The organism is Mycobacterium sp. (assembly GCF_049647605.1).
Lineage (GTDB): Bacteria > Actinomycetota > Actinomycetes > Mycobacteriales > Mycobacteriaceae > Mycobacterium.
Window position 1 is genome coordinate 1 of sequence record NZ_JBARXZ010000009.1, and the last position, 41,506, is coordinate 41,506.

Here is a 41,506-nt window from a genome sequence, read left to right on the forward strand (position 1 = left end):
GTGGGGCTACCCGCGGGTTGCATGCCCATCACCTGCAGCACTGGGAAGACGGCGGACCCACCGACCTGTCGAATCTGGTGTTGGTGTGCCCGTTCCACCACCGGCTGCATCACCGCGGCGGCATCACCCTGACCGGACCCGCCGAACACCTGGTGGTCACCGACGCGTCGGGCCGAAAGCTTGAATCCGGTTCCTTGGCCCGACCCCCGACCACACCCCCACCCAACGTCCCACCCTGCCCCGGACCCACCGGCGAACACGCCAACTGGTGGTGGTACCAACCATTCCAACCACAACCACCACCAACTAACTAGTGCCCCAAGGAGATCGCGTCGCCTAGCCGGTACACGCATCCGGTTCTCGCAGAGCGGGCCACCGACTTATGGCTGGTGCCGTCTCGCTTGACCTCACCGACCGACAGTTCCGGTGCCGCCTATCGAAAGCCCTGGTGAGCACCGCCAGATACACGGCGCCAATCGCCAGCCAGATACCGTCCCGACGTCGACTCAAGACGTAAGCGATCACGGACACTTGAACCATGACCAACCCCAGGAAAACAGCGGCAAAATGGTTGCCGCCAAAGGTCTTTGCGGTGTCGGGACCGCCGCACCCGCGGCCTATCGGCCCCAACATCTCCATGACATGAAGAATGGGGCCAAGGAGAACAGCGCACCGACCCCGCCCTCACCCATCGGATGGCCGACCGTCAGCCCCCGCGACAAACTAAGTGCCGGCGCTCTGATGCGCGCCGCTGATCACCGGGTGGCGGGTTGCCGGCCGGTTCCGGGCCTCCCCCGTGTCCGCGTCGAAGTAGTAGGTGCTCTCCGGCGGCAGCAGCAGCCCGATATTGGTCCCGGACTCCAGCTCGACACCCGCCGGGGCCTGGGCGATCACCGTGGTCTCACCGACAAACGCCGTGACCAGGACGTGGCTGCCGAGTGGCTCCACGAAGTCGACCCGGGCGGGCACCACCCCGTCCTCGGTTGCGCTCCGCAGTTGCAGGTGTTCGGGTCGCACCCCCACCGTCACCGGACCGTCCGGTTCGGCAACCGACACGACCGGGGCTCCGACGATCTGCAGCCGGCCGTCACGCACCTGCCCGGGCAGCAGGTTCATCGGCGGGCTGCCCATGAACGCCGCGACAAAGGTGTTGGCCGGGCGGTTGTAGATGTCGTCCGTCGTGCCGATCTGCTGCACTTTCCCGTTCGACATCACACACAGCCGGTCACCCAGCGTCATCGCCTCGACCTGATCGTGAGTGACGTAGATGGAGGTGACGGGCAGTTCCCGGTGCAGCCGCTTGAGATCCCCACGAACCTGGTTACGCAGCTTCGCATCGAGATTCGACAGCGGTTCGTCCAGCAGGAACGCCTGCGGCCGACGTACCAGGGCCCGGCCCATGGCAACCCGCTGACGCTGCCCCCCGGAGAGCTGCCCGGGTTTGCGATCGAGAAGATTGCCGATCTGCAGCAGCTCAGCGGTGTCGCGGACCCGGCGGTCCACCTCGGCGCGCGGGGTCCGCCGTTGCCGCAGCCCATAGGCCAGATTCCGGTACACCGACATGTGCGGATACAGGGCGTAGTTCTGGAACACCATCGCGATGTCCCGCTCACCGGGAGATTGCCCGTTGACCACCGCTCCCCCGATCCTGATCTCACCCGAGGTGGGCTTGTCCAGACCGGCGAGCAACCGCAGCGCGGTGCTCTTGCCGCACCCAGACGGACCCACCAGAATCAGGAACTCCCCGTCGGCCACCGTCAGGTTGAGGTTCTCCAGGGCCACCACGCTGCCGAAGTAACTCCGGGTCACATTGCGAAATTCGACTTCTGCCAAGGTCTTTCCTCTCAACCCTTGATTCCGGTGCTGGCCACCGACTGGACGAAGTAGCGCTGTGCACCGACAAACACCAGGAGCATGGGCAGCAGGCTCATCACGTTGGCCGCCATCAACAACGGCCATTTGACCCGGTGAGCACCCTGAAAGTAGCTCAGGCCCAACGGCACCGTCATCTGATCCTGGGACGTGATCACGATCAACGGCCAGAGGAAGTCGTTCCATGACGTCAGGACAGTCAGCGCCGCCAGGGTCGACAATGCGGGCAGCGACAACGGCAACACCATCTTGAACAACACTCCCAGCCGCGAGGTGCCGTCGACACGCGCCGCTTCCTCGAGCTCGACGGGAACCGTCATGAAGAACTGCCGCAGAAAGAAGATCCCGAAGGCGGTCGCCAGGTTGGGCAGCATCAACGCGCCGATGTGGTCGATTCCCAACCCCTCCCACACGTTGTCGCCGAACCACTTCACGATCAGGAACACCGGGATCATCGTGACCTGGAACGGCACCATCAGCGTGGCCATCAAGGTGACAAACAGCGCTCCGCGGCCCAAGAACCTGATCCTGGCGAAGGCATAGCCGGCCAGGCTGCACACCACCAGATTGCTCACCAGCACCACCGCGGTCACGGTGAAGCTGTTGAGGAAGAAGTGCCCGAACGGCGCCGCGTTCCAGGCCTCGGAGTAGTTCTCGAACCGGGGGCTGGCGGGAAGCAGAACCGGCGGAAAGCGATTGGCTTCGCCTTCGGTCAGCAACGAGGTGACCAGCATCCACAGCAGCGGCACGACCAACAGGAACGACACAGGTATCAGGACCAGGTGCCACGGGTCGAAGCGCAGCCACCGGCGCTTCGCAGCTACCGGCGCCGCTTCGGGTTCCGGCGCCGGCGGCGCGGCGAGCGGAACGGATTCGGAGAGCTTCTGATCGGTCATGAGTAATGCACATGTCTACGCGCGAGCCGGAACTGGATGGCGGTGATCACCAGGATCACCACGAACAACGCATACGCCATGGCTGCGGCGTAACCTGCGTCGAACTGCACAAACGCGCGGTCCCAGAGGTAGTAGACGATCACGGTTGTCGCCCGCAGCGGCCCGCCGCGGGTGGTGGCGTACACCTCGTCGAACAGCTGTAAAGCGTTGATGGTCAACCACACCAGCAGGAACAGGTTCGCGGGGCCCAACAGCGGCACCGTGATGGTCCGGAACCGGGTGAATGCGGTGGCGCCGTCGATTGCGGCCGCCTCATGCAGTTCGGACGGAACCCCCTGCAGGGCAGCCAGATAGACAATGACCGAGAACCCGGTCCACCCCCAGATCGTCATCGCCACGATCACGAACAGTGCCTGTGACGGCGAGGCCAGGAATGGTTGCGACGGCACGCCGACAGCGTTCAGGGCGGCGTTCACCAGTCCGTAGTCGCGGTCGGTCAACCACAGGAAGATGATGCCCTGCGAGATGGTCGACACGGCCATCGTGATGTACGCGGCGGTGCGGTACACCGAGATGAACCGCAGCGAGCGGTTCATCGCCGCGGCGATGAACAAGCCCACCAGCATGGTCCCGGGAACAAACAGCGCCGTGTAGACGATGGTGTGTTTGACCGACTCGAGGAACACCGGGTCGTCGGCCAGCTTCTGGTAGTTGGCGAAACCGACCCACGGTGTCTCCTTGCTCAGCAGGTCCGAGTCCTGAAACGAGAGCTGCAGTGACATCAGCACTGGAAGCAGGCCGAAGATCCCGATCAACACTGCTGCCGGACTGACCAGCGCCCAACCGCTCACGGTGTCGGAGCGACCGAACCGCCTCAGCAGATTCTGCATCCGCATCTCCTCCCTGGGCCGGCTTGCTACTTGTCCGCCAGTGCCGCGTCGGCGGCCTGCGCCGCGGAGTCCAGCGCCGCCTGGGGTTGTTGCTCACCGAGCAGCACCGACACGATGGCGTGACCCAGAGCTTCCGAGATCGCCGGGTACTGCTCCACTGTCGGCCGGGCCTTCTGCACATTGGACAGGTTCTCGACAAAAACATCGGTGCCGGGCAGCTGCTGGTTGAGCTCGGCGACAAACGCCGGGTCCTGGCCCACCGAGGTGCGGGTGGGCAGATCGCCGGTGCCCAGGGAGAAGGCCTTCACCTGTTCGGGGGCGGTCAGCCACTGTACAAAATCGACGGCCGCCTGCTTGCGTGCATCACCGTTGTCGAAGACCACCCAGTTGTCGGGTCCGGAAATCGTCTGGTGCCCACCGGTGGAGCCGGCGAACGTCGGCATCACCTGCACGCCGTAGTCGATGTCCGGCAGTGAGCTCAGATCCCACGGGCCGGTGATCAACATCGCGACCTTGCCACTGTTCATCAGTTTCGGCCCGTTTTCGTTGGTGGTGTCCAGGTAGAGCGACTTGTCGGTGACCGCCATCTGTTGCAACACCGTGAGCGCCTCGACACCGGCCTCGGAATTGAAGACCGCCTGCGTGTTGTCTTCTGAGAGCAGGTCACCGCCGGCTTCCCAGAGCATCGGGACGTAGTGCCACACGGTGTCCTCGCTGCCGTCGGCGGGCAGGAGGAAGCCGTACTGTCCTTTGGCCGGATCGGTCAGCTTGGCCGCCGCGGACCGGAAGTCGTCCCAGGTCCAGTTCGCGGTGGGCGTCTCGATTCCGGCGTCGGCGAAGAGCTGCTTGTTGTAGACGATCGCGAGGTTGTCCACCAGTGCGGGCACCCCGACCACCTTGTCGCCGACGGTCGCCGCGGCCCGCTCGCCGGCATAGAAGTCATCCCAGTTCCACGCGGGATCCGCGACGTAGGAAGACATGTCGACCAACTGGGGAATCTTGGCGATGTTCGGCGACCAGGATCCGAACATGTAGGCCACATCGGGTGCGCTGTCGCCGCGGACCGCGGTCAGCACCTTCTGCAGAACCAGGTCATTGCTGGAGTACAGTTCGCCGACCTCGACATCGGAATGCTCCGAGTTGTACTTGTCGATCAGCGATTTGAAGACCGTACCTTCGGTGTCCTGGTAGCCGTGCCACACCGTGATCTTGGTGGGGCCCGACGACGACGAGTCACCACCGCCGCCACACGCGGCCAGTACCAGGGCGAGGACCGCCCACACAGCGATCAGAAAGTGTTTGCGAATCACGATTGACACTCCTTAGTTGACGGGGACGCGCAGGGGTTCGGGCAACAGATCACCATGGGCAGCGGTCAATTCGTCGCACAACTGCCAGATCTGGTCGACGGTGAGCGTGGCCGCGGTGTTGGGGTCCACCATGGCCGCCGCCCGAACCAGTCGGGGGTCACCGTCCACGGCGGCACGCACCGCCAGATCGACCGGGCCGAGGAAGTTCCGGTTGAGCGCGGCACACTGCGGCGGAAGATCCCCCACCTGCATCGGATGTGCGCCCAGTGCGTCGAGCACGGTCGGCACCTCGACGGAGAGGCCGTCGGGCAGATTTGTGATCAGCCCGTTGTTGACGACGTTGGCGGCGATCACCCGGGTGGTCCCGGTCTCCAGCGAGTGAATCACCTGTGGGGCATATTCGGTGGAGCCCCTGTCGATCGCCAGCACCTCGGTTTGGGTCAATTCTGCTCGGACACGCTCATATTCGGCGACGTTTGCTGCGCTGATCGAGACATACTCGCCGACGTCGAGGCGCAGCCGGTCGATCTCACCCGGATGGCGCAGATACCAGGGGACGTACTCGCTGCTGTGTTCACTGGTCTCGGTTGGGTAGTAGCCGAGGCGGCGATACATGTCCACCCGCACCCGTCGGCGCAGCTCGGGATCGGCGGCGATGCGCTGATCCAGCAGTGGATACAGATCCTGGCCGTCACGCTCCCACTTGAGCACCCACGCCTGGTGATTGACGCCCGCCGACCAGTACGCCACTTCGTCGTAAGGCACGCCCACGATCTCGCAGAGGTCGACCATGGTCCAGTACACGGAGTGGCAGAGCCCGAGCACTTTGAGCCCGGGAGCAACGCGATTCAGGAATGTGACATTCATGGCCATCGGGTTCGTGTAGTTCAACAGCCAGGCATCCGGACAGACGTCCTGCATATCGCGGGCGATCCCGGCCAGTACGGGAAAAGTCCTCAGCCCGCGGAAGATACCGCCGATTCCGATGGTGTCGCCGATGGTCTGGTTGAGCCCGTAGCGGGCGGGGATGTCGAAATCGCGCGCCGTCGCTTGATGCATACCCACCGCGATGACGTTGATGACGTAGTTCGCACCGTCGAGGGCGCGACGACGGTCCAGCGAGGTGACCACTTCCGGGGTGGCCCCGATTTCCCGGGCGGTGGCGTGGGCGATCGATTCCGCGGTCTCCAAACGTTCGGTATCGATGTCGTGCAACACAACCCGTACCGATCCGAGTTCCGGAAACGAGAAGATATCACCGAGGAGCTCACGGGTGAACTCGACGCTGCCCGCCCCGATGATGACGATTGTTGGTTTCATTTCTGGCACTCCATACGGGATCGAAGGGGTTCAGGTAGCGCCGCTGTCGGTGCCTCACCGCGCTTTTCGTCGCTGTACACCATCAGTGTCGAACCGAGAAGTGCCAGCACGATGCCCGCCGCGCCGTAGGGCGACGGCAGGGTCTGGTAGGCGATCAGCGAGACCACGATGGTCAGGGCGGGGGCCAGCGCGTTGGTGGTGGGCGCGACAATGGACGCCTTGCCCCGGCTCAGCGCCATCACCAGGAACAGTGCGCCGACGGCGTTGAGGATCTGGGTCGCCGCGGTCAATGCCGGTGCTTGCCAAGGAAAGTATGTGGGTAGACCACCGAGGGAGTACAGCGCAACCGGGACGAGAAGCAGGGCACTGATCGCCATCCAGGCGAACGTGGTGGCCTCATTGACGCCGATGGTGGCGGTCTTGCGCATGAAGTACGCCTGGACGCCCCACGCGAGGCAGATCAGCAGAGCCAGCGGCAGCCACGGCCCGGTGGACTCGTCGGGTTCGGCGCTGGTGACACTGAACAGGACAATCGCCGCCAACGCCGCCACCAGGCCCAGGGCGGCAAGTGGCGCGATGCGTTCACGCAGCAGCACCATCGCCATCAGCACGGTGATGGCCGGCGAGATCGACACGATCGGAAAGATCAGGTAAGCCGGGCCCATGGTCAGCGCCTGGAAGAGCAGGAGCTGACCGCCGGCGCCGGTGAGGCCGATCAGCAGACCGTAGAGCGCGGCCTGCGGCCGCCGGTCGAATCGCTGCCCGCGCAGGGCAAACACCGCAGGGATGATCATGGTCAACGCCCAGATGCTGTAGATCATCTCGTCGGGGTAGCCGTATTTTGTTGCAGGCAAGGCGGAGAACGCGCCCCAGACGCCCCAGAACAGGATCAGGAGTGTGGCGTAGAAGATCCAGCTGGGGGTGCTGGTGGTGTTCGTAGTGCCGGTCACGGTGACTTCACCTCGTTCATCTGGAATCGCATCACGGTCGAGCCGTCGAGAGTTGTTGTACCGAAGCGGAAGCCAGCGGATGGCCGCTGCGCTTGGCAGCGTAGAGGGCCGCCCCCAGCGCCGGGTCGAGCACCGGCGCCTGCATGTTGTACTCGGCCGGTAGCGCCTGCAGAGCTCGCCGGAACATGTCGAGAAAGCCCGGATCCGAGAACATTCCGCCGGAGTAGGACACCGGAACCCGGTCGAGGTCACCGAAGCCGATCAGCTGTCGGGTGGTCTCGACAAGCGCCACCAGTTCCTGCGCCGCAGCGGCGAGGATGCCGGCGGCCGCCTCGTCACCTTGGCGGGCCGCCTCGCAAACCGTGGTGGCCAGTGCGGCGATCGAGCCGCGATTGCCACCCCATTGTTCGATCACCAGGCTCACGGCGTCGAGGTCACTGGAGATCTGCAGGCGTCGCTTGAGCAATTCGTACAGTGATCCGCGCGCCAGTCTGCCGTCACTCATCCGGCTGAACGCGTTGAGCCCCTGTGTGGCAACCCAGTACGCCGACCCTTCGTCACCGAACAGCTCTCCCCAGCCACCGACGCGGTGTCCGGTGCCGAGCCGTTCGCCGTAGGTCATCGATCCGGTGCCGCAGATGACGTTGATACCGTCCTGTCCGGCCAGTGAGCCCGCCCAGCCGCACACCATGTCGTTGTCACAGTCGTAGCGGTGGTGGCCCAGCACCCGCCCCGGTACGGCGTCGAGCGCCTCGATGTCCGTACTGGCTTCGCCGTACCCGGGGAGGCCGAAGAACGCGAAGTCGATATCGGAGGGCGTGATGCCCGCAGTCGTGCAGACTTCGGAGATACCTTGGCGCAGAACATTTTCCACGATGTCGAAGCCCTGGCTGAAGTAGTACGAGCTCGGAGCCGTCGCACGCGCCAGGACACTGCCTCCGTCGTCGATGAGCACGACGGCGGTTTTGGAGCCTCCGCCGTCAACTCCGAGATAGCAGACCATGGCCACTCACCTTGCCATCGGGTAGATCGTCACGCCCCGCACCACGCGGCTCACCTCGCCGGCGGGGAACGGATTGTCCGGTGTCTTACCGTATTCCAGGGACATGTACAGGGCCAGGTATTGAACGAACACCAGGTACGCCAGAGCAACCGTCGAGTCGTCCAGGCCGGCCAAACCCGACAACACCACGGCCGGCCCCAGGTGCTCGGGTATCGGCTCGGTGCTGAGCACCACCACACTGTCGGACCCGAGTTGCGCGCGGATCTCGGCAATGATGTCCAGGTCGTAGCGCCGGGTGTAGGGATCGGTGGAGACGAACACCACGGCACGGGTATCGGAGTCCAGCACCGATTTGGGACCGTGCCGAAAACCCAGTGGGGAATCGAAGTAGGTGACTGCCTCGCCGGCGGTCAATTCCAGTAGTTTGAGCGCCGATTCGCGGGCCAGGCCCACCAGAGGTCCGCTACCCAGGTACACGAACCGGCGCTTCTGGGCCTGCGCCAATGTCCGGATATCGGATCGGCGGTCGATGATGTTCTGTGCGGCCAGCGCCAGCGTTTCGGTGTCACGCGGCTTGGTGTCGCCGAGCAGCAGCAGGCAGGCCAGCAGCATCGACGACAGGCTCGAGGTCATGGCAAACCCGGTGTCGTTGGTGCGTTCCGGCATGTGGACCACCACAGAGTTCGGGCGGCCGACGTGGGCGCGGCCGAGCTGACCGTTGCGGTCACAGGTGAGGATGAGGTGCCAAACGTCGTCGACGAGTTCGTCGGCCAGCTCGGTGGTCGCGATGCTCTCGGGGCTGTTGCCCGACCGGGCGAACGAGATGAGCAGCGTCGGGGTGCGCGGCTCCAGGTGGTCGAGAGGGGCGGCGACGATGCTGGTGGTCGCGATGGCCTCGACCCGACGGCCGAGGTGGCGCCGGAGCGCCGGAGCGGCGATCGTGCCCGCGAATGCGGAACTGCCGGCTCCGGTCAGGATGACCCGGAGATCCGGTCTGCCGGTCACCTGCCGGAGGAACTCGGTGGCCCGGTCGTCGATCCCAGCCGCCACGTCCCGCCACGCGTCAGGTTGCTGCCCGATCTCGAGAATCGTGGCACCGCCGTCTTCTTGGGCGGGAATGGATGGTGCGGTCATCGGGCGTCTCCAGTGTTCGAACAGGCGTGGGCGTAGGGACGAAGGGCATCGCGGACCCGGTCGAGCACCAGGGCCTGCGGGTCGGCGTCCAGGTGACCCGCGCGGATCCGGTCATATTGACCGGGAAGGAACTGGCTGATCAGCGGCATCGGGATGCCGGTGGCACGGAGATTGGCCAACAGCGTCTCCCGCGCGGATTCGACCTCGGGATCCGGCCAGTAGTAGCGAAGCCGATCGCTGTAGCTGTACCGGCGGGAAATGCGTTGCGCAGTCGGGTCACCCGGGTAGTAGCCCTCCCAGTACGACGGGTTGGCCAACATTCGGCGTTCGATCACCTCGACGAGGTTCGACCGCAACGAGGGCGCCACCAGCTCGGCCTCGATGCCGGCGAGAGCAAAGAGCGCTTCCCGCATCGCGAAGGTGAGCCCGGGTCCGACCTTGAGGACCGCCCAGTGGTCTTCGACGAGCTCGGCCAGCTGCCCGGGGCGCTGGTAGTCGGTGGAGTGCGCTTCGAACACCAGGTTGTCTTCGCCATCGAGGACATGTCGCAGTTCGGCGGTGCCACTGCGGGCGTAATCGAAGACCGCCGTGTGGTCGAACTCCACCCCGGGCTGCACCACCAGCGCGATGACGCGCGGCCACACCTGTTCCAGCGCAAGGGCGGTGAATGCGGCCCGGTGCGCGGCCAGGGTTCGCCGGGCATGTTCGGCGGGCGTCGGGGTGAGCCCGCTCAGCGTTTCGTGGGCGCCACCGGGGACCGGCACCTCGGTGCCGATCACGTACACCGGCCCGTCCCCCGGATATCGGTGGCCGGCGCGGGCTGCGGTGAGTTCGGCCACCTGCAGCAGCCGGGCGGCGCGGCTCGCGACCACCTCGTCGGTCAGCGTGGCCGGATCGTCGGCGCACGACATGCTGCAGTCGAGGTGGATCTTGGTGTAGCCGGCTTCGACGTAGGCCGCGATCAAGCCTTCGGCGAGGTCCATCGCCTCCGCGGCGGGTTGGCGCTGCCACCGATTCGGGCCCAGGTGGTCACCCCCGAGGACCACCCGATCCCGAGCGAATCCGCACCGGTCGGCGATCTCGAGGACCTGGTCGCGGAAGTCTGCCGGCCGCAATCCGGTGTATCCGCCGAATTGGTCGACCTGATTGGAGGTGGCCTCGATCAACACATAGCTGCCGTCGGCGGCCGCTTGCTCGATGGCGGCCTGCACCACTGTGGGATGGGCCGAGCACACCGAGTAGACCCCAACAGATTCACCGGATTTGTGGCGGTGGATGGTCTGCAACAACGGGTTGATCACCGAGGTCCGGTTCATCGCTGCCCCACCTTTGCTGCCGCTGCCGGTGTGATGACGTTGCAGAGATCCGCCACCACAATGCTGATGGCGTCGCGGCCCGCAGCGAGGTACGGTCGCGGATCTGGCTTCTCGGACAGTGCTTTTCGGATCGTGGAGGTATAGGCGATGTTGAGCGCAGTGCCGATGTTGACCTTGCGGATCCCGGCTCGGGCGGCGCGCCGAAGCTCGTCGTCACCGACTCCGGACGAGCCATGAAGGACCAGAGGGACGCCGACGGCGGTGGCCAGTCGGCTGATCAGATCGTGATCGAGTTGGGCTTCGCGGGTGGTCATCGCGTGCGAGCTGCCCACCGCCACGGCCAGTGCGTCCACCCCGGTGGCCGCGGTGAAGGCCACCGCCTCCTCGGGATCGGTGCGGGCGCCCGGTGCGTGGGCGGCGATGTGGGTGCCGGCTTTGCCGCCGATCTCACCCAGCTCCGCTTCCACCCACAGCCCGGCTGCGTGTGCGTCGCGGGTCATGGTGCGGGTGCGCTCGACGTTGTCCTCGTAGGGCAAGTGCGCCGCGTCGACCATGAGCGAGCTGACCCCCAGGTCGGTGGCGGTGGCGATGGCCTCGCTGATCAGATCGGTGTCCTGGAGATGATCCAGGTGGATTCCCAGGGGCGCGGTCGACTCGGCGGCGATCTGGGCGCATGCGGCCAGCAGCGGCGCCATCCGGCCGCCATGGAAGGCCATGGTGTTCTCGCTGATCTGGAAGAGCGCGGCGGCCCCGGCGCGTTCGACGCCCGCGGCGACCCCTTCGATGTGCTCGATGGTGATCACGTTGAACGCGGGAACCGCGCTGCCTGCGGCCACGGCGGCCGCGACGAGATCAGGTGTGGCGGCGATGGTCACAGCGCTGATCCCCGAATCGGGTGAATGAGATGACGCATAGGTTGATCATGGGAAGATCGCTCATAACGCGCAACGGAACGTCAATAAACGATCAGGAAAACTGATCGTTCATCTGAGTGGCTGAGGAGTGGCAAGCGTGTCGATCAAGCGCACCGACCGGATGCGGGAAGTGCTGTCGCTACTGCGTGATCGCGGTGAAATCGCGTCCCAGGAGCTCTGCGACGAATTGCAGGTCTCCCCCGCGACACTGCGCCGGGACCTCAACGAACTCGAGGAGCAGGGCTTGCTGGTCCGGACGCACGGCGGCGCCCGCGCACTCGACCCGAGCGGCAGCGAGATCCCGGTGCGGTTGCGTGATCATCGGATGGTGGCGATCAAACGACGGATCGCCGCGCATGCGGCGGCGCTGGTACCTGCCGGACCGCAGTCCGTCGCGTTGACCGGGGGTGTGACCACCGGCGAGGTCGCAAAGTCGCTCAAGGGCCGGCCCAACATGACCATCGTGACCAATTCGCTCACCATTGCCGCGAACTGCGCGGTCGACGCCCACATGAAGGTGATCATCACCGGTGGGCTGGTACGGGCCAATTCCCTTGAGGCCGTTGGCCCGATGTCCGAGCACGCCTTTCAGGTGATCACGGTCGGCACCGCCATCCTGGGCGCCGACGGCATGTCCGCCGAAGTGGGGGCAACCACCTTCGACGAGGCCGAGGCCCGCACCGCAATTGCCATGGCCGCCAACGCCCAACGGGTGGTTGTCGCCGTCGACGGCTCCAAGATCGGCAAGGTCACACTGGCCAAGATGGCCGCGCTCGACCGTCTCGATCATCTGGTCACCGATTCCACCGCCGATCCCGAACAGCTCGAACGGATAGCCGGGTTCGGGGTGCGCGTGCACGTGGTGGATGTCGTCGATGTGGTCGACGCCGCAGGCACGGACCTCGGCATGGCGGATGTGGATGTGTGACCGCGGAAAAACACCGCAAACACACCCGGTAGGACACCGCCGGTCCGCCCCGCACCAGGGATACTTCACTGGATGCCGTGCCGGTTGAGTAGCGTTCCCTGTTCAACGATGATCGTCTCGGGAATCCCGGCAACGAGAGTGACAGCATGACGCGCACGATCAACACCATCGGTGAGGGTTTCGCGTTCCTGGAATGCCCGCGCTGGCATGAAAATCGGCTGTGGTTTGTCGATTTCTACGCACACGCGGTGTACTCCACGCTCGGCGACGGCACCGACATCCGGGTAGAGGCCGAGGTCCCCGAGCAGCCTTCGGGGCTCGGGTGGCTGCCCGACGGGCGACTGCTCGTGGTGTCGATGAAGGACGCGCGGGTACTGCGACGGGACCACGACGGCACGCTGGTGACGCACGCCGACCTCTCTGCCATGGTGGGCGGGCACCCCAACGACATGGTTGTCGACAGCCGCGGCCGCGCCTACATCGGCGAATTCGGATTCGATCTCATGGCCGGTGCCCCGCTGAGCCCGGCGAGCCTGTTGCGCGTGGATCCAGATGGCAGCGTCACGAAAGTCGCCGACGATCTGTGGTTCCCCAACGGCAGCGTGATCACCACGGACAACGTGCTGTTGGTGGGCGAGACGTTCGGCAATCGCGTCACCGCTTTCGACATCGCCGACGACGGGTCGTTGGCAAATCGCCGGATCTGGGCCCGGTTCGGTGATCTCCCGGACACCGGTGGGACGAGGACCGGCCTCGGCCGGCTCCACGTCGCTCCGGACGGCTGCTGCCTGGATGCCGAAGGCGCCCTGTGGATCGCCGACGCGCTGGGCAATCGTGTCCTCCGCGTGACCGAAGGCGGCACAATTGTCGACGAAATCTCCACCCCGACAACCATCTTCGCATGCATGCTGGGTGGAGCCGACGGTCGCACACTGTTTCTGTGTGCCGCGCCCGACTTTTCCGAAGAGAACCGAAAACACACCCGAGAGGCCGTTCTGCTCACCACTCGAGTCGATGTTCCACATGCCGGGCTGCCGTGAAGTCGCCCGAGGTCGCAGCACTGTCGCGCCGCATCGAGTGTCAGTCCGCAGAGCCGACCACTCGGTCCCGGCCGTCCTTCTTCGCGCGATACATCGCCTCGTCGGCCCGCCGAATGGCCGCGACCAACTCTTCGCCGCCGATCCGTCCCAACACATCCCCGGGCCACAGGTTGTTTCGGGCGATCTTCGCGAACTCGGTCAGAAGCAGATCCCCCGCCGCGTGCCCATGCCGGTCGTTGACCGCCTTGAACTCGTCGAGATCCATGAGGACCATCGAGCACACCCGGTCGTTGTGACGACACGAGTCCGCCGCTTCCTGCGCCCGGGCCACGAATCCGGTCCGATTCAGCGCGCCGGTGAGGCCGTCGACCAGCGCGGTCTGGGCCAGCTGATTGCCCAGGCGCTCCCGACCGATGAGCAGCAGGCACACGTTGATCGCGATGGCCGCGATGAAGAGCAGCACCCACGGCAACGCCGTCGCCGCGGTGTTCCTCATCAATCGAATGAGACTTCGTTCAGCTGGGCGTTGACCGCCCGCCAGGGCACCGGAACCACCGAGACGATGCTCAACACCGCAAGCACCCGTCGCATGACCAGGCGTTCGGTGCGCTCGGCCCGCGGCGTCGACGGCGATGAGTATCAGGTACACGACGATGCTCGATGACGTGAGCTGGATCCGCAGCACCATATCGGTGATGACGCCGGGATGTAGAGACAGGCGATCACCACCGCGGCAGGTCAGAGCAGGGTGGCCGACCACAGGATCGCGCGCTCACGGCACAGCAGAACTCGCCCACCTCAGAAGAGGCGGGCGAGTTCCGGTGGTGCGGGTGAAAACTACAGGTACTGACCCAGGTTGCTCTCGGTGTCGATGGCGCGGCTGGCGCTCGACGACTTGCCGGTGACCAGCGTGCGGATGTAGACGATCCGCTCACCCTTCTTACCCGAGATACGCGCCCAATCATCCGGGTTGGTGGTGTTGGGCAGGTCCTCGTTCTCGGCGAACTCGTCGACGATCGAGTCGAGCAGATGCTGGATCCGCAGACCCCGCTGACCGCTCTCCAGAACCGCCTTGATGGCGTTCTTCTTCGCGCGGTCGACGACGTTCTGGATCATGGCACCGGAGTTGAAGTCCTTGAAGTACATGACTTCCTTGTCACCGTTGGCGTAGGTGACCTCCAGGAACCGGTTGTCGTCGATCTCGGCGTACATCCGGTCGACGACCTTCTCGATCATCGCCTTGATGCAAGCTCCACGGTCGCCGCCGAACTCGGCGAGATCGTCTGCGTTGACCGGCAACTGATCGGTCAGGTACTTGCTGAAGATGTCCTGCGCGGACTCGGCGTCGGGGCGCTCGATCTTGATCTTGACGTCCAGACGGCCGGGCCGCAGGATCGCCGGATCGATCATGTCCTCGCGGTTGGAGGCGCCGATGACGATGACGTTCTCCAGCCCTTCCACACCGTCGATCTCCGAGAGCAGCTGCGGAACCACCGTCGTCTCCACGTCCGACGAAACGCCGGTGCCACGGGTCCGGAAGATCGAGTCCATCTCGTCGAAGAACACGATCACCGGGGTGCCCTCGGAGGCCTTCTCCCGGGCCCGCTGGAAGATCAGGCGAATGTGGCGTTCGGTCTCACCGACAAACTTGTTGAGCAGCTCGGGACCCTTGATGTTCAGGAAGTAGGACTTGGCTTCCCGAGCGTCATCTCCGCGGACCTCAGCCATCTTCTTGGCCAGCGAGTTGGCCACCGCCTTGGCGATCAGCGTCTTACCGCACCCGGGCGGGCCGTAGAGCAGCACGCCTTTGGGCGGCCGCAGTGCGTACTCCCGGTACAGGTCCTTGTGCAGGAACGGCAGCTCCACCGCGTCGCGGATCTGCTCGATCTGCCGGGTCAGGCCACCGATGTCGTGGTAGCTGACGTCGGGCACCTCCTCGAGCACCAGATCCTCGACCTCGGCCTTGGGGACCCGTTCGAACGCATAGCCGGCCTTGGTGTCGACCAGCAGCGAGTCGCCGGGACGCAGCTTGCGGGGCCGCAGATCCAGCTCCGCCTGCGACAGCGTGGCCGCGATCTCCTCGGGCAGCTCCTCGGGGGCGACCAGCGGCTCGGCCAGCCAGACGATGCGCTCTTCGTCGGCGTGACCCACCACCAGGGCGCGCTGCCCGTCTGCCAGGACCTCACGCAGGGTGCTGATCTCACCGACCGAATCGAAGCCGCCGGCCTCCACCACCGTCAACGCCTCATTGAGCCGAACCGTCTGGCCCTTCTTGAGGACCGACACATCGATGTTGGGTGAGGACGTCAGCCGCATCTTGCGGCCGGAGGTGAAGACGTCGACAGTCTCGTCCTCGTGAACGCCCAGCAGGACGCCGTACCCGCTGGGCGGTTGTCCCAGCCGGTCGACCTCCTCACGCAGCGCCAAGAGTTGCTGGCGAGCCTCTTTGAGAGTTTCCAGCAGCTTGGCGTTTCGCGCTGCCAGAGAGTCGATTCGGGCCTCGAGTTGGTGCGCATCGCGGGCAGTTCGCAAGCTGCTCTGGGTGCCCGCGGCGGTGTCGAGCTGCTCGCGCAGGATCGCCGCCTCCCGCCGCAAGGCCTCCAGCTCTGCCGCATCCTCGCTGGAAAAGCCCTGTGGGTCGCTACCCGAACGCTCTGATTCACTCATGCTGCGCTCCTCACCCCGCACCGAAAATTGGTGCGGTAACAACTTCAACGCTACCGGCGATTCAGACTTTGTGGGTGGTGTAGGAATCCGACACACCAGCACCACTGTTAGCCTCTGACAAGAGTCAGGCCTCTGAAAGGACAGCCGTGAACCTGAAATCCCTCGCCACCGGTGTGGTAACCGCTGCCGGCGCGGTCGCTATCGTCGGCGCTGCGGCGGCAGGTGTGACTTCCATTGCATCGGTGACCACTGCGACCTCCCCGGCGATCCAGCCGGTCTCCTGGGACATCCCGATGCCGGCGGCGCCCGCCCCCGAACTGCAGGCCCCGCTGACGCAGACCCTGGCGGCCCTGGCCGGCGGCGGCTCCTTCAGTGGCGCCAAGTCCACCTACATCGAGGGCGGCATCGGCCGCATCGAGGCCATCACCGCCGACCGCGCCTACACCAACGCGGCCGCCAAAGGCCTGTTCCCCCTGACCTTCGACATCGCGGGCATCGATGTCAACGGCCCGGTGGCCACCGCCAACGTGACCGCCACCGCCGCCAACGGCGTCAGCACCACCCGTCCGGTGACCTTCATCGCCGGGCCGAGCCCCACGGGCTGGCTGGTGCAGAAGGGCTCCGCGCTGTCGCTGCTGGCCTCCGCGGGCTGAAACTGAGCCGTACCGCTGTCCTGAACGCCGCCACGATCCTCGTGGCGGCGTTCGGGCTGTTGGGCTGCAGTTCCGACGGTCCACCCGCGCCGTCGGCACCGCCGCCGCCGAGGAGCGCCGAGTCGGCGCAACAGCCCGCGCAGCTGCCGCAACCGGCCGCCCTGCTCGATGTGCTGAATCGGTTGTCCGATCCGGGTGTGCCGGGTGTCGACAAACTCGATCTCATCGAGGGTGCCACGGCCCGCGAGGCCACCGCACTGGATGCGTTCACCACCGCGCTGCGCGACAACCAGCTGGCGCCCTTGGAGTACGGGGTCACCGGGATCAGGTGGTCAGCCGACCAGCCCGGCTTTGTGGTCGCCGACGTCACCGCCACCCCTGCCGACCCGGCTGCCGCCCCGTTCTCCTACCCCATGGAGTTCCGCGCCTCCAGCAGCAGCTGGCAGCTGTCGCAACAGACCGCGGACCTGTTGCTGGCGCTGGGAGGGTGAGCGCCATGTGGATCGGCTGGCTGGAGTTCGACGTCCTGCTCGGCGATGTCCACTCGCTCAAGGAGAAGCGCGCCGTGGTACGACCCATCGTCGCCGAACTGCGCCGCCGGTTCACCGTGTCCGCCGCCGAGGTCGGCGACACCGACCTGCACCGGCGTGCGGGCATCGGGGTGGCCACCGTGGCCGGCGAACGCTCCCACGTGGTGGAGGTGCTCGACGCCGCCGAGCGCCTGGTCGCTGCCCGCCCGGAGATCGAACTGCTCTCGGCGCGCCGGGGACTCGCCCGCAGCGACGACTGACAGTCCCGGGATATCAGACGCCGATCAGCGTGGCTCCGGTCCTGTGACAAGCGGCAGCGTGGGATCGGCAGTCCAGGCCGTCATCGAACCGTCATACACTGCAACGTCATCGCGGCCCACCAGGGCCAGCGCGTGAGCTGTTGCGGTGGCCGCGATACCGCCTCCGCAGTACGTCACCACGGTGCGGTCGGTGTCGAGTAGACCCGCCTCGTCGAACATCTTCCGCAGCTCTTCGACCGGTCGCAGCGCCTTGGTCTCGGGGTCCCGGAGGTCGTAGACCGGCAGGTTGATGCTGCCCGGGATGTGACCCTGCCGGACGTAGGTGGTGGTTTCGCCCCGGTAGGTGGCCGAATCGAGCACATTCACCAGGATCGTGGCGGGATCGTCGAGGGCTGCGGCGATCTCCTCCGTGGAGCGCAGCAGCTCCGGACGTCGCACCCCGGTGAAGGTGCGCCGGGCCGGTGTCGAGGGGGCGTCGGTCACCGGCAGCCCGGCCGCGCGCCAGGCGGGCAGGCCGCCGTCGAGCACCGCCACGTCGTCGAAACCTTCGAGCCGCAGATGCCACCAGAACCGGGTCGCCCAGTACCCGTCGTGCGCGTCGTAGACCACCACCTGGACGCCGTCACCGATCCCCAGTGATCCGGCGGCCTCGGCGAACCGCGCCGAACTCGGCACCGTCCACGGTTCCGCGCTGTCCGGGTCGGCGAAGTCGGTCAGCGGGTCGGCGAACACCGCTCCGGGGATGTGTTCGGCGCGGTAGGACTCGGCGCCGGATTCCGGCGTGTACGGACCCTCCGCGGGGATCGGCAGGTGATTGGTGGCATCCACCACAACCAGCGTCGGATCCTCGAGACGATCCCTCAACCACATGGCGTCCACGAGTTGTGGCCGGCGCTCGGTGCTCATCAGATCCTCCGTGGTGCGAATTGTATTCATCTTCGTACCACGCTAGCCCATGGCTCAGACCTGCTGTTTACGACGCTTGAGCGGGGTCGGGGTGATGGTGCCCGGAGCCAGCCGGCGCGCCGAGATCAGGAACGCGGTGTGGCCACGCATGTTGTGCTGGGGCCGTACCGCCAGGCCGACAACATTCCAGCCGCGCTGCATGGTCTCCCACGACCGGGGTTCGGTCCAGCACTGCTGTTCCCGGAGTGCCTCCACGGTTTTGGACAGCTGCGTCACGGTGGCGACGTACACCATCAGAACTCCGCCGGATACCAGCGCTTCCGACACCACGGGCAGCACGTCCCACGGCGAGAGCATGTCGAGGACCACCCGGTCCACCTGAGGGCCGGAGTAGTCGGCGAGATCGGCGATCACCAGATCCCAGTTGGCGGGCCGCTCCCCGAAGAATGTCTCGACATTGCGGATGGCATGCACGGCGTGGTCGTCGCGCACCTCGTAGGAGATGACCCGGCCGGTGGGGCCGACAGCACGCAGCAGCGAGCAGGTCAGCGCGCCGGAACCGGCGCCCGCCTCCAGTACGACGGCACCGGGAAAGATGTCTCCTTCGTGCACGATCTGGGCGGCGTCCTTCGGGTAGATCACCTGTGCGCCGCGCGGCATCGACAGCACGTAGTCGATGAGCAGCGGCCGCAGCACCAGGAACGGGTCACCGTTGGTGGACTTGATCACGCTCCCTTCGGGAGCCCCGATCACCGCGTCATGCGGAATCGACCCGCGGTGAGTGTGGAATTCCGCGCCAGGGGTCAGCACCATCGTGTAGTGCCTGCCCTTGGCGTCGGTGAGCTGTACTCGGTCACCCTCGGTGAACGGTCCGGTTAACGACACAGGCCCACACCCTGCCAGATTTGTCGCAGGTCGTGCATAAGCTGCCTGGTATGGCACAGACAGCGGAGTTGACCGAGCGGGTCACCGCCCGGCGGCCCGCGCTGTCGCCGTCCCGGGCCGCCGACTTCAAACCGTGCCCGCTGCTCTACCGATTTCGGGCCATCGACCGGCTACCGGAGCCGGCCTCGACGGCGCAGGTGCGCGGCTCGGTGGTGCACGCAGCGCTGGAAAAACTCTATGAACTCCCCGCCGCCCAGCGGCAGCCGGACACCGCGCTCGAGCTGCTGGTCCCGGCGTGGGATCAGGTGATGGCCGAAGAGCCCTCCTTGACCGACCAGATCGCGCCCGAGCAGCGCGAGCAGCTGCTCGCCGAAGCCGCCCGCCTGCTGTCGGGCTACTACCGGTTGGAGGATCCCACCCGTTTCGATCCGCAGAGCTGTGAACAACGGGTCGAGGTGGAACTGGCCGACGGCACCTTGCTGCGCGGGTTTGTCGACCGCATCGACGTCGCGGCCACCGGCGAACTCCGGGTCGTGGACTACAAGACCGGGAAGGCCCCACCGGCGGCGCGCGCCCTTGCCGAGTTCAAGGCGATGTTCCAGATGAAGTTCTACGCGGTGGCGCTGCTCCGGTCCCGCGGTGTGCTGCCGACCCGACTGCGATTGATCTACCTGGCCGATGGTCAATTACTCGATTACACACCCGATCTCGATGAGCTGGCCCGTTTCGAGAGGACCCTGATGGCGATCTGGCAGGCGATTCGATCCGCCGGAGCCACCGGCGAATTCCTCCCCAACAAGTCCTACATGTGCGGATGGTGCGCCCATCAGGCACGGTGTCCCGAATTCGGCGGCACCCCACCCCCCTACCCGGGCTGGCCTGCGGAAGCAACGGCGTGACGGCCTGTTACTACCGTCGCCACGACGGCGAGGTCTTCGAATCCACCGATCTGACCCGCAGCAACTGGACGCCGGACATCCAGCACGGATCGCCGCCGTTGGCCCTGCTGACAAAGATGATCGAGGAACAACTGGCCGGGTCGTCGATGCGGATCGGCCGGCTCAGCCTGGACATCCTGGGCGCCATCCCGGTCGCGCCGATGATGGTACGGACCTGGGTGGAGCGGCCCGGCAAACGCATCTGCCTGCTGGCCTCGGAGATGATCCCCGTCGGCCAAACCCGGCCGGTCGCCCGGGTGAGCGCGTGGGCGCTGGCCGTCAGCGACACCGACGATGCCGCGACCGATCGGCACCCGCCGCTGGTGCAGGGACCCGGCGTCTCGATGCCCGACGGCTGGTGGAACGCCGACGGGTACCTCGAATCTGTGGATTTTCTTCGCCAACAGGATGATTCGGGTTCCCGGGTGTGTTGGCTGACGCCGAAGGTGGCGCTGGTCGACGAGGAACCGACCACCGCGCTGCAGCGGCTGGCGATGGTGGTGGACTCCGCCAACGGTGTCGGGTCGGCGCTCGATCCTTCCCGGTTCGTGTTCATGAACACCGACACGGTGGTGCATCTGCACCGCCTGCCGACGGGCGACGAGTTCGGATTGCGGGCCCGCGCATCGATCGGCCCCGACGGTATCGGTGTCACCACCGCCGAGATCTACGACCGCAGCGGCCATCTCGGCTCCTCGGCGCAGACCCTGCTGATCCAGCGACAGTGAGACACCCGGCCGGGATCCGGATCGCGACAGCCGATCCGCACCCCAACGCCGGCTGACCGCAGCTACTCCAGCGGTGCCAGCTCCTCGAGCATGGTCGGCACCAACTCACTGACCGTCGGGTGGATGTGCACGGTGTGGGTCAAGGTGGTGTACGGCGTCTTGGCGGACATGGTGTCGAGGATGCAGTGGATCACCTCGTCACCACCGACGCCCAGGATCGCCGCACCCAGGATCTCCTCGGTGTCGGCGTCGACGACGACCTTCATGAATCCCTGCGTCTCGCCCTTCTCCACGGCGCGGCCCACCCGCGTCATGGGACGCTTGCCCACCAACGCTCTTCGCCCGGACTCGCGTACCTGCGCTTCGGTCATTCCGGCCCGCCCCAGCGGCGGATCGATGTAGAGCGCGTAGGTGGGGATGCGATCGCTGACCCGGCGGGGCTCGTTGTCCAGCAGGTTGGCCGCAACGATCTCGAAATCGTTGTAGGACGTATGGGTGAACGCCCCCTTGCCGTTGCAGTCACCCATCGCCCAGATGTGGTCGACGTTGGTACGCAACCGGTCGTCGACCACCACGTAGCCGTGCCCGTCGGTTTCCACGCCGGCGAGGTCCAGCCCCAGGTCGTCGGTGTTGGGCCGGCGCCCCACCGCGACCAGCAGGTGTGAACCCGTCACCGTCGGGCCGTCGGCACGGGTGTGCACCACCACCCCATCACCGTTCTGAGCAACCCGAATGTCATTGGCTTCGAGGTGGATGGTGATGCCGTCGCGCTCCAGGATGTCCTTGATGGCGGCGCACACATCGCCGTCCTCACGAGAGGCCAGCCGGGGCCCCCGTTCGATCACCGTGACCTGGGCCCCGAAGCGGTGGTACATCTGCGCGAACTCCAGCCCGATATAGCTGCCGCCGATGATCACCAGATGCTCGGGCACCGAATCGAGTTCGAGCACACCAACATTGGTCATGTAATCGACATCGACCAGCCCGGGGATCGGCGGCACCACCGCTCGCCCGCCGACGTTGAGGAAGATCCGGTCCCCCGTTATCTGCTGATCGTCGACGGACACGGTGTGCGGGCCGGTGAAACGGGCGTGGCCACGTATCAACGTGGCGCCGGGCATGCCACCCAGCCAGCCCTCGACTCCCTCACGGTCGCCGGTGACAATGCCGTCCTTGCGCGCTTTGACCCGTGCCATGTCCACACTGACCTCACCGGTCCCGATGCCGAAATCGGCGCCGCGGCGGGCGATGTGGGCGGCATGCGCACTGGCCACCAACGTCTTGGTCGGGATGCAGCCGGTGTTCACGCAGGTGCCGCCGACAAGCTTGCGTTCGATGACCGCAACAGTGTGGCCGGCAGCGGTGAGGCGGCCGGCCAGCGGCGGCCCGGCCTGGCCCGCGCCGATGACGATGGCATCAAAATGTGTTGCCATGGCTACAGCATCGAAGCCAGCGCCACGATGGCAAAGCCGCCGGCAACGGCGATCACGTCTTCGGTGAGGGCGGCGGGCAGGTCCTTGCCGGCCTTCCCGGCCAGCCAGCCGCGGGCTGCGGCCCCACCCAGGGTGCCCAGTACTGCGCCGACCACACCGGCACCGAGACCACCGAAGGTGTAGCCCCAGGCGGTGCCGATCACCGCACCGGCGAACCCACCGGTGAGCAGCCGGGCCGCGAACTGCGGAGGCACTTTACGGCTCGGCGTCTTCGGCAGCTGGTCGGTGATCAACTCACCGATCAGCAGCACGGTGAAAACACCGACGGTGATCGGGTGCGCCACCCATTGCGCCCAGGTGCCGTCGAGATTGATCCACCCGAGGAATCCGGCCCAGGCCACCACGGCCGGCGGGGTGAGCGCACGAAGTCCGGCGATCACCCCGATCAGCAGCGCCAGCAGCAGCACAAGAACGTGCGTCATACGACCTCCCGCCCCGTGTAACGACCTTCGGACGCTAACACGGCAGAGGCTGGTGCACCCGCCGAAAGGGTCAGGGGCTCAGAACCGGCAGAACCGAATGTCCGAGGCGAGGATCGCCTTGGCGCCGATCGCGGCGATCCGGTCCATGATGGCGTTGACATCGCGGCGCGGCACCAGTGCCCGCACCGCCACCCATTCCGGATCCGCCAGAGGTGCGATGGTCGGCGACTCCAGGCCCGGAGTGACGGCGGTGGCTTTCTCCAGGAGCGCCCGCGGGCAGTCGTAGTCGAGCATCAGGTACTGCTGACCGAACACCACGCCCTGCACCCGCGCGGCCAACTGATCGCGGGCGGCATCGGAGACGGGGCCGGACCTCTCGATCAGGACGGCTTCGGAATCACACAGCGGTTCACCGAAAGCCGCAAGACCGTGTGCGCGCAACGTGCGGCCCGAGCCCACCACATCGGCGATCGCGTCGGCCACCCCGAGCTGGATGGAGATCTCCACCGCGCCGTCGAGGCGGATGACCGTGGCGTCGATCCCTTTCTCCGCCAGATCCTTTCGCACCAGGTTGGGATACGCCGTGGCGATCCGCTTCCCGGCCAGCTCGGCCACCGACCACTCCGAGCCGACAGGTGCGGCATACCGGAACGTCGACGAGCCGAAGCCGAGCGCCAGCCGCTCCTGGACCGGCGCGTCGGATTCGCGCGCCAGGTCTCGGCCGGTGATCCCGAAGTCCAACTGGCCCGAGCCGACATAGATGGCGATGTCCTTGGGGCGCAGGAAGAAGAACTCGACATTGTTCACCGGGTCGATGACGGTCAGGTCCTTCGGATCCGTGCGACGCCGGTAGCCGGCCTCGGACAGGATCTCGGCGGCCGACTCACTCAGCGCCCCCTTGTTGGGGACGGCCACCCGCAGTGGCGACGAGCCGTTGGCACGAACAGAATCCGACACAGTGCTCACAGCTTTCCGTAGACGTCGTCGAGCGTCAGCCCCCGGGAGACCATCAGCACCTGAGCCCAGTAGAACAACTGGCTGAGCTCCTCGGCCAACGCGTCATCGGACTCGTGCTCGGCGGCGAGCCACACCTCGCCGGCCTCTTCGAGGATCTTCTTGCCGATGGTGTGCACGCCGGCATCCAGTGCCGCGACGGTGCCGCTGCCGGCCGGCCTGGTGCGCGCGCGTTCACCGAGTTCGGCGAACAACTCCTCGAAGGTCTTCACGGCCTGCGATTCTTTCATGCGGTCGCAGGCCCGCCCAAACGAGTATCAGATGTTCGCCGGCTTTTCGGACTTGAGGATCTGGCCGTGCATGTCCTCCAGCGACACGCCCTTGGTCTCCATCACCCACTTCCAGACAAAGATGCCGGAGAGCACCGCGCACAGGCCGTAGAAGCCGTAGGCCAGGCCCAGGTGCTCACGCAGCCCCGGGAATGTCACTGTGATCAGCCAGTTCGCCGCCCACTGGCCGGCTGCCGCCAGACCCAGGGCCGCCGCCCGGATGCGGTTGGGGAACATCTCGCCGAGCAGCACCCACACCACCGGACCCCACGACATGCCGAAGGCCACCACGAAGAGATTCGCCGCGACCAGCGCGACGACCCCGGAGGCACCGGGCAGGCTCGGGTTCCCGTCCGGGCCGACGGTGGCGTTGGCGAAGATGATCGCCATGGTGATCAATGTGACCGCCATGCCCGACGAACCGATCAGCAGCAGCGGCTTGCGCCCGATCTTGTCGATCAGGGCGATCGCGATCAACGTCGTCAGCACATTGATGACCGAGGTGATGACGGTGTAGACCGCCGATTCGTCAGCGCTGAAGCCGACCGCCTGCCACAACACGTTGGAGTAGTAGAAGATCACGTTGATACCGACGAACTGTTGGAAGATCGACAGCCCCAGACCCACCCAGACGATGCCGTAGATGCCACCGGTCGGCTTGCGCAGATCCCGCCAGGACGGCTTCTCGTCGCGTTCCAGTGTCTCCCGGATACGACTGATGGTGATCTCCAGGTTCTTCTGCCCCAACAGCGTGCTGAGCACCTTGCGGGCTTCCGGGATCTTGTGGCTGGCAACCAGATACCGCGGCGACTCCGGAATGGTGAATGCCAAGACGCCGTAGACGACCGCCGGCACCGCCATCGCCAGGAACATCCAGCGCCAGGCGTCCAGGCCCAGCCACAGCGGCTCGTTGGGGCCGCCCGCGGCCCACTGCAGCAGCCAGTTCACGACAAAGGACAAGAAGATGCCGGACACGATGGCCAACTGCTGCAGCGAGCCCAGCCGACCGCGGATCGACGGTGGCGACGTCTCGGCGATGTAGGCCGGGGCGATCACCGATGCGACACCGACACCGATACCGCCGACGACGCGGAACAGCACCACGGTCCACACCTCATGGGCAAAACCGGTGCCGAAGGCACTGATGAGGAACAGCACGGCCGCGATCTTCATGACGGCGATGCGGCCGATCTTGTCCGCGAGCCGGCCGGCGGTCATGGCGCCGGCCGCCGCGCCCAGCAGCGCCGAGGCGACGGCAAAACCGAGCTCGGCGTTGCCGATACCGAAGTCTTCCTGGATGGAGTCCACGGCGCCGTTGATGACGGCACTGTCATAACCGAACAACAGGCCGCCCAGGGCGGCGACAGCTGCTATTCGGATGGCGGTCTTACCGGAGGAAAAGTCGGCGTCGGTTATGGGCGACGGAGTGTTGTCGACGGGACCACCCTGACCAGCCATGAGCCGACCTTCTTTCCACAGGACTGCACCGTGAGTGTCGCCTCCACGATTGCACAGTCACACCGCGAAAATCGGGCGTTTGGCCGCTGCGTTTAGGTCTGCAGTTGAGCGTGGATGGTGCGCAGCTGTTCGAGACCGAGCGCTTTGAGCGAGTCCAGGTGTCGGCGACGTGGGCTCGTCGGGACCTCGACATCGTTGGGCACGACCAGCACCGGGCAGCCGGCGGTCTCGGCAGCCAGCGTCCCGGTCACCGAGTCCTCGACGGCCAGGCACTGTTCCGGCGCAAAACCCAGCAGTTCGGCGGCGCGCAGGTAGATATCCGGCGCGGGCTTGCCGTGGGGCACCTCGTCACCACAGACGGTGACCGTGAAGTACTGCCGCCCAATGCTGTTGAGCGCCTGCTCGGCCAGATCCCGGTAGGTGTTGGTCACCAACGCCATCGGGACGCCGGCGGCGGCCAACTCCTGGAGCAGTTCGTGGGCGCCGTCGAGCCAGGGCAGCCCGGCGGAGAACAATTCACCGGTGTAGGTGAACAGCCAATCCATGGACTCGGCCATGGCGGCGGGATCCGGTTCCAGACCCAGGTCGTCGTAGACGATCCGCATCACGCTGTGCCCCGAGCCACCGATGGTCGAGTGGCGCACCTCCGGGGTGAGCACTCCACCCATCCGCTCGTAGAGCTTGTGCATCGAGATGTCCCACAATTTCTCGGAGTCGACGAGTGTGCCGTCCATGTCCCAGAGCACCGCGCGCATGCCGACCATCGTCCCATTGTCAGATCCCGCCGATAGCGTGGGTCCATGGCCATTCTGGTGACCGGAGCCACAGGAAACATCGGCAGACGGATCGTCGAGAATCTGAACATGTTGGGAGTCAAGGATATTCGTGCCTTGACAACCAACCCGGCCAAAGCGGCACTCCCGGAATCTGTGACAGCAATCACCGGCTACCTGGGAAAACCGGAAACCCTGCCGGCCGCCCTGGACGGTGTCGACCGGGTGTATCTGGCACCCCTGCCCGACACCCTGGCCGCTCCCCAGGAGCAGCACTTCGGGGCGATGTACGACCTGACCGGCCCCGTTGCGCTGTCCCGCGGCGATATCGCACGGCAGATCGGCGTCGGCATCGGCAAGGCCGTCGAGGTGCAGCAGTGCAGCCGCACCGAAGCCGAGGACCTGCTGCGTCCCGTCATGGGCGACGGCGTGCGGTGGTACTTCGACCTGTTCGACGGCGATCCGGAACACCAGGCCGCCAACGACAACGTCGAACGGCTCACAGGCACACCCGCCGAGTCCATGGCCCGGTGGGCGGCCCGCAACGCCGACGTCTTCGGTGCAGCAGTGCCGTAGGGCTCAGTCCTCCGGGTTGTAGCCGAGGTTGGGTCCGAGCCAACGCTCGGCCTCGGCCAGGGTCCAGCCCTTGCGCCGCGCGTAGTCGGCGACCTGGTCCTGGGCCATCCGGCCGACCACGAAGTACTGCGACTGCGGATGCGAGAAATACCAGCCACTGACGGCAGCGCCGGGCCACATCGCCATCGACTCGGTCAGCTCGATACCGGTGCGCTCCTGGACGTCCATCAACTCCCAGAGCGTCGTCTTCTCGGTGTGCTCCGGGCAGGCCGGGTAGCCGGGCGCCGGGCGGATGCCGGAGTACTTCTCCCCGATGAGCGCCTCGTTGTCGAGCTGCTCGTCCGGTTGATATCCCCAGAACTCCTTGCGAACCCGTTGGTGCATCCGTTCGGCGAACGCCTCTGCCAGCCGGTCGGCCAGCGACTCCAGCAGGATCGCGCTGTAGTCGTCGTTGGCTGCCTTGAACTCGACGATCTTGTCGTGGCTACCGAGCCCCGTGGTGACCGCGAAGGCGCCGACGTAGTCGGCCAGACCCGTGTCTTTGGGTGCGATGAAGTCGCCCAGTGACCGGTTCGGGATGCCGGCCCGGTGCTCGCCCTGCTGGCGCAGGTTGTGCAACGTGGTCAGCACCGCGGTACGGGTCTCGTCGGTGTAGACCTCGATATCGTCGCCGACCGCGTTCGCCGGGAAAAAACCGATGATCCCGTTGGCAGTCAGCCACTCCTCCTTGATGAGGGTGTCGAGCATCTCCTGGGCATCGCCGTACAGCTTGCGGGCGGTCTCGCCGGCAACCGGGTTGTTGAGGATGTCGGGGAAGCGGCCCTTCATCTCCCATGCGTTGAAGAACGGCTGCCAATCGATGTACTCACGCAGCTCGGCGAGGTCGTAGCCGAGGAATTCTCGTACGCCCACACCCTGCGCGGGCACCGGCGGCGTGTAGTCGTCCCATTCGATCGGCGTCCGGTTCGCGCGGGCCTTCTCCAGCGTCAGCATCGGCCGCTCGCGCTTCTGGGCGTGCCGTTCCCGCAGGGCCGCGTAATCCTTCTCGGTGGCCTCCAACAGAGCCGGCCGCTGCTTGTCGTCGAGCAGGGCAGCCGCAACCGGCACCGAGCGGGACGCGTCCTTGACCCAGACCACCGGACCGCTACGCCGCGGCGCCACCTTCACTGCGGTGTGGGCACGCGAGGTGGTCGCGCCGCCGATCAGCAGCGGGATCTCCAGCCCTTCACGCTCCATCTCGACGGCAAAGTTGACCATCTCGTCCAACGACGGGGTGATCAGGCCGGACAGCCCGATGATGTCGGCGTTGTGCTCCTTGGCCGCCTCCAGGATCTTGTTCGCGGGCACCATCACCCCGAGGTCGATCACTTCGTAGTTGTTGCACTGCAAGACAACCCCGACGATGTTCTTGCCGATGTCGTGGACATCGCCCTTGACGGTCGCCATGATGATCGTGCCGTTGGTGTCCTTGTTCCCGGCCTCTACACCGGATGCTTCCTTCTCCGCCTCGATGAACGGCAGCAGATAGGCCACCGCCTTCTTCATCACCCGGGCCGATTTCACCACCTGGGGCAGGAACATCTTGCCGGCACCGAAGAGGTCACCGACGACGTTCATCCCGTCCATCAGTGGACCCTCGATGACCTCGATCGGGCGCCCACCGGCGGCGGCGATCTCGGCCCGCAGCTCCTCGGTGTCGGCGTCGACGTTGGCGTCGATGCCCTTGACCAGGGCGTGCGTGATGCGCTCGCGGACCGGCAGGTTGCGCCACTCGGCTTCGGGGCCCCCTTCTTTTGGGCCGTTCTCCGACTTGTTGAAGCGCTCGGCGATCTCCAGCAGCCGTTCGGCCGCGTCCTCGCGACGGTTCAACACGACGTCCTCGATGCGGTCCCGCAACTCGGGATCGATCGAGTCATACGGCACCAGCGCCCCGGCGTTGACGATGCCCATGTCCAGGCCGGCCTTGATGGCGTGGAAGAGGAACACCGCGTGGATCGCCTCGCGAACCGGATTGTTGCCCCGGAACGAGAACGACACGTTCGAGATACCGCCGGAGATGTGCACCCCGGGAAGGTTCTCCTTGATCCACGAGCAGGCCTCGATGAAATCGATGCCGTAGGTGGCGTGCTCCTCGATGCCCGTCGCCAGCGCAAAGCAGTTCGGGTCGAAGATGATGTCCTCGGCCGGGAAGCCGACCTCTTCGGTCAGGATCCGGTAGGCGCGCCCGCAGATCTCCTTGCGGCGCTCCAGGTTGTCGGCCTGGCCCTGCTCGTCGAAGGCCATCACGACCACGGCGGCGCCGTACTTGCGGCACAGCCGGGCCTCGCGGATGAACTTCTCCTCGCCCTCCTTCATCGAGATCGAGTTGACGATCGGCTTGCCCTGCACGTTCTTCAGGCCCGCCTCGATGACCTCCCACTTGGAGGAGTCGATCATCACCGGGACGCGGCTGATGTCCGGCTCTGAGGCGATCAGCTTGGTGAACCGGTCCATGGCGGCGACACCGTCGATCATGCCCTCGTCCATGTTGATGTCGATGACCTGCGCACCCACCTCGACCTGCTGCAGAGCCACCGACAGGGCGGTGTCGTAGTCCTCGGCCTTGATCAGGTTGCGGAACCTGGCCGAGCCGGTGATGTTGGTGCGCTCACCGATGTTCACGAACAGCGAACCGTCGGTGATGTTGAGCGGCTCCAGACCCGAGAGCCGGGTGGCCACTTCGAGCTCCGGCAACGCGCGCGGCGGCTTCCCCTCGACGACCTTGGCGATCTCGGCGATATGCGTCGGCGCCGTTCCACAGCAACCACCGACCAGGTTGACCAAACCGGCTTCGGCGAATTCTTCGATGTAGCCGGCTTGGCGCTCCGGGGACTCGTCGTATTCACCGAAGGCGTTGGGCAGGCCGGCGTTCGGGTAGCAAGAGACGAAAGTGTCGGCGATCCGCGCCATCTCGGCGATGTAGGGCCTCATCTCCGGCGCACCCAGCGCGCAGTTGAGACCCACCGCGATCGGCCTCGCGTGCCTGATCGCATTCCAGAAGGCTTCGGTGACCTGACCCGACAGTGTCCGCCCGGAAGCATCGGTGATGGTGCCCGAGATGATCACCGGCCATCGGCGTTCGCGCTGCTCGAACAGCGTCTCGACGGCGAACACGGCCGCCTTGGCGTTCAGCGAATCGAAGATCGTCTCGATGATGATCAGGTCGGAACCACCGTCGACCAGGCCATTGAGGGCTTCGAGGTAGGCAGCGACCAGTTGGTCGTAGGAGACGTTGCGGGCCCCGGGGTCGTTGACGTCCGGCGAGATCGACGCGGTCCGCGTCGTGGGCCCCAGCGCCCCGGCGACATAGCGGGGCTTGTCCGGGGTGCTGAACTCGTCGCAGGCCGCCCGCGCCAAGGCTGCTCCGACGTAGTTCAGCTCGTAACCCAGCTCCGCCATGTCGTAGTCCGACAGGGACACCGCGTTCGCGTTGAACGTGTTGGTCTCCAGGATGTCGGCGCCCGCCTCGAGGTACTCGCGGTGGATGCCCTCGATGATCTGCGGCTGCGTCAGGTTCAGCAGGTCATTGTTGCCCTGAAGTGCGGTCGGCCACTCCATGAATCGCTCACCGCGGTAACCGGCCTCGTCGGGGCGGTCCCGCTGGATCGCCGTGCCCATCGCACCGTCGATCACCATGATCCGCCGGCGCAGCGCTGCGGTCAGCTCGTCGGTGCAGTCGGGGCGAATGTTCGGTTCCCAGGCGTCCACGTAGGTTCCTTCCATGACGGAAGGCGTCCTTAGCTCTGCCGAGCGTGGCGGATACCGGGAGGCACCTGGCCCCTCGATAGCCGTTGCAACGCCTCTCGACGGTGAAAAGTCTACGTCGTCACTCACTCAGTCACTCACTCAAAGTCTGGACACCCGTCTCGTCACCGCAATCGACCGCCAAAGCCGCTCGGCGATCGAGCTCCCCATCAGCGACAGCTCGCGGAATCGTGTCGGGGAATGTCGTCGCTACCGAGGTTCAACCCGATCCCGGTTGAACCTATTTCGTTGTCGCCGGCAGCGGGAATCGCCCGCTCCACTCACCACGACAGCGTGGTCGTTCCAGACAAATCTCAGCGGGTCGCGCCTGTTGGCACTTCCATGGCGCGGAGGCCTTAGGCTGGATTGGTGACACCCTCGGATCCGCGCAGCACCGATCTGCCAAAACTGCACAACACAGTCGTTGTGGCAGCGTTCGAGGGCTGGAATGACGCAGGTGACGCCGCCAGTGACGCGCTGGAACACCTCGATGCCATCTGGGAAGCCGAGACCATCGTCGAGATCGATGACGAAGCGTATTACGACTACCAAGTGAACCGGCCGGTCATCCGCCAGATCGACGGTGTGACCCGCGAGTTGGCATGGCCGTCGATGCGAATCTCACACTGTCGCCCACCCGGCAGTGAACGCGACATCGTGCTGATGCACGGCGTCGAACCCAATATGCGCTGGCGCACCTTCTGCGCCGAATTGCTGGCCATCGCCGACAAGCTGAACGTCGACACGGTGGTCATCCTGGGTGCGTTGCTGGCCGACACCCCGCACACCCGCCCGGTGCCGGTGTCGGGAGCCGCCTACTCCCCCGAATCGGCGAAATTCTTCGGCCTCGAGGAAACCCGGTACGAGGGCCCGACCGGCATCGCGGGTGTGTTCCAGGACGCCTGCGTCAACGCCGGGATCCCGGCGGTGACGTTCTGGGCCGCGGTGCCGCACTACGTCTCGCAGCCGCCGAACCCGAAGGCCACGGTCGCGTTGCTGCGCCGGGTCGAAGACGTCCTCGACATCGAGGTGCCGCTGGCCGATCTGCCCGCCCAAGCCGAGGAATGGGAACAGGCCGTCACCGAGATGACGGGTGAGGACGACGAGATCGCCGAGTACGTCGCCTCCCTGGAGCAGCGCGGCGACGCCGAGGTCGACATGAACGAAGTGATCGGCAAGATCGACGGCGACGCGCTTGCCGCCGAGTTCGAGCGCTACCTGCGGCGGCGTGGCCCGGGGTACCGGGGCTAGAGGCAGAGCCCGGGGTACCGGGGCTAGAGGCAGAGCCCGGGTACCGGGGCTGGAAAGCAGCACCCCGGGTACCGGGCCTGAAGGCCCGGCCCCGGCTACTCGAACTAGCTGACCTTCACCGGCACCGGCGCCGTCCAGGTGCCGTTGAGCGCGTCGGGCTTGGGCAAGTACAGCCGCAGGGCGAGCCGGAACGGACCCTCCGGCGCAGGCAGCCAGTTGGACTCCTGCTCGGCGCCCGGCGAATCATGCTGGACAAACAGGGTGTAACCCCCGTCGGGGTCGGCGACCAGGCTGGGCAGCATCTCCGAATTGATCAGATAGCGCTGGATCGGATTCTCCACCAGGAGGCTCTGCGGCATCTCGTACATGGTGAGCGACCAGAACGCGTTGACCGGCGGCAACTGGCCGGGCGCAAAGCGGTAGGTGTAACGGTTGGCGCCGGTCAGCGGGGCACCGGTGTCGTCCACGTCGGAGATCGGGTAGGTCGCTTCGTCCTTGGAATTGCCGTAGATGCCGAGGACGTCGCCTGCCATCCGGTAGAGGTAGTTGTCCCCGATCTCTTCGGGGCTGCCGAAGAGATCCGCGGAGCTGACCTTTCCGGTCGCGATCTGCTCCTTCTGGAAGGTCTGCAGTTCGGCCCAGGCGTCAGCCATGCCGCCCTCGATGTCTGCGCGCAGTTCGGGGCTCAGCTTGTCGGCGTCGAAGTCGCCGTCGGGGCCGATGCCCAGGGTGGCGAACCGGTCCAGCAGAGGTTGCTCGCCGTCGCGGCCCGGGGCGAAGCGCATCGCGAAGTTTAGGATCTCGAAGAACTGCGGTGAGGTCTTCTGCTGCTCGGCGCTCAGCGGCGGCACGAAGTCGATGGCCGGGGCCGGGGCCGGGGCGGGCTGACCCAGGTAGGCCGACAACGGTTCCACGGTGTATCCGGCCTGGATCTTCTCCACCTCGGCGAGGTCGGACGGCCCGAACAGCTGGGTGCGGTAGATCACCCCGGTGAGCTCGGAGTCGGAGCGGATCACCTGGTCGACGCCCTCGGGGGTGTCGCCCTGCCAGTTCGGCCCCGCCAGCAGGAACTTGCCGCCGCCGTTACCCGTGGTGCGGGTGCCCACGTAGGCGATGTTGGAGGTGTAGCCGTCGATGAACTGCAGTGAGTAGTACCGATCCTGGGCGATCGACGGCACCGTCAGGACCAGGGGTTCGGTGCGCAGGTCCGCGCCGAGCATCGAATACGGGGTGTCGGAGTTGGGCGTCTGGACCGCCGTGTCCTGCGGCGTGAACAGCCGCGCCGTGCTGTGCACCTGATTCCAGTCGCCCTTGTAGTCGGGGTCCTGTTTGTCGACGAAGTAGGAGTACTGGATGCGGTAGTTGTCGACGATCGGAAAGCCGTAGATATAGGCCTCTTTGGCGATGGCACGGGCATCTGCCGGAGCGACGACGTCGGGAGCTGGCGCGGGGGGTGTCGGCGACGACTGTTCGTCGGAGTTCGGGCCGGTAGCGCAGGCCGCGACGAGTATCGCGATCAACCCGAGGTTGAGTGCCAGTTTCATCGATCCTCCAGATCAAGGGGGCGCACAGTAGAAGTGCACTGTCAGCGTAGGCACCCGAGGGTCGACAACCGCCCGTGTTGGCCCACCGGCGGCCCGCGTGTCGCACCCAGCTACCTGGAGGTACCCCCAGCACGCTCGCCGGGTTAGAGCCGCACTCCCAGCAGCGCGTCGACCGCGGTGGCGACGAGCCGGGGCGCCGTGGCGTCGTGCCCACCGTAACGCTGGGCGTCTTCGCACCAACCGTCAAGGGCTACAAGAGCTTTCGGCGTGTCCAGGTCATCGGCGAGGTACTGCCGAACCCGGTCGATGACGTCGCGGGCGTCGGGACCGGCCGGCAGCGACGTAGCCTCACGCCAGCGGGCCAACCTGGCCTGCGCCTGCTCGAGCACCTCGGGGCTCCAGAACCTGTCCTGCCGGTAGTGACCGTCGAAGAGACCCAGCCGGATCGCGCCGGGATCGATGCCGTCGGCGCGCAATGTCGACACCAGCACCAGATTGCCGCGACTCTTGGACATCTTGTAGCCGTCCCAGCCGATCATCCCAGCGTGCACGTAGTGGCGGGCGAACCGCCGCTGTCCCGTCACCGACTCGGCGTGGGCGGACGAAAACTCGTGGTGCGGGAACACCAGGTCACTACCGCCACCCTGGATATCGATCCCGAACCCGATGCGGCTCAACGCGATCGCCGCACACTCGACGTGCCAACCGGGGCGTCCCGGCCCGAACGGCGACGGCCAGGCCGGTTCCCCGGCCCGTTCGGCGCGCCACACCAGTGCATCCAGCGGATCGGCCTTGCCGGCACGCTCGGGATCGCCACCACGCTCGGCGAACAACACCTGCATCGTGTCGCGGTCGAATCCGGATTCATAACCGAACTGCTCGGTGGCATCGGCCCGGAAGTAGACGTCCGGGTACTGCGCGTCGTCGACCACATAGGCGGCGCCGGAGGCCAGCATCTTCTCCACCAGCTCCACCACCTCGGCGATCGCTTCGGTGGCGGCGATGTAATCCCGGGGCGGCAGCACCCGCAGCGCGGTCATATCGTCGCGGAACAGCTGGGTTTCGCGATCCCCGAGCTCCCGCCAGCCGATACCGTCACGGTCTGCGCGTTCGAACAGCGGATCGTCGATATCGGTGATGTTCTGCACGTAGTGCACGTCGTGCCCGGCGTCGAGCCACAACCGGTGGACCAGATCGAATGTCAGATACGTTGCGGCGTGCCCCAGATGGGTGGCGTCGTACGGGGTGATGCCGCACACGTACATGGTGGCGGTCGCCCCCGGCGACACCGGCCGCACCTGCCGATCGGCACTGTCGAACAGCCGTAGCGCAGGTCCCCGTCCAGGCAACTCCGGAACAGCACCGGCCGACCAAGATTGCATGCCCTGACTCTAACCGGCCTCGTGGTGCGACTCGGTCAGCCGGCCAACCTCATGGCGCCGAGCAGCTGGTCGGCGAACTCGGGCCTGCAGAACAGCAGATCCGGCAGATAGGGATCCTCACGGTTGTACAACATGGGCGAACCGTCGATCCGCGAGGCATGCAGGCCGGCGGCGAGCACCACCGCGGCCGGCGCCGCGGAGTCCCACTCCCATTGGCCGCCGGCGTGGATGTAGGCGTCGACCTCACCGCGCACCACCGCCATCGCCTTGGCCCCGGCCGATCCGATCCGGACCATCTCGAAGTCCACCGTCTCGGCGATCCGGTACAGCACGCGGGGCGGCCGGTTGGTGCTGGCAGTGATGCGGATCGGACCGGGCTTGCGCGCCGGCGCCGTCGGCACCGTGTCGGTGCGGTACACCTCACCTCGTGCCGGCAGGCTCACCGCCGCGTCGGTGATCGTCCCGTCAGGCCCTCCGGTGCGCTGCCACAACGCCACGTGCACCGCCCAGTCCTCCCGGCCGGGAAGGGAGTACTCCCGGGTGCCGTCCACCGGGTCGATGATCCACACCCGGTCGGCGGCCAGCCGGCGCGCAGTGTTGTCGTGAGCTTCCTCACTGAGCACCGCGTCATCGGGCCGTTCGGCACGCAGCCGCCGCAGCAGCAGGTCGTTGGCCCGGCTGTCACCGTCGTCGCCGAGTGACCACGGATGGTCGAAACCCATCTCGTCGCGCAGCGCCAACAACAGTTTCCCCGCATCGGCGGCAAGATCGGCTGCCAGCGCGGCATCGTTGTGAGGTTGCACCCTCCCAGTATCCGGGCCGGCGCCGACAGACGTCGGATCGGGCACCTCGCGCGGGTGAATTCAGCCCGTCGGGAGCACGTCGTACCCGGCGACCTGGGAGCTGATCCAGTCCAGATGGGCCGGAGCGGTGACACCGGCCACCGCGCTTACTGACACGATGGTCAACAAGCGCATCGTGACAGCCATGGATGGCGTCGATCTGGAGGTCGGATGGTCGGGATCACAGCAAGACCGGATCGGGGTGGCGGCGCCCGGATGGCCCGTACCGTCGGCGCCGTCGTCGCACCGCCGTTGCTCGCGGTCGGGTTCCTGACGGGGTGCACCACCCACACCCCGCCGCGCACGCTGGAAGACACCAGTTGGCGGCTGGTGTCGATCGAATCGATGAACGACGCCGACGGCCTCACCTCCGTGCCCCGGTCGACCCCGTTCACCGTGTCCTTCGGCGCCGACGGCAACGCCTCGTTCCAATTCGACTGCAACCGCGGCAGCGGCACGTTCGAAGCCGAGCCCACCGGTGACGGCACCACGGGATCACTGAAGTTCAACCCCATCGCCGTGACCGAAATGGGCTGTCCGACAGAATCACTGGCAACCGAGATCGGTGCCGCCCTACCGAACGTCCGAGGTTACGTCTTCAAAGGCGAACAGCTGCACATGTCACTGATGTTCGACGGCGGCATCCTGAACTGGGACCCGGCCTGACAGGTGATCAGAACGCCGGCCACGGGATCGGGCGCCGCCGATCCGGGGTGGGCATCACCGCGTCCCGCAGCATCTCTACGGCCCGAACCCCCAGAGCCACCACTTCCTCGGTGGTGATGTGCCGGGCCAAGAGATCCCCCAGCTCCCCGTCGAGCGCCTCCACCAGCCCGGACACCGACTCCAGCATGTCGTCGTCCACCGGCTTGCCCGCCCAGCCCCACAGCACGGTGCGCAGTTTGTCTTCGACGTGCAGGCACAGACCGTGGTCGACTCCGTAAACCCGGTCGTCGACGCCGTGCAGAATGTGCCCACCCTTGCGGTCGGCGTTGTTGACCAGCACATCGAAGACCGCGATACGCCGTAACCGGATGTCGTCGGCGTGGATCAGCAGCACGTCGTCGCCGGCATGGTCCTGGGCGCGCAGCACCGCCAGGTACCCGGCGGGCAGGCGGTCGACGGGACACAGATCCACCATGTCGAGCGTCCGGGCCGGCTCCGCATCGGTGTCGCCGGGCTGTTCCACCCACAGCTGGCACATCCCCGGACCGGCCGGACCGTCGCGAATGATCGTGTACGGCACGATATTCCAGCCCAGCGCAGCAGACACCAGATGCGTGGCCAGTTCCCGGCCCGCGAGGGTGCCGTCGGGAAAATCCCACAGCGGTTGCTCGCCGGCGACCGGCTTGTAGACACAGTGGGCAGTCTGGCCGTCGAGGGCGACCTCACACAGAAAGGTGGCGTTGCTGGCCGAGCGGATCCGGCCCAGGACGGTCAGTTCACCGTGTTCGAGCAACCCCTCGGGATCACGTAGCGGGGTCATCGTCTGACCCGAACAGCTCGGCGCGGCGGTAGCCGTTGGTGCGGACACAGATGTGTCCCTCCGGGTCCAGCGGCTCCTCACACAGCGGACACGGCGGCCGACCGGCGGAGATGACCCGGTTGGACCTGTTGGCGAACTGACGCGCCGATTCCGGAGTCAGGAACACCCGCACCGCGTCCGGTCCCTCTTCGGCGTCGTCGAGCACCACCGAGGCGTCGAATTCGGTGTCGGTCACGGCCAGCAGTTCGACGACCACCGTCTGCGCTTCGGAATCCCAGCCCAGCCCCATGGTGCCCACCCGGAATTCGGCGTCCACGGGGGTCACGAGCGGGTTCAGATCCTCGACGACAGCACCCTCCGGGGGAAGCGGGGTGCCGAATCTGCGGTTGACCTCGACCAGCAACGCGCCGATACGCTCCGCGAGCACCGCGACCTGCTGCTTTTCCAACACGACGGACACCACCCGGGCGTCGTGAATGGCCTGCAGGTAGAACGTGCGGTTGCCGGGCTGCCCGACGGTACCGGCGACAAAACGGTCGGGTGTTCGGAAGACATGAATTGCGCGCGACATGACTCCTCCAAAATACCGGTTACACGATGTCAGCAGTAATCGGGCGAGACCGGGTGCCCCCACCGTGGTCTGCCGAAACAGAACTCAGTGCGCGAAACGGCACCCCGAATCGACCGGGAGTTCTGTTTCGGTGCTAGTCAGTGGACCCGCCGACCACCGCGTCGGAAGGGTTCGCGGAATCCGCGCTCTCGGCCGGCGGCGCACTGAGCGCCGAGGCCAGCCCGGCACCGGTGTGGTTGACGTGCACCACAAACGGCCGCAGCGTGGTGTAGCGAATGACACTCATCGACGCCGGATCGGCGGTGATGCGTTGGAAACTGTCCAGATGGGAGCCCAGCGCATCGGCGAGCACACTCTTGATGACGTCGCCGTGGGTGCATGCCACCCACAGGGCGTCACCACCGTGTTCCTCGGCCAGCCGCCTGTCATGCTCACGGATGGCGGCCACCGCCCGGGCCTGCACCTGCGCCAGGCCTTCGCCGTCGGGAAACACCGCGGCGCTGGGCTGCTGCTGCACGACCGCCCACAACGGCTCCTTGACCAGCTCGCCGATCTTGCGGCCGGTCCAGCTGCCGTAGTCGACCTCCACCAGTCGATCATCGACCAGCGGTGTCAGACCGAGCGCGGCGGCGATCGGTTCCAGCGTTCGACCGCACCGCAGCAGCGGTGACCTGATCAACGCCTTGATCGGCAGGCCGGCCACCCGGTCCACCAGTCCGGCGGCCTGTTCCCGTCCTTTGTCGTCGAGGTCGACACCAACGGATCGACCGGCCAGGGTGTGCGCGGTGTTGGACGTCGAGCGTCCGTGACGCAGCAGGATCACCGTCACTGCGCGGCCACCACCCCGGTGCTGAGCAGGATCAACATCAATACCCCCAGCGCGATGCGGTAGCCGACAAACCAGTACATGCCGTGGTTGACCAGGAAGCGCAGGAACCAGGCGATCGCGGCGTAGCCGACCACAAACGCGATCAGGATCGACACCAACAACTGCGGGCCGGTGGCGCTCATCCCCTCGGTCACCGGGGCAAACGCGTCCGGCAACGAGAACAGTCCGGAGGCGAACACCGCCGGGATCGCCAGCAGGAATCCGAAGCGGGCGGCCAGCTCACGTTCCATTCCCAGGAACAGTCCGGCGCTGATGGTCGCACCCGACCGCGACACCCCGGGCACCAATGCCAGGCACTGCGCAAACCCGACGACCACGGCGTCGCGCCAGGTCAGCTTTTCGACGGTGCGGGTCTGCCTGCCGAAGTACTCGGCGGCGGCGATCACCACGGAGAACACGATCAGCGCCGAAGCCACCAGCCAGAGATTGCGGGCGCCGCCACGAATCTGATCCTTGAACAGCAGGCCCAGCACACAGATCGGGATGGTGCCGATGATCACCCACCAGCCGAGCCAGTAGTCCGCGTTGCGACGGGCTGCGTCACGCAGGCCGGAAAACCAGGCCACCAGGATGCGGCCGATGTCCTTGGCGAAGAACACCAGGACTGCGACCTCGGTGCCCAGCTGGGTGACCGCGGTGAACGAAGCGCCGGCGTCAGCGTCGAAGAAGGCCCTGGACACGATGGCCAGGTGCCCTGATGACGAGACGGGTAGGAACTCGGTGAGGCCCTGCACAACCGCCAGGACGATCACTTGCAGCCACGACATCGCCGCCACTGCCGTATCCAAGACTCAGGCTCCTCCCCGCCGACTGCTGCACCAGACCGTACCGTGGGCGGGGCAGTGGAGCGCGGGCAGCGGCTAGCGCGGGACCGGGGCCGCCGCCGACACCGCGTCTCGCACCGCTGCGGCGACACTGCGCTCGTCGGAGAGGTCGATGTCCACCAGCCCCCGGCTGGCGGTAGCCACGATGTCTTCGGCCTGCGGTACCGGACCGGCCAGCCGCGGCCGGTACACCTCCACCACCAACTGCTGCCGTTCTATGCGAAAGGAGAAACTGCGACCGTCCCCGACCGCACCGAAGCCGCTGGCATGGATCCCTGGGGTGATGTCTTCGAAGAAGAATCCACCTGCAACATCTCGCTCGGGGGCCAGAGTCATGTATTGACCATACCGTCAATACGCAACGCTGCGTAGCGTTTCCTAGAATCGTCTGTCCAGGAGATCACCATCATCACGCGCGAGAGTTACCCCTTGAATCTGCGAACAAAACCTGCCGCAGCCCGATTCGCGGCTTTGCTGGTGCTCGCGCTCGCGGGCGTGTCATGCTCGTCGAACACGATCGACACCGCCCCACCGACCATCGAACCGGCCCGCGCGGCCGTGTCCCCCCCGGCGGCGGTGACCCCCGCCGGCACCGTGCGGCCGCTGCCCGAGCACCCGACTGCGGCCGTCTTCGACCCGGCGGCCCGAGCCCTGGTGGTGGCGGCACCGGCCACCCCGGATACCAGCACGCTGACCGTGGTGGGCGACACCGAACGCACCATCGAGGTGCCCGGCCACGTGACCGCGATGGCCACCGACCACAAGGGCACCGCCTACCTGTCGACCCGGGGCGGGTACCTCGAAGTGGAACTGGGATCGGGCATCACCCGGCGTGTCGATGTCGCCGCGGACAACGGGACCGCCGACGAGACCGACTTCACCGCGATCACCGTGCGCGATGACGGCCGCGTGGTCCTGGGCAGCGCCGACGGCGCGGTCTACCTGCTGGCCGACGACGGCACGGTGGAGCACCGGGTGAAGATCTTTGCGCGCGTGGACGACCTGGCCGCCACCGGGGACACGGCCGTTGTCCTCGACCGTGGCCAGACCTCGGTCACCAGTGTCAATGCCAACGGCAAGGCTCAGCAGGCCCTGCGGGCCGGCGACGGTGCCACGGCCATGGACATCGATGCCGAGGGCCGACTGCTGGTCGCCAACACCCGCGGCAACGAGCTACTGGTCTTCGGGGTGGACCCGCTGATCATGCGGCAGCGCTCCCCCGTCCCGGGCGCGCCGTACGGGATCGCCGGATCGTCCGACCTGGCCTGGGTGTCAGAGACCGCGAACAACGTCGTTGTTGGATACGATCTGGCGACCGGAACACCCGTGGAGAAAGTGCGTTACCCAACTGTGCAGCAACCCGACTACCTGGCTTTCGACAACAGCAGCGGCACCTTGTACGTGGTGTCGGGCTCGGGCGCGGGTGTCCAAGTCATCGAGAACGCGGCGGATGCACCGTGACGGCCGCCCACCGCGGCCGGATGCCACGAGGCTGGGAGAACGACCTCTCCGACGACTACGAGTGGGTGCCGCTGCGGCTACCCCCTGACGTCACCCGACTGACCGCCTCCACCCGGCTCTCGATCGAAGCCGAATACCGCGGCTGGGAACTGACCAAAGTCCGGCTGTACACCGATGGGACTCGACGAGTTTTGCTGCGACGCAAGAAATCCCGCGTACTGAACCCCTACGCCCCCGACCTGTCGGAGCTCTGAGATGCTCTACGACGCACTGCGCCGGGCCATGTTCATGCTGCCACCCGAACGCATCCACACCGTCGCCTTCGGGG

The 41,506-nt window shown here is 66.3% G+C and carries 43 protein-coding genes; 14 read left to right on the top strand and 29 right to left on the bottom strand.

The features are described 5' to 3' along the window. The coding region (locus WBB07_RS01075) for an HNH endonuclease signature motif containing protein (protein WP_526303892.1) at positions 1–314 on the top strand (314 nt) is incomplete at its 5' end. A gap of 409 nt (positions 315–723) precedes the next feature. Here the strand turns inward: WBB07_RS01075 and WBB07_RS01080 are convergent. Genes WBB07_RS01080 through WBB07_RS01125 form a run of 10 tightly spaced genes read right to left on the bottom strand, consistent with a single transcriptional unit; the run spans position 724 to position 11,566 of the window. Continuing rightward, entirely contained in the window at positions 724–1,833 is a 1,110-nt protein-coding gene (locus WBB07_RS01080; RefSeq protein ID WP_526303894.1) for an ABC transporter ATP-binding protein, read from the bottom strand. An 11-nt stretch (positions 1,834–1,844) separates the two neighbouring features. Continuing rightward, entirely contained in the window at positions 1,845–2,768 is a 924-nt protein-coding gene (locus WBB07_RS01085) for a carbohydrate ABC transporter permease (RefSeq protein ID WP_526303896.1), read from the bottom strand. Next, entirely contained in the window at positions 2,765–3,658 is an 894-nt protein-coding gene (locus WBB07_RS01090) for a carbohydrate ABC transporter permease (protein WP_526303898.1), read from the bottom strand. The genes WBB07_RS01085 and WBB07_RS01090 overlap by 4 nt, the downstream gene beginning before the upstream one ends. Before the next feature lie 26 nt (positions 3,659–3,684). After that, positions 3,685–4,968 carry an ABC transporter substrate-binding protein gene (locus WBB07_RS01095; protein ID WP_526303900.1) on the bottom strand — a complete coding sequence of 428 codons (1,284 nt, stop codon included), beginning with the start codon at positions 4,966–4,968 and terminating at the stop codon, positions 3,685–3,687. Positions 4,969–4,980: 12 nt separating this feature from the next. Further along, on the bottom strand, positions 4,981–6,288 hold the full coding sequence (locus tag WBB07_RS01100; RefSeq protein WP_526303902.1) for an alpha-glucosidase/alpha-galactosidase: 1,308 nt from the start codon (positions 6,286–6,288) through the stop codon (positions 4,981–4,983). Further along, on the bottom strand, positions 6,285–7,238 hold the full coding sequence (locus WBB07_RS01105; protein ID WP_526303904.1) for an EamA family transporter: 954 nt from the start codon (positions 7,236–7,238) through the stop codon (positions 6,285–6,287). The genes WBB07_RS01100 and WBB07_RS01105 overlap by 4 nt, the downstream gene beginning before the upstream one ends. 31 nt (positions 7,239–7,269) lie before the next feature. Beyond that, on the bottom strand, positions 7,270–8,241 hold the full coding sequence (locus WBB07_RS01110; RefSeq protein WP_526303906.1) for an N-acetylglucosamine kinase: 972 nt from the start codon (positions 8,239–8,241) through the stop codon (positions 7,270–7,272). Between the two features lie 6 nt (positions 8,242–8,247). Continuing rightward, complete coding sequence (locus tag WBB07_RS01115) at positions 8,248–9,375, bottom strand: SIS domain-containing protein (protein ID WP_526303908.1); 1,128 nt, start codon at positions 9,373–9,375, stop codon at positions 8,248–8,250. Beyond that, positions 9,372–10,691, bottom strand: a complete 1,320-nt coding sequence (locus tag WBB07_RS01120; protein WP_526303910.1) for a D-tagatose-bisphosphate aldolase, class II, non-catalytic subunit — start codon at positions 10,689–10,691, stop codon at positions 9,372–9,374. The genes WBB07_RS01115 and WBB07_RS01120 overlap by 4 nt, the downstream gene beginning before the upstream one ends. Next, positions 10,688–11,566, bottom strand: a complete 879-nt coding sequence (locus tag WBB07_RS01125; RefSeq protein WP_526303912.1) for a class II fructose-bisphosphate aldolase — start codon at positions 11,564–11,566, stop codon at positions 10,688–10,690. The genes WBB07_RS01120 and WBB07_RS01125 overlap by 4 nt, the downstream gene beginning before the upstream one ends. A gap of 136 nt (positions 11,567–11,702) precedes the next feature. Here WBB07_RS01125 and WBB07_RS01130 point away from each other — a divergent pair, with 136 nt between their 5' ends. Together WBB07_RS01130 and WBB07_RS01135 are read left to right on the top strand one after the other, a co-directional pair. Continuing rightward, a complete protein-coding gene (locus WBB07_RS01130) occupies positions 11,703–12,533 on the top strand; it encodes a DeoR/GlpR family DNA-binding transcription regulator (RefSeq protein WP_526303914.1) in 831 nt (276 codons plus the stop codon). Between the two features lie 146 nt (positions 12,534–12,679). Continuing rightward, on the top strand, positions 12,680–13,573 hold the full coding sequence (locus WBB07_RS01135) for an SMP-30/gluconolactonase/LRE family protein (protein WP_526303916.1): 894 nt from the start codon (positions 12,680–12,682) through the stop codon (positions 13,571–13,573). 40 nt (positions 13,574–13,613) lie between these two features. Here the strand turns inward: WBB07_RS01135 and WBB07_RS01140 are convergent, their stop codons facing one another. Then, the gene (locus WBB07_RS01140) at positions 13,614–14,069 is read right to left on the bottom strand and encodes a GGDEF domain-containing protein (RefSeq protein ID WP_526303918.1); all 456 of its coding nucleotides are present in this window, start codon (positions 14,067–14,069) and stop codon (positions 13,614–13,616) included. 30 nt (positions 14,070–14,099) lie between these two features. On the opposite strand from WBB07_RS01140, the gene WBB07_RS01145 reads away from it, so the two are divergent. Next, complete coding sequence (locus WBB07_RS01145) at positions 14,100–14,237, top strand: hypothetical protein (protein ID WP_526303920.1); 138 nt, start codon at positions 14,100–14,102, stop codon at positions 14,235–14,237. A gap of 173 nt (positions 14,238–14,410) precedes the next feature. On the opposite strand, the gene arc is transcribed toward WBB07_RS01145, so the two are convergent. Then, positions 14,411–16,240 (bottom strand): proteasome ATPase, encoded by a 1,830-nt coding sequence (gene arc / locus WBB07_RS01150; protein WP_526303922.1) that lies wholly within the window; start codon positions 16,238–16,240, stop codon positions 14,411–14,413. A gap of 146 nt (positions 16,241–16,386) precedes the next feature. Between arc and WBB07_RS01155 the strand changes: the two genes are divergently transcribed. Genes WBB07_RS01155 through WBB07_RS01165 form a run of 3 tightly spaced genes read left to right on the top strand, consistent with a single transcriptional unit; the run spans position 16,387 to position 17,683 of the window. After that, complete coding sequence (locus WBB07_RS01155; protein WP_526303924.1) at positions 16,387–16,893, top strand: MTB12 family secreted protein; 507 nt, start codon at positions 16,387–16,389, stop codon at positions 16,891–16,893. A gap of 2 nt (positions 16,894–16,895) precedes the next feature. Continuing rightward, positions 16,896–17,384, top strand: coding sequence for a lipoprotein LppK (gene lppK, locus WBB07_RS01160; protein ID WP_526303969.1), 489 nt, complete (start codon positions 16,896–16,898; stop codon positions 17,382–17,384). Between the two features lie 5 nt (positions 17,385–17,389). Next, positions 17,390–17,683, top strand: a complete 294-nt coding sequence (locus WBB07_RS01165; protein WP_526303926.1) for a DUF503 domain-containing protein — start codon at positions 17,390–17,392, stop codon at positions 17,681–17,683. Positions 17,684–17,707: 24 nt separating this feature from the next. Here the strand turns inward: WBB07_RS01165 and WBB07_RS01170 are convergent, their stop codons facing one another. Both WBB07_RS01170 and WBB07_RS01175 read right to left on the bottom strand, forming a co-directional pair. Beyond that, positions 17,708–18,589: a sulfurtransferase gene (locus WBB07_RS01170; protein ID WP_526303928.1), complete on the bottom strand. Its 882-nt coding sequence runs from the start codon at positions 18,587–18,589 to the stop codon at positions 17,708–17,710. Positions 18,590–18,643: 54 nt separating this feature from the next. Next, positions 18,644–19,474 carry a class I SAM-dependent methyltransferase gene (locus tag WBB07_RS01175; RefSeq protein ID WP_526303930.1) on the bottom strand — a complete coding sequence of 277 codons (831 nt, stop codon included), beginning with the start codon at positions 19,472–19,474 and terminating at the stop codon, positions 18,644–18,646. Between the two features lie 50 nt (positions 19,475–19,524). On the opposite strand from WBB07_RS01175, the gene WBB07_RS01180 reads away from it, so the two are divergent. Then, positions 19,525–20,373 (top strand): RecB family exonuclease, encoded by an 849-nt coding sequence (locus WBB07_RS01180; protein ID WP_526303932.1) that lies wholly within the window; start codon positions 19,525–19,527, stop codon positions 20,371–20,373. Next, positions 20,370–21,140, top strand: coding sequence for an acyl-CoA thioesterase domain-containing protein (locus tag WBB07_RS01185; protein WP_526303934.1), 771 nt, complete (start codon positions 20,370–20,372; stop codon positions 21,138–21,140). The genes WBB07_RS01180 and WBB07_RS01185 overlap by 4 nt, the downstream gene beginning before the upstream one ends. Before the next feature lie 62 nt (positions 21,141–21,202). Here the strand turns inward: WBB07_RS01185 and WBB07_RS01190 are convergent, their stop codons facing one another. The 6 genes from WBB07_RS01190 to WBB07_RS01215 form a co-directional block, all read right to left on the bottom strand. Then, entirely contained in the window at positions 21,203–22,573 is a 1,371-nt protein-coding gene (locus tag WBB07_RS01190) for an FAD-containing oxidoreductase (protein ID WP_526303936.1), read from the bottom strand. Between the two features lie 2 nt (positions 22,574–22,575). Beyond that, on the bottom strand, positions 22,576–23,055 hold the full coding sequence (locus WBB07_RS01195; protein ID WP_526303937.1) for a DUF4126 domain-containing protein: 480 nt from the start codon (positions 23,053–23,055) through the stop codon (positions 22,576–22,578). 78 nt (positions 23,056–23,133) lie between these two features. Then, positions 23,134–24,012, bottom strand: coding sequence for an ATP phosphoribosyltransferase (hisG, locus tag WBB07_RS01200; protein ID WP_526303971.1), 879 nt, complete (start codon positions 24,010–24,012; stop codon positions 23,134–23,136). Positions 24,013–24,017: 5 nt separating this feature from the next. Continuing rightward, positions 24,018–24,299 (bottom strand): phosphoribosyl-ATP diphosphatase, encoded by a 282-nt coding sequence (locus tag WBB07_RS01205; RefSeq protein WP_526303939.1) that lies wholly within the window; start codon positions 24,297–24,299, stop codon positions 24,018–24,020. Positions 24,300–24,326: 27 nt separating this feature from the next. Next, a complete protein-coding gene (locus WBB07_RS01210) occupies positions 24,327–25,796 on the bottom strand; it encodes a sugar porter family MFS transporter (RefSeq protein ID WP_526303941.1) in 1,470 nt (489 codons plus the stop codon). A gap of 92 nt (positions 25,797–25,888) precedes the next feature. After that, entirely contained in the window at positions 25,889–26,551 is a 663-nt protein-coding gene (locus WBB07_RS01215) for an HAD family hydrolase (protein WP_526303973.1), read from the bottom strand. A gap of 45 nt (positions 26,552–26,596) precedes the next feature. On the opposite strand from WBB07_RS01215, the gene WBB07_RS01220 reads away from it, so the two are divergent. After that, complete coding sequence (locus tag WBB07_RS01220) at positions 26,597–27,145, top strand: SDR family oxidoreductase (protein ID WP_526303943.1); 549 nt, start codon at positions 26,597–26,599, stop codon at positions 27,143–27,145. Positions 27,146–27,148: 3 nt separating this feature from the next. Here the strand turns inward: WBB07_RS01220 and metH are convergent, their stop codons facing one another. After that, complete coding sequence (gene metH, locus WBB07_RS01225; RefSeq protein WP_526303945.1) at positions 27,149–30,907, bottom strand: methionine synthase; 3,759 nt, start codon at positions 30,905–30,907, stop codon at positions 27,149–27,151. A gap of 390 nt (positions 30,908–31,297) precedes the next feature. On the opposite strand from metH, the gene WBB07_RS01230 reads away from it, so the two are divergent. Continuing rightward, positions 31,298–32,179 carry a PAC2 family protein gene (locus tag WBB07_RS01230; RefSeq protein WP_526303947.1) on the top strand — a complete coding sequence of 294 codons (882 nt, stop codon included), beginning with the start codon at positions 31,298–31,300 and terminating at the stop codon, positions 32,177–32,179. A 104-nt stretch (positions 32,180–32,283) separates the two neighbouring features. Here the strand turns inward: WBB07_RS01230 and WBB07_RS01235 are convergent, their stop codons facing one another. The 3 genes from WBB07_RS01235 to WBB07_RS01245 form a co-directional block, all read right to left on the bottom strand. Next, positions 32,284–33,723: a DUF1254 domain-containing protein gene (locus WBB07_RS01235; RefSeq protein WP_526303949.1), complete on the bottom strand. Its 1,440-nt coding sequence runs from the start codon at positions 33,721–33,723 to the stop codon at positions 32,284–32,286. Positions 33,724–33,866: 143 nt separating this feature from the next. Continuing rightward, positions 33,867–35,105 carry a cysteine--1-D-myo-inosityl 2-amino-2-deoxy-alpha-D-glucopyranoside ligase gene (mshC, locus tag WBB07_RS01240; RefSeq protein ID WP_526303951.1) on the bottom strand — a complete coding sequence of 413 codons (1,239 nt, stop codon included), beginning with the start codon at positions 35,103–35,105 and terminating at the stop codon, positions 33,867–33,869. 35 nt (positions 35,106–35,140) lie between these two features. Next, positions 35,141–35,908 (bottom strand): 3'(2'),5'-bisphosphate nucleotidase CysQ, encoded by a 768-nt coding sequence (locus tag WBB07_RS01245; protein ID WP_526303953.1) that lies wholly within the window; start codon positions 35,906–35,908, stop codon positions 35,141–35,143. A gap of 210 nt (positions 35,909–36,118) precedes the next feature. On the opposite strand from WBB07_RS01245, the gene WBB07_RS01250 reads away from it, so the two are divergent. Further along, entirely contained in the window at positions 36,119–36,613 is a 495-nt protein-coding gene (locus WBB07_RS01250; protein ID WP_526303955.1) for an META domain-containing protein, read from the top strand. A 7-nt stretch (positions 36,614–36,620) separates the two neighbouring features. Here WBB07_RS01250 and WBB07_RS01255 read toward each other — a convergent pair whose 3' ends face one another. The 5 genes from WBB07_RS01255 to WBB07_RS01275 form a co-directional block, all read right to left on the bottom strand. Further along, positions 36,621–37,433 carry an Rv2133c family protein gene (locus tag WBB07_RS01255; RefSeq protein ID WP_526303957.1) on the bottom strand — a complete coding sequence of 271 codons (813 nt, stop codon included), beginning with the start codon at positions 37,431–37,433 and terminating at the stop codon, positions 36,621–36,623. Next, positions 37,417–38,004 (bottom strand): Rv2134c family protein, encoded by a 588-nt coding sequence (locus WBB07_RS01260; RefSeq protein ID WP_526303959.1) that lies wholly within the window; start codon positions 38,002–38,004, stop codon positions 37,417–37,419. The genes WBB07_RS01255 and WBB07_RS01260 overlap by 17 nt, the downstream gene beginning before the upstream one ends. 133 nt (positions 38,005–38,137) lie before the next feature. Then, complete coding sequence (locus WBB07_RS01265; RefSeq protein ID WP_526303961.1) at positions 38,138–38,833, bottom strand: histidine phosphatase family protein; 696 nt, start codon at positions 38,831–38,833, stop codon at positions 38,138–38,140. After that, the gene (locus WBB07_RS01270; protein WP_526303975.1) at positions 38,830–39,660 is read right to left on the bottom strand and encodes an undecaprenyl-diphosphate phosphatase; all 831 of its coding nucleotides are present in this window, start codon (positions 39,658–39,660) and stop codon (positions 38,830–38,832) included. The genes WBB07_RS01265 and WBB07_RS01270 overlap by 4 nt, the downstream gene beginning before the upstream one ends. 93 nt (positions 39,661–39,753) lie before the next feature. Continuing rightward, the gene (locus WBB07_RS01275) at positions 39,754–40,053 is read right to left on the bottom strand and encodes a hypothetical protein (RefSeq protein ID WP_526303963.1); all 300 of its coding nucleotides are present in this window, start codon (positions 40,051–40,053) and stop codon (positions 39,754–39,756) included. Between the two features lie 93 nt (positions 40,054–40,146). Between WBB07_RS01275 and WBB07_RS01280 the strand changes: the two genes are divergently transcribed. Together WBB07_RS01280 and WBB07_RS01285 are read left to right on the top strand one after the other, a co-directional pair. Continuing rightward, entirely contained in the window at positions 40,147–41,178 is a 1,032-nt protein-coding gene (locus tag WBB07_RS01280; protein WP_526303965.1) for a YncE family protein, read from the top strand. Then, complete coding sequence (locus WBB07_RS01285) at positions 41,175–41,432, top strand: DUF5703 family protein (RefSeq protein ID WP_526303967.1); 258 nt, start codon at positions 41,175–41,177, stop codon at positions 41,430–41,432. Before WBB07_RS01280 ends, WBB07_RS01285 begins: the two co-directional genes overlap by 4 nt. Positions 41,433–41,506: the final 74 nt, after the last annotated feature.

Excerpts from the sequence above, each read along its gene's own strand:
- WBB07_RS01085 (WP_526303896.1), bottom strand. The coding sequence starts at position 2,768 with ATGACCGATCAGAAGCTCTCCGAATCCGTTCCGCTCGCCGCGCCGCCG.
- WBB07_RS01090 (WP_526303898.1), bottom strand. The coding sequence starts at position 3,658 with ATGCAGAATCTGCTGAGGCGGTTCGGTCGCTCCGACACCGTGAGCGGT.
- WBB07_RS01100 (WP_526303902.1), bottom strand. The coding sequence starts at position 6,288 with ATGAAACCAACAATCGTCATCATCGGGGCGGGCAGCGTCGAGTTCACC.
- WBB07_RS01110 (WP_526303906.1), bottom strand. The coding sequence starts at position 8,241 with ATGGTCTGCTATCTCGGAGTTGACGGCGGAGGCTCCAAAACCGCCGTC.
- WBB07_RS01115 (WP_526303908.1), bottom strand. The coding sequence starts at position 9,375 with ATGACCGCACCATCCATTCCCGCCCAAGAAGACGGCGGTGCCACGATT.
- WBB07_RS01120 (WP_526303910.1), bottom strand. The coding sequence starts at position 10,691 with ATGAACCGGACCTCGGTGATCAACCCGTTGTTGCAGACCATCCACCGC.
- WBB07_RS01135 (WP_526303916.1), top strand. The coding sequence starts at position 12,680 with ATGACGCGCACGATCAACACCATCGGTGAGGGTTTCGCGTTCCTGGAA.
- WBB07_RS01140 (WP_526303918.1), bottom strand. The coding sequence starts at position 14,069 with ATGAGGAACACCGCGGCGACGGCGTTGCCGTGGGTGCTGCTCTTCATC.
- arc (WP_526303922.1), bottom strand. The coding sequence starts at position 16,240 with ATGAGTGAATCAGAGCGTTCGGGTAGCGACCCACAGGGCTTTTCCAGC.
- WBB07_RS01165 (WP_526303926.1), top strand. The coding sequence starts at position 17,390 with ATGTGGATCGGCTGGCTGGAGTTCGACGTCCTGCTCGGCGATGTCCAC.
- WBB07_RS01170 (WP_526303928.1), bottom strand. The coding sequence starts at position 18,589 with ATGAGCACCGAGCGCCGGCCACAACTCGTGGACGCCATGTGGTTGAGG.
- WBB07_RS01180 (WP_526303932.1), top strand. The coding sequence starts at position 19,525 with ATGGCACAGACAGCGGAGTTGACCGAGCGGGTCACCGCCCGGCGGCCC.
- WBB07_RS01190 (WP_526303936.1), bottom strand. The coding sequence starts at position 22,573 with ATGGCAACACATTTTGATGCCATCGTCATCGGCGCGGGCCAGGCCGGG.
- WBB07_RS01195 (WP_526303937.1), bottom strand. The coding sequence starts at position 23,055 with ATGACGCACGTTCTTGTGCTGCTGCTGGCGCTGCTGATCGGGGTGATC.
- WBB07_RS01205 (WP_526303939.1), bottom strand. The coding sequence starts at position 24,299 with ATGAAAGAATCGCAGGCCGTGAAGACCTTCGAGGAGTTGTTCGCCGAA.
- WBB07_RS01210 (WP_526303941.1), bottom strand. The coding sequence starts at position 25,796 with ATGGCTGGTCAGGGTGGTCCCGTCGACAACACTCCGTCGCCCATAACC.
- WBB07_RS01215 (WP_526303973.1), bottom strand. The coding sequence starts at position 26,551 with ATGCGCGCGGTGCTCTGGGACATGGACGGCACACTCGTCGACTCCGAG.
- WBB07_RS01220 (WP_526303943.1), top strand. The coding sequence starts at position 26,597 with ATGGCCATTCTGGTGACCGGAGCCACAGGAAACATCGGCAGACGGATC.
- metH (WP_526303945.1), bottom strand. The coding sequence starts at position 30,907 with ATGGAAGGAACCTACGTGGACGCCTGGGAACCGAACATTCGCCCCGAC.
- WBB07_RS01235 (WP_526303949.1), bottom strand. The coding sequence starts at position 33,723 with ATGAAACTGGCACTCAACCTCGGGTTGATCGCGATACTCGTCGCGGCC.
- mshC (WP_526303951.1), bottom strand. The coding sequence starts at position 35,105 with ATGCAATCTTGGTCGGCCGGTGCTGTTCCGGAGTTGCCTGGACGGGGA.
- WBB07_RS01250 (WP_526303955.1), top strand. The coding sequence starts at position 36,119 with ATGGTCGGGATCACAGCAAGACCGGATCGGGGTGGCGGCGCCCGGATG.
- WBB07_RS01255 (WP_526303957.1), bottom strand. The coding sequence starts at position 37,433 with ATGACCCCGCTACGTGATCCCGAGGGGTTGCTCGAACACGGTGAACTG.
- WBB07_RS01260 (WP_526303959.1), bottom strand. The coding sequence starts at position 38,004 with ATGTCGCGCGCAATTCATGTCTTCCGAACACCCGACCGTTTTGTCGCC.
- WBB07_RS01270 (WP_526303975.1), bottom strand. The coding sequence starts at position 39,660 with ATGTCGTGGCTGCAAGTGATCGTCCTGGCGGTTGTGCAGGGCCTCACC.
- WBB07_RS01275 (WP_526303963.1), bottom strand. The coding sequence starts at position 40,053 with ATGACTCTGGCCCCCGAGCGAGATGTTGCAGGTGGATTCTTCTTCGAA.